Origin of the sequence: Sphingomonas ginkgonis, from assembly GCF_003970925.1 — a bacterium.
GTDB classification, from domain to species: Bacteria; Pseudomonadota; Alphaproteobacteria; order Sphingomonadales; family Sphingomonadaceae; genus Sphingomicrobium; species Sphingomicrobium ginkgonis.
The window spans coordinates 2,133,952-2,190,103 of record NZ_RWJF01000001.1; the positions used below are offsets into that span (position 1 = coordinate 2,133,952).

The 56,152-nt window shown below is 68.4% G+C and carries 52 protein-coding genes and 2 tRNA genes (2 of these 54 running past the window's edge); 16 read left to right on the forward strand and 38 right to left on the reverse strand.

What is annotated here, in order from left to right; genetic code table 11:
- Positions 1-1,622, forward strand: partial view of an asparagine synthetase B family protein gene (locus HMF7854_RS10435; protein WP_126719036.1) — the 3' portion only. 151 nt of this gene lie to the left of the window's left edge; the window shows 1,622 of its 1,773 coding nt (coding positions 152-1,773); the start codon falls outside the window, past its left edge; the stop codon is at positions 1,620-1,622.
- Here the strand turns inward: HMF7854_RS10435 and HMF7854_RS10440 are convergent.
- The gene (locus tag HMF7854_RS10440) at positions 1,600-2,517 is read right to left on the reverse strand and encodes a hypothetical protein (protein WP_126719037.1); all 918 of its coding nucleotides are present in this window, start codon (positions 2,515-2,517) and stop codon (positions 1,600-1,602) included. The genes HMF7854_RS10435 and HMF7854_RS10440 overlap by 23 nt on opposite strands.
- 98 nt (positions 2,518-2,615) lie before the next feature.
- Here HMF7854_RS10440 and HMF7854_RS10445 point away from each other — a divergent pair, with 98 nt between their 5' ends.
- Positions 2,616-3,872 carry a multidrug effflux MFS transporter gene (locus HMF7854_RS10445; RefSeq protein WP_126719038.1) on the forward strand — a complete coding sequence of 419 codons (1,257 nt, stop codon included), beginning with the start codon at positions 2,616-2,618 and terminating at the stop codon, positions 3,870-3,872.
- A gap of 91 nt (positions 3,873-3,963) precedes the next feature.
- Here HMF7854_RS10445 and recA read toward each other — a convergent pair whose 3' ends face one another.
- Positions 3,964-5,037: a recombinase RecA gene (gene recA, locus HMF7854_RS10450; RefSeq protein ID WP_126719039.1), complete on the reverse strand. Its 1,074-nt coding sequence runs from the start codon at positions 5,035-5,037 to the stop codon at positions 3,964-3,966.
- A gap of 264 nt (positions 5,038-5,301) precedes the next feature.
- Positions 5,302-5,799, reverse strand: a complete 498-nt coding sequence (locus tag HMF7854_RS10455; RefSeq protein WP_239016935.1) for a DMT family transporter — start codon at positions 5,797-5,799, stop codon at positions 5,302-5,304.
- 124 nt (positions 5,800-5,923) lie between these two features.
- On the opposite strand from HMF7854_RS10455, the gene HMF7854_RS10460 reads away from it, so the two are divergent.
- Positions 5,924-6,412, forward strand: coding sequence for a hypothetical protein (locus tag HMF7854_RS10460; RefSeq protein WP_126719040.1), 489 nt, complete (start codon positions 5,924-5,926; stop codon positions 6,410-6,412).
- Positions 6,409-7,119, forward strand: coding sequence for an SDR family NAD(P)-dependent oxidoreductase (locus HMF7854_RS10465; RefSeq protein WP_126719041.1), 711 nt, complete (start codon positions 6,409-6,411; stop codon positions 7,117-7,119). Before HMF7854_RS10460 ends, HMF7854_RS10465 begins: the two co-directional genes overlap by 4 nt.
- Before the next feature lie 26 nt (positions 7,120-7,145).
- Here HMF7854_RS10465 and HMF7854_RS10470 read toward each other — a convergent pair whose 3' ends face one another.
- Entirely contained in the window at positions 7,146-7,385 is a 240-nt protein-coding gene (locus tag HMF7854_RS10470) for a hypothetical protein (protein ID WP_126719042.1), read from the reverse strand.
- Between the two features lie 115 nt (positions 7,386-7,500).
- Positions 7,501-9,558, reverse strand: coding sequence for an ATP-dependent DNA helicase RecG (gene recG, locus HMF7854_RS10475; RefSeq protein ID WP_126719043.1), 2,058 nt, complete (start codon positions 9,556-9,558; stop codon positions 7,501-7,503).
- Positions 9,559-9,737: 179 nt separating this feature from the next.
- Between recG and HMF7854_RS10480 the strand changes: the two genes are divergently transcribed.
- The 5 genes from HMF7854_RS10480 (at position 9,738) to HMF7854_RS15800 (ending at position 15,491) form a co-directional block, all read left to right on the forward strand.
- Positions 9,738-10,304, forward strand: a complete 567-nt coding sequence (locus HMF7854_RS10480) for a hypothetical protein (RefSeq protein WP_126719044.1) — start codon at positions 9,738-9,740, stop codon at positions 10,302-10,304.
- Between the two features lie 36 nt (positions 10,305-10,340).
- The gene (locus HMF7854_RS10485; RefSeq protein ID WP_126719045.1) at positions 10,341-10,607 is read left to right on the forward strand and encodes an FAD assembly factor SdhE; all 267 of its coding nucleotides are present in this window, start codon (positions 10,341-10,343) and stop codon (positions 10,605-10,607) included.
- Positions 10,604-14,098 carry a transcription-repair coupling factor gene (gene mfd, locus HMF7854_RS10490; protein ID WP_126719046.1) on the forward strand — a complete coding sequence of 1,165 codons (3,495 nt, stop codon included), beginning with the start codon at positions 10,604-10,606 and terminating at the stop codon, positions 14,096-14,098. The genes HMF7854_RS10485 and mfd overlap by 4 nt, the downstream gene beginning before the upstream one ends.
- Positions 14,099-14,161: 63 nt before the next feature.
- On the forward strand, positions 14,162-15,130 hold the full coding sequence (locus HMF7854_RS10495; protein WP_221766431.1) for an alpha/beta hydrolase: 969 nt from the start codon (positions 14,162-14,164) through the stop codon (positions 15,128-15,130).
- Between the two features lie 115 nt (positions 15,131-15,245).
- Positions 15,246-15,491, forward strand: a complete 246-nt coding sequence (locus tag HMF7854_RS15800; RefSeq protein WP_185829248.1) for a YgaP family membrane protein — start codon at positions 15,246-15,248, stop codon at positions 15,489-15,491.
- Positions 15,492-15,506: 15 nt separating this feature from the next.
- On the opposite strand, the gene HMF7854_RS10505 is transcribed toward HMF7854_RS15800, so the two are convergent.
- Complete coding sequence (locus HMF7854_RS10505; protein ID WP_126719048.1) at positions 15,507-16,346, reverse strand: EAL domain-containing protein; 840 nt, start codon at positions 16,344-16,346, stop codon at positions 15,507-15,509.
- A 146-nt stretch (positions 16,347-16,492) separates the two neighbouring features.
- Here HMF7854_RS10505 and HMF7854_RS10510 point away from each other — a divergent pair, with 146 nt between their 5' ends.
- Both HMF7854_RS10510 and HMF7854_RS10515 read left to right on the forward strand, forming a co-directional pair.
- Positions 16,493-17,284 carry an NAD kinase gene (locus tag HMF7854_RS10510; RefSeq protein ID WP_126720175.1) on the forward strand — a complete coding sequence of 264 codons (792 nt, stop codon included), beginning with the start codon at positions 16,493-16,495 and terminating at the stop codon, positions 17,282-17,284.
- A 58-nt stretch (positions 17,285-17,342) separates the two neighbouring features.
- Positions 17,343-17,417, forward strand: a tRNA-Asn gene (locus HMF7854_RS10515).
- A gap of 222 nt (positions 17,418-17,639) precedes the next feature.
- Here HMF7854_RS10515 and putA read toward each other — a convergent pair.
- From putA to HMF7854_RS15805, 5 genes are all read right to left on the reverse strand, one after another.
- A complete protein-coding gene (putA, locus tag HMF7854_RS10520; RefSeq protein ID WP_239016936.1) occupies positions 17,640-20,753 on the reverse strand; it encodes a bifunctional proline dehydrogenase/L-glutamate gamma-semialdehyde dehydrogenase PutA in 3,114 nt (1,037 codons plus the stop codon).
- A gap of 126 nt (positions 20,754-20,879) precedes the next feature.
- Positions 20,880-23,633, reverse strand: a complete 2,754-nt coding sequence (gene secA, locus HMF7854_RS10525; RefSeq protein ID WP_126719050.1) for a preprotein translocase subunit SecA — start codon at positions 23,631-23,633, stop codon at positions 20,880-20,882.
- Positions 23,634-23,829: 196 nt separating this feature from the next.
- On the reverse strand, positions 23,830-26,052 hold the full coding sequence (katG, locus tag HMF7854_RS10530; protein WP_126719051.1) for a catalase/peroxidase HPI: 2,223 nt from the start codon (positions 26,050-26,052) through the stop codon (positions 23,830-23,832).
- 141 nt (positions 26,053-26,193) lie between these two features.
- A complete protein-coding gene (gene pgsA / locus HMF7854_RS10535; protein WP_126719052.1) occupies positions 26,194-26,760 on the reverse strand; it encodes a CDP-diacylglycerol--glycerol-3-phosphate 3-phosphatidyltransferase in 567 nt (188 codons plus the stop codon).
- A gap of 39 nt (positions 26,761-26,799) precedes the next feature.
- The gene (locus HMF7854_RS15805; protein ID WP_185829249.1) at positions 26,800-26,970 is read right to left on the reverse strand and encodes a hypothetical protein; all 171 of its coding nucleotides are present in this window, start codon (positions 26,968-26,970) and stop codon (positions 26,800-26,802) included.
- Between the two features lie 187 nt (positions 26,971-27,157).
- Between HMF7854_RS15805 and HMF7854_RS10540 the strand changes: the two genes are divergently transcribed.
- Together HMF7854_RS10540 and HMF7854_RS10545 are read left to right on the forward strand one after the other, a co-directional pair.
- The gene (locus tag HMF7854_RS10540) at positions 27,158-27,355 is read left to right on the forward strand and encodes a hypothetical protein (RefSeq protein WP_126719053.1); all 198 of its coding nucleotides are present in this window, start codon (positions 27,158-27,160) and stop codon (positions 27,353-27,355) included.
- A gap of 71 nt (positions 27,356-27,426) precedes the next feature.
- Complete coding sequence (locus HMF7854_RS10545; protein ID WP_126720176.1) at positions 27,427-28,698, forward strand: MFS transporter; 1,272 nt, start codon at positions 27,427-27,429, stop codon at positions 28,696-28,698.
- Positions 28,699-28,702: 4 nt separating this feature from the next.
- On the opposite strand, the gene HMF7854_RS10550 is transcribed toward HMF7854_RS10545, so the two are convergent.
- The 7 genes from HMF7854_RS10550 to HMF7854_RS10580 form a co-directional block, all read right to left on the reverse strand.
- Positions 28,703-28,891 carry a hypothetical protein gene (locus tag HMF7854_RS10550; protein ID WP_126719054.1) on the reverse strand — a complete coding sequence of 63 codons (189 nt, stop codon included), beginning with the start codon at positions 28,889-28,891 and terminating at the stop codon, positions 28,703-28,705.
- A 57-nt stretch (positions 28,892-28,948) separates the two neighbouring features.
- Positions 28,949-30,529 carry a putative bifunctional diguanylate cyclase/phosphodiesterase gene (locus tag HMF7854_RS10555; RefSeq protein ID WP_126719055.1) on the reverse strand — a complete coding sequence of 527 codons (1,581 nt, stop codon included), beginning with the start codon at positions 30,527-30,529 and terminating at the stop codon, positions 28,949-28,951.
- Positions 30,530-30,641: 112 nt separating this feature from the next.
- The gene (locus tag HMF7854_RS10560) at positions 30,642-31,979 is read right to left on the reverse strand and encodes a hypothetical protein (protein ID WP_126719056.1); all 1,338 of its coding nucleotides are present in this window, start codon (positions 31,977-31,979) and stop codon (positions 30,642-30,644) included.
- Between the two features lie 103 nt (positions 31,980-32,082).
- Positions 32,083-32,169, reverse strand: a tRNA-Leu gene (locus HMF7854_RS10565).
- Positions 32,170-32,184: 15 nt separating this feature from the next.
- The gene (locus HMF7854_RS10570) at positions 32,185-32,481 is read right to left on the reverse strand and encodes an integration host factor subunit beta (protein ID WP_126719057.1); all 297 of its coding nucleotides are present in this window, start codon (positions 32,479-32,481) and stop codon (positions 32,185-32,187) included.
- A gap of 145 nt (positions 32,482-32,626) precedes the next feature.
- Positions 32,627-34,333, reverse strand: a complete 1,707-nt coding sequence (rpsA, locus tag HMF7854_RS10575) for a 30S ribosomal protein S1 (RefSeq protein ID WP_126719058.1) — start codon at positions 34,331-34,333, stop codon at positions 32,627-32,629.
- Between the two features lie 350 nt (positions 34,334-34,683).
- Positions 34,684-35,907 carry an alpha/beta hydrolase gene (locus HMF7854_RS10580; protein WP_239016937.1) on the reverse strand — a complete coding sequence of 408 codons (1,224 nt, stop codon included), beginning with the start codon at positions 35,905-35,907 and terminating at the stop codon, positions 34,684-34,686.
- 110 nt (positions 35,908-36,017) lie between these two features.
- Between HMF7854_RS10580 and HMF7854_RS10585 the strand changes: the two genes are divergently transcribed.
- Complete coding sequence (locus HMF7854_RS10585; RefSeq protein WP_185829250.1) at positions 36,018-36,548, forward strand: DUF4142 domain-containing protein; 531 nt, start codon at positions 36,018-36,020, stop codon at positions 36,546-36,548.
- A gap of 53 nt (positions 36,549-36,601) precedes the next feature.
- Positions 36,602-37,195 carry a DUF308 domain-containing protein gene (locus HMF7854_RS10590; RefSeq protein WP_126719060.1) on the forward strand — a complete coding sequence of 198 codons (594 nt, stop codon included), beginning with the start codon at positions 36,602-36,604 and terminating at the stop codon, positions 37,193-37,195.
- Here HMF7854_RS10590 and HMF7854_RS10595 read toward each other — a convergent pair.
- Both HMF7854_RS10595 and HMF7854_RS10600 read right to left on the reverse strand, forming a co-directional pair.
- Positions 37,192-37,785: a manganese efflux pump MntP gene (locus HMF7854_RS10595; RefSeq protein WP_126719061.1), complete on the reverse strand. Its 594-nt coding sequence runs from the start codon at positions 37,783-37,785 to the stop codon at positions 37,192-37,194. The two genes, HMF7854_RS10590 and HMF7854_RS10595, sit on opposite strands and share 4 nt — an antisense overlap.
- A gap of 231 nt (positions 37,786-38,016) precedes the next feature.
- Entirely contained in the window at positions 38,017-38,559 is a 543-nt protein-coding gene (locus HMF7854_RS10600; protein WP_126719062.1) for a D-Ala-D-Ala carboxypeptidase family metallohydrolase, read from the reverse strand.
- A gap of 126 nt (positions 38,560-38,685) precedes the next feature.
- Between HMF7854_RS10600 and HMF7854_RS10605 the strand changes: the two genes are divergently transcribed.
- The gene (locus tag HMF7854_RS10605; protein ID WP_126719063.1) at positions 38,686-39,033 is read left to right on the forward strand and encodes a hypothetical protein; all 348 of its coding nucleotides are present in this window, start codon (positions 38,686-38,688) and stop codon (positions 39,031-39,033) included.
- Here the strand turns inward: HMF7854_RS10605 and paaG are convergent.
- The 18 genes from paaG to HMF7854_RS10695 all read right to left on the reverse strand — a co-directional run.
- Complete coding sequence (paaG, locus tag HMF7854_RS10610) at positions 39,020-39,814, reverse strand: 2-(1,2-epoxy-1,2-dihydrophenyl)acetyl-CoA isomerase PaaG (RefSeq protein WP_239016938.1); 795 nt, start codon at positions 39,812-39,814, stop codon at positions 39,020-39,022. The two genes, HMF7854_RS10605 and paaG, sit on opposite strands and share 14 nt — an antisense overlap.
- Positions 39,815-39,836: 22 nt before the next feature.
- A complete protein-coding gene (locus HMF7854_RS10615; RefSeq protein ID WP_126719064.1) occupies positions 39,837-41,276 on the reverse strand; it encodes a hypothetical protein in 1,440 nt (479 codons plus the stop codon).
- 110 nt (positions 41,277-41,386) lie between these two features.
- The gene (locus tag HMF7854_RS10620) at positions 41,387-41,728 is read right to left on the reverse strand and encodes a c-type cytochrome (protein ID WP_126719065.1); all 342 of its coding nucleotides are present in this window, start codon (positions 41,726-41,728) and stop codon (positions 41,387-41,389) included.
- Positions 41,716-42,156: a hypothetical protein gene (locus tag HMF7854_RS10625; protein ID WP_126719066.1), complete on the reverse strand. Its 441-nt coding sequence runs from the start codon at positions 42,154-42,156 to the stop codon at positions 41,716-41,718. The genes HMF7854_RS10620 and HMF7854_RS10625 overlap by 13 nt, the downstream gene beginning before the upstream one ends.
- A complete protein-coding gene (locus HMF7854_RS10630; protein ID WP_126719067.1) occupies positions 42,153-42,764 on the reverse strand; it encodes a cytochrome c oxidase subunit 3 in 612 nt (203 codons plus the stop codon). The genes HMF7854_RS10625 and HMF7854_RS10630 overlap by 4 nt, the downstream gene beginning before the upstream one ends.
- Entirely contained in the window at positions 42,757-44,709 is a 1,953-nt protein-coding gene (gene ctaD, locus HMF7854_RS10635; protein WP_126719068.1) for a cytochrome c oxidase subunit I, read from the reverse strand. The genes HMF7854_RS10630 and ctaD overlap by 8 nt, the downstream gene beginning before the upstream one ends.
- Positions 44,706-45,662 (reverse strand): cytochrome c oxidase subunit II, encoded by a 957-nt coding sequence (coxB, locus tag HMF7854_RS10640; RefSeq protein WP_126719069.1) that lies wholly within the window; start codon positions 45,660-45,662, stop codon positions 44,706-44,708. Before coxB ends, ctaD begins: the two co-directional genes overlap by 4 nt.
- On the reverse strand, positions 45,662-46,369 hold the full coding sequence (locus HMF7854_RS10645; RefSeq protein WP_221766432.1) for a cytochrome c oxidase assembly protein: 708 nt from the start codon (positions 46,367-46,369) through the stop codon (positions 45,662-45,664). Before HMF7854_RS10645 ends, coxB begins: the two co-directional genes overlap by 1 nt.
- 79 nt (positions 46,370-46,448) lie before the next feature.
- A complete protein-coding gene (locus tag HMF7854_RS10650) occupies positions 46,449-47,105 on the reverse strand; it encodes a nucleotidyltransferase family protein (protein WP_126719071.1) in 657 nt (218 codons plus the stop codon).
- Positions 47,102-48,046: an XdhC family protein gene (locus HMF7854_RS10655; protein ID WP_126719072.1), complete on the reverse strand. Its 945-nt coding sequence runs from the start codon at positions 48,044-48,046 to the stop codon at positions 47,102-47,104. Before HMF7854_RS10655 ends, HMF7854_RS10650 begins: the two co-directional genes overlap by 4 nt.
- The gene (locus HMF7854_RS10660; protein WP_126719073.1) at positions 48,030-49,106 is read right to left on the reverse strand and encodes an L-dopachrome tautomerase-related protein; all 1,077 of its coding nucleotides are present in this window, start codon (positions 49,104-49,106) and stop codon (positions 48,030-48,032) included. Before HMF7854_RS10660 ends, HMF7854_RS10655 begins: the two co-directional genes overlap by 17 nt.
- Positions 49,107-49,229: 123 nt before the next feature.
- Positions 49,230-50,069 (reverse strand): glycoside hydrolase family 16 protein, encoded by an 840-nt coding sequence (locus tag HMF7854_RS10665; RefSeq protein ID WP_126719074.1) that lies wholly within the window; start codon positions 50,067-50,069, stop codon positions 49,230-49,232.
- 21 nt (positions 50,070-50,090) lie between these two features.
- Positions 50,091-51,587 (reverse strand): sensor histidine kinase, encoded by a 1,497-nt coding sequence (locus HMF7854_RS10670; protein ID WP_126719075.1) that lies wholly within the window; start codon positions 51,585-51,587, stop codon positions 50,091-50,093.
- Between the two features lie 4 nt (positions 51,588-51,591).
- The gene (locus HMF7854_RS10675) at positions 51,592-51,876 is read right to left on the reverse strand and encodes a circadian clock KaiB family protein (protein ID WP_126719076.1); all 285 of its coding nucleotides are present in this window, start codon (positions 51,874-51,876) and stop codon (positions 51,592-51,594) included.
- Complete coding sequence (gene kaiC / locus HMF7854_RS10680) at positions 51,869-53,560, reverse strand: circadian clock protein KaiC (protein ID WP_126719077.1); 1,692 nt, start codon at positions 53,558-53,560, stop codon at positions 51,869-51,871. The genes HMF7854_RS10675 and kaiC overlap by 8 nt, the downstream gene beginning before the upstream one ends.
- A gap of 166 nt (positions 53,561-53,726) precedes the next feature.
- Positions 53,727-55,610, reverse strand: a complete 1,884-nt coding sequence (locus HMF7854_RS10685) for an APC family permease (protein WP_126719078.1) — start codon at positions 55,608-55,610, stop codon at positions 53,727-53,729.
- An 80-nt stretch (positions 55,611-55,690) separates the two neighbouring features.
- Positions 55,691-55,876 (reverse strand): hypothetical protein, encoded by a 186-nt coding sequence (locus HMF7854_RS10690; RefSeq protein WP_126719079.1) that lies wholly within the window; start codon positions 55,874-55,876, stop codon positions 55,691-55,693.
- Positions 55,876-56,152: the 3' end of a translocation/assembly module TamB domain-containing protein gene (locus HMF7854_RS10695; protein ID WP_126719080.1), read on the reverse strand. Its footprint extends 3,956 nt past the window's final position; the window shows 277 of its 4,233 coding nt (coding positions 3,957-4,233); its start codon lies beyond the right edge, outside the window — the gene reads right to left on this strand; it ends in the stop codon at positions 55,876-55,878. The genes HMF7854_RS10690 and HMF7854_RS10695 overlap by 1 nt, the downstream gene beginning before the upstream one ends.

Consider the following 56,152-nt stretch of genomic DNA (forward strand, 5'->3'; position numbering starts at 1 on the left):
TAGTCGACGGCCGCATCGACAACCGACGTGAGTTGCTTCACGCGCTTGGGCTCGCCGCCGACCTGACGAACGCCGGACTCGTCCTCAGTGCATGGCTCTGCTGGGGTGAGCAGACCATCGAACGTCTCCATGGCGACTTCGCGATCGTGGTTCACGATCTTGGCCGCCATAGCCTCTTCCTTGCGCGCGACATCTTCGGTCAGCGCTCGTTATTCTATCGGCTATTCGGCGACGGACTGGTCGTGGGGCCATCCTCTGCCGAACTGGCGAAGCTGGTCGGGTCGTGCGAGCCTGACATCCTCCATCTACTTCGCGAGGAGATCCTTGAAGCGGATGAGGGCGATTCAACCAACTACCGCGAGGTTCGTCGTGTTCGTCCCGGCGAGATTTTGCGCTGGAACGGAGCCGTCTCGGCCACTCGCTACTGGCGTCCTCGGCTAGATCCATTGCCAATTGACGACGGTGAAGCGACAGAAGAGTACCGAAGCCTCCTCGATCAAGCGGTAGCGGCGCGCCTCCCTCGAGGCGGGACGGTCGCCTGTCATCTCAGCTCCGGCTTCGACAGTGCCGCCGTTGTCGCTACCGCTTCCCGGCTTGCAGGTAGCGGAAGGGTGCGCGCCTTCACGTCGGCGCCGTGGCCCGGCGACTTTACTGTGCCGAAGGACAGGGTCGCCGATGAGGCACCGATCGCCCGGGAGCTTTCGGCCGAGCTCGGGATCGCTCATCGCACCATTCGAGACAACGAAAGTCCGCTGACGCTCTGGCGACGCTACTCTGGCGTTTTCGAGATGCCGATCCGAAAGCCCTTCAACACGGCTTGGTGGACCGCGATCGCGCAGCAGGCAAGAGAGGGTGGATCTTCCGTTCTTCTGACCGGAGAAATGGGTAATCTCACGCTGAACTTCGGCGGGCCCCATGTCCTCGCCAATTACCTGTCTAGCCGCCGCTATCTGGTCTGGCTCAGGGAGAGTCTGCTCGCGCTACGCCGCCCCGAATTCAGCTGGAAAGGCGTCGCGTTCAATTCGGTGGCACCGTTCCTGCCGTCGGCGCTGCGTCAACGTCTGACCGGAGACAATCTCGGCGCGGTGACTTTCCTGAGACGCGAGCACTGGGAGCGTGCCGGCATCAGCCCCGATTATAATTCTAGCCCGGAGTCGCGCCTCGACTACTTCCGACTGCTCGATTGGGGTCTTCATCGAAACAGCACTCGGACCTTGTTCGGACTGGACGAGCGCGACGCCATGGCCGATCGCCGGATTGCCGAATTCGCCCTCCGCCTGCCGCCTGAACAATTCTTCCGGAACGGGCAGGCTCGCCCATTGGCGAAACGTGCCTTGGCTGACCGGTTGCCGCCTTACATCCTCGACGCGAAAACCCGGGGCCTCCAATCGGCGGACTGGGCGCTACGCCTCGATCGCGCGGCAGCAAGCGAAGCATTGGAGGAGATCAGCGCCAGCCATGCCGCCGTCGAGCTTTTCGATTTCGAGGCGATGCGCCAAGCGCTAAACAACTGGCCGGTGGCCGATTGGAATCGGCTGGACATTGTCATGCGCTATCGAGTCGCTTTCGTCAGCGCGCTGGCCACGGGCTATTTCCTGCTCAGCTTAGAAGGGCGGCTTTAGAGCGGGCGTGTTCGAGCAGCGCGCCGGCGTCCGCCCTCAAATGCCCAAGATCCCATCGGCGCTCGATCGTGAAGAGCTTGATGCGGCCAATCAGGCGGACGACGGCGGACCAGTGCTCCTGCGCGCTGCCGCTGCTCTCGACCAGGGCACCGCGATAGGTGTGGGCGAACAGGGCCTCGGCGGCTGCCACTCCCTCCAGCGGGGCGATGCGGAGTTGGTCGCCGCGACCGAGCAGGTAGGCGGCGGCGAGCGGAATGCCGCGCTGCCCGGCCGCGGGTAGCGGAACGTCGAACTTGTCGTAGCTGTCGTCGCCCGAGAAGCTTCGAGCAAAGCCCTCGAGCGATCGCCCGCTCGCCTCGACCGCTTCGCGCCACAGCCGGAGCCGCGGAATGCCCGGGTAGGCGATCGGCGTTCCGTCGTCAGCGAAGCGGATGGCGCAGACATCGTCGGCGAGCACCCGGTAGCCCTGGTCGTAGAACCACCCGGCAAGGGTGGACTTTCCCGCACCGGACTCGCCGAAGAAGGCGACCGCCTGTCCGTCGAGTTCCACCGCGTTGGCGTGGAGCGGGAAAATGCCGCGCTGGTGCAGTAGGACCCCGAAGGCCGAGCCGAGCAGAAAGAGCCGGACATTGCCGGCGGGAGCACCGCTGAGTGGCGCCACACCGATCGTTCGCCCGTGATCGATGGTGAACGCCGCCGCGTCGCCGATCCCGAGCCGGGCGCCGGTCGGGGTCTTCGAGAACCCCACCTCGGTGACCTCCGCGACGGGCGGTTCAAGCCGGATCTCGACGTCAGTCGGGGCGCCCGATCCAGCCGGGAGTTCGGGGAGCGGGAGATCGCTCGCGATCTGCAGTCCGAAAAGAGAGTAGAGGTGGCGGCCTTGCGTGGCGGTCATGCTCCAGTCGATGCCAGTTTCTTGTCGCTTTGGCATCCCTGGCGTGCAAGTCGCTGACTTGCCGCGGCTTCCCGGAACGGGCATGCGCGCCCGCTCCCATGCCGATCGACTTCAATCACCTGCCCGGGGACGGGCCGCGCCCTGGTGCCCGCGAGGCCATTGCCATGTTCGCCGGGCTGATGGCGCTCAACGCGGTCGCCATGGACATCATGGTTCCCGCCCTGCCCGAAATTGCCCGCGGGCTGCGGATCGCCAACGAGAATGACCGCCAGCTGGTGGTCATCGCCTATTTGCTCGGCTTCGGCTCGACCCAGCTCCTGTGGGGACCGCTCGCGGACCGGCTCGGGCGCAAGCCGATCCTCGCGGTCGGGGTCTTCTTCTATTCGCTGTTCGCGGTCGGGTGCGCGATGGCGACGAGCTTCCCGCTGCTGGTCGCCAGCCGCTTCGCGATGGGAATGGCGGCCGCGACGACCCGCGTGCTGGTCGTCGCGATGGTCCGCGACCTGTTCGAGCGCGAGGCGATGGCGCGGGTGATGAGCCTCGTCTTCATGACCTTCATGCTGGTCCCCGTGGTCGCGCCGAATCTCGGGCAGCTGATCCTCGCCTTCGCCTCGTGGCGGGCCATCTTCCTGATCATGGCCGGCTACGGGATGCTGATGCTATTGTGGAGCTGGTTTCGCCTCCCCGAGACGCTGCATCCCGAGTATCGCCGCTCGCTTCATCCGGCGGAGATCGGCGCGGGCATCCGCGGCGCGCTCGGCGAGCGCCAGTCGCTCGGCTACACGCTGGCGCTGACCGCGTTGTCGGGCTCGCTCACGCTGTACATCGCGACTGTCCAGCAGATCGTCTACGACGTGTTCCGGGCGCCGCACCTGATCGGGCTGGTGTTCGCCGCGGTGGCAATCCCGATGGCGATCGCTTCCTTCCTCAACAGCCGGCTGGTCGGCCGCGCGGGGTTGCGCCGGGTGGGCCACAGCGGGCTCATCCTCTATCTCGCCATCTCGCTCGTCCATCTCGGCGTGGTACTCGCCGGCGCGGAAGGACTGCCGCTGTTCGTCCTGCTGCAGGGCGCCTCCTTCTTCGCCTTCGCCTTCACCTCCGCCAACTTCGGCTCGCTGGCGATGGAGCATATGGGCCCGATCGCCGGCACCGCCTCCTCGGTCCAAGGAGTGATCTCGACGGTCGGCGGCGCCGTGATCGGGCTAATCGCGGGGCGGCAGTTCGACGGAACGCTCGTGCCCTTCGTGGCGTCGGTCGCCCTCTGCTCACTCGTCGCCGCGGCGCTGGTGCTGCTGACCGACCGGCGCCAGCTGTTCGCCGGCAAGCAGTCGACCGAAGCAGGGCTGCCGGCGTAGGCCTAGGGCGAACGGCCGTTAGGCCTGCCTGCCCCGACCTCCGATCAGCGGCACGGGATGCCCCTTCCTAACTGGGAAGGGAAGACCCTGATCAGACGTCGTCGTCCGGCCCCGCGCCGACCATCAGCGCCTCGCCGACCTCTTCGGTCTTGCCGCGGATGGCGTTCTCGATCTTCACCGCCATCTCGGGATTGTCCTTGAGATACTGCTTGGCGTTCTCGCGGCCCTGGCCGATGCGGGTCGAGTCGTGGCTGAACCAGGCGCCCGACTTGTCGATCAGCCCGGCCTTGACCCCGAGGTCGAGGATCTCGCCGACCTTGGACACGCCCTCGCCGTACATGATGTCGAACTCGACCTGCTTGAACGGCGGGGCGACCTTGTTCTTGACCACCTTCACCCGGGTGGTGTTGCCGACGATGTCGTCGCGATCCTTGATCTGCCCGGTGCGGCGGATGTCGAGCCGGACCGAGGCGTAGAACTTCAGCGCGTTGCCGCCGGTCGTCGTCTCCGGATTGCCGTACATGACGCCGATCTTCATCCGGACCTGGTTGATGAAGATGACGGTGCAGCGCGAGCGGCTGATCGAGCCGGTCAGCTTGCGCAGCGCCTGGCTCATCAGCCGGGCCTGCAGGCCGACGTGGCTGTCGCCCATCTCGCCCTCGATCTCGGCCCGAGGCACCAGCGCGGCCACCGAGTCGACGACCAGCACGTCTATCGCGTTCGATCGCACCAGCGTGTCGACGATCTCCAGCGCCTGCTCGCCCGTGTCGGGCTGCGAGACGATCAGCTCGTCGATGTTCACGCCCAGCTTCTTGGCGTAGACCGGATCGAGCGCATGCTCGGCATCGACGAAGGCGGCGGTCCCGCCGCCCTTCTGCGATTCAGCGATGGCGTGAAGCGCGAGAGTCGTCTTGCCCGAGCTTTCCGGCCCGTAGATTTCGATGATGCGGCCGCGCGGAAGGCCGCCAACGCCGAGTGCGATGTCGAGGCCGAGCGATCCGGTCGAAACCGTCTCGATCTCGATCTTCTCGCGGCTGCCCAGCTTCATTGCCGAGCCCTTGCCGAACGCCCGGTCGATCTGCGCCAGCGCCGCGTCGAGCGCCTTCTGCCTGTCCGTGTTCATCGAATCCCCGCTCGAACCAATAACCTTGAGCTGCGCTGCCATGCCCCGATTCCTTTCGTCAACCGACCCGCCCGAGCGATGCGGTGAGCCGATGATGTACGCATTTCGTTCACCAAGAACAAGAGGGGAACGGCAGGGCGCAAAAAGTCCGAAAGGTCACACCATCGAGCGTCACGCGCAGAACTTGAGTCAACGACCGGAGCGGCGCGGAAAGCCGTCTGAGCGTTCGAACGAAGGTCCATGTCGTACCACCATCTGGACCGAGCAAGGGCAGCCTAGCCGAGGACGACGGCGTAGGACAGTCCTTCAGCCGCGGCGGACCAGCACCACCCCGCCGAGCACCAGCAGTGCGCCGACCACCCGCATCGCGCTGACCGGCACCCGCGGCAGGCCGAGCGCGCCGAGATGGTCGAGGAGGAGCGCCATGATGACCTGCCCGGCGATGCCGATGGTGATGAGCGAGGCGAGGCCGATCCGCGGCGCGGCATAGGCGGCGACCCCGACGAACAGGGCGCCGTAGAAGCCGCCGAGCCAGGCATACCAGGGAACGCCGCGAAGGTTGGCGAGGCCGCCGCGATCGCCGGTCACCAGCCAAACGGCGAGCAAGGCGGCGCCCCCGACCGCGAAGCTCACCAGCGCCGCGAGCACCGGGGAGCCGCCGGCGCGGGCGAGAATGGCGTTGGTCGGGGCCTGCGTGGCGAGCAGCCCGCCGCCGAGGAAGGCGAGAAGCATGATGACGATCGCGGGCATGAAGGCTCCTGGCGGTGGTGCTGTGGGCGCATAGAGCAGGTTGAGGCGCCGCACGCGAGCATTGCGCGCACACCCGATTGGGCGGGCAAGGCGGATGCGCTATTCCCTGCCTCCCGGAGTAGCTCGTGTCCGTCCCGAGGCTGGACGGCGCGACGAGGCTAACGTGGGAGGGGCGACGATGAAGTCATGGGTCTGGTCCTTGCTGCTGGCGATGCTCGCTGCGTCTCCAGCCAGCGCCGCTCCGCCCGGCTCGCCGCTGCTGGGGCGCTGGGCGGTCGAAGTGGACCGCCTGCCGCTCCCGCCCGCCGCGCGGCCGAAGAGCGTGACGATCAGCTTCGCCGTGCCGGCGCGCGGGCGATTGACAAGCGAGGTCGAGATCGTCGCGCCCGACGGGTCGGTCCGGCGGATGCGCTCCACCGCCGCGCTCGACGGGCCGGCGGTGAGCATCGCCGGCGACCAGACCGAGGCCGACAGCGCCGCGGTGCGGATGCCGGTGCCCGGCGTGGTCGTGCTCGCGCTCGGAAAAGCGAGGCACCCGGCCTCGACCCGGATCTACACGCTGGCGCGCGACGCCGCGACGATGGTCGAGACCGCCGTCTCGTGGGATGACGAGGGCCGACCGGTAGTCCGCACCAACTACTTCCGCCGGCTGCGCGACGCCCGATGAGCGAGGCCGGCGCCTCCCGCGCGATCGTCGTCGGGGCGAGCGGCGGGATCGGCGCCGCGCTGGCGCTGGCGCTGGAGGCGCGCGGCCATCACGTGGCGAGGCTGGCGCGGCACCCGGCGGATAGCGCGACTCTCGCGCTCGACCTCGAACGGGAGGACAGCATCGCCGCGGCGGCGGCGGCACTCGCGGGCCAAGCGCCGTTCGCGACGATCGTCGTCGCCACCGGGCTGCTCCACGAGGCGCGGACCCGCCCGGAGAAGGCGCTCCGCGATCTCGATCCCGGCGCGCTCGACACCTATTTCCGGGTGAATGCGACCGGGCCGGCGCTGGTCGCCAAGCATTTCGTCCCGCTGCTGCCGAAGCGGGGGCGAAGCTTGTTCGCGGCGCTGTCGGCACGGGTCGGGAGCATCGGCGATAACCGGCTCGGCGGCTGGTACGGCTATCGCGCGTCGAAGGCGGCGCTCAACATGCTGGTTCGGACGCTGTCGATCGAGCTGCAGCGGACAAGGCCCGACTGCGTGTGCGTGACGCTCCATCCCGGCACGGTCGACACGCGCCTGAGCGCGCCCTTCCAGCGCGGAGTTGCGGCGGAGCGGTTGTTCGACCCGGAGCGCGCGGCGGCGCAGCTGCTCGCAGTTCTCGACGGCCTCACGCCCGCCGACAGCGGCGGGTGCTGGGACTGGGAAGGACGCCCTGTCCCGCCGTGATGCCGGCGGTCAGGCGCTGGCGGCTATCAGCGCGGAACTGCGGCGATCTTCGGGCTCGGGGTCGCGCCCTTGCGGCGGCCCATCGACCAGTTGGCCTGGAGCCGGACCTGCGGATTGGGCACGCACCAGATCTCGCCGCCCTCGTCCATGCCGGTGACCCACAAAAGGTCAAACTCCGGGCCATAGTCGATCACCGCGAAGGCCTGCCCCGAGCCGCGCTCGAGAACGTGGACGGGAACGGGCGGATCGAGCTGGGTGAAGGACATGCCGGAAGAACCCGCTGCGGCCGGCTTCTGTTCCCGTGGCGTTCCGAACCTAGTGGCGAGATGAGACGGAACTGCGCCGGTGCAAGATTGGCAAGCGGTGGTCGCGCCCGAATCCTCAGCCCGAGCGCAGCAGGTCGACCGCCTGGTCGCGCTCGAACAGGTAGAGGCAGACTCGCGCCGCCTGCCCGCGCGCCGATCCCAGCCCGCCATCGCGGTCGAGGAGCAGGGTGGCGTCGGAGCGGGCGAGCTCGGCGAAGGCCTGGACGTCGTCCGGACCGGCGAGGCGGAAGGCCGCCTCCCCGCTCTGCCGAGTGCCGAGGATCTCGCCCGGGCCGCGGAGCTTCAGATCTTCCTCGGCGATCCGGAAGCCGTCGCTGGTCTCGCGCATCAAGGCGAGCCGGGCGCGTCCGGTCTCGCTGAGCTGGCCGCCGCGGACCAGCAGGCAGACCGACTTCCCCTCCCCGCGCCCGACGCGGCCGCGCAACTGGTGGAGCTGGGCGAGGCCGAAGCGCTCGGCGCCCTCGACGATCATCAGCGTGGCATTGGGCACGTCGACCCCGACCTCGATCACGGTGGTGGCGACGAGCACCGCCAGCTCGCCGGCGGCGAATGACGCCATGACGGCGTCCTTGTCCGGGCCCTTCATCCGGCCATGGACGAGGCCGACCTTGTCCGCGCCGAAGCGGAGGCGGAGGATGGTGGCGCGATCCTCGGCGGCGGCAGCGTCCGAGGTCTCGCTCTCCTCCACCAGCGGGCAGACCCAATAGGCCTGTCCGCCGCCCGCAATGTGCCGGCCGAGCCCCTCGATCACCTCGCCCAGCCGCTCGTCGCTGACCACGCGGGTTTCGATCGGTTGGCGGCCCGGCGGCATCTCGTCGATCCGGCTGACGTCCATCTCGCCGTAGACGGTGAGCGTCAGCGTGCGCGGGATCGGCGTCGCGGTCATCACGAGCAGGTGGGGCGGCCGCTCGGCCTTGGACGACAGGAGCAGCCGCTGCGACACCCCGAAGCGGTGCTGCTCGTCGATGACCGCGAGGCCGAGGTTCCGGTACGCGACCTTCTCCTGGAAGATGGCGTGGGTGCCGACGAGGATGTCAATTTCGCCGCTCGCCAGCCCCATCAGCACGGAGTCACGCGCCCGCCCCTTTTCGCGGCCGGTCAGGATGGCGATGCGGACCCCGATCGGGTCGAGCTGGCGCAGCAGGGTCGCATGGTGCTGGCGGGCGAGGATCTCGGTCGGCGCGAGCAGCGCGGCCTGCGCGCCGGCCTCGACCGCGTTGAGCATGGCAAGCAAGGCCACCAGCGTCTTGCCCGACCCGACGTCGCCCTGCAGCAGCCGCAACATCGGCGTCGCCTGCGCCATGTCGCCGCGGATCTCTTCCGACACGCGCCGCTGCGCGCCCGTCAGGCTGTAGGGCAATCGAAGCCGGTCGGTCAGCCGCCCGTCTCCGGCGAGCGGCACGCCACGCTTGCGCCGGCTCGACTGGCGGAGCAGCAGCAGGGCAAGCTGGTTGGCAAAAATCTCATCGTAAGCCAGTCGCTTGCGGGCATCGGTTGCGAGCGGATCGGAATGGATGAGGGCCAATGCCCGGCGCCACTCGGGCCACGCTTCGCGCGACACGAGGCTCGGCTCGATCCACTCGGGCAGCTCGGGGGCGCGTTCCAGCGCAGCCTTGACCATCTCGGCGAGGCGGCGGTTGGTGAGCCCCTCGGTGAGCGGATAGACCGGCTCGCGCAGCGGCAAGTCGGCAGCCCTCGCGGCATCGAGCACCTCGGGGTGGATCATCTGCCACTCCTCGCCCCACGCCTCGAGCTTGCCGGCGATGAGCTTGCGCTCGTCGAGCGGCAGGCTCTTCTTTCCCCAGCCGGGATTGTTGAAATAGACGAGCGTGATGGTGTTGCCGTCGGTATCGCGGGCGGACACCCGGAATGGCGCGCGGCCGACACCCGAGCGATGCTGGAACGGCGTGACCTCGAGCAGGACGATGCGGCCGAGCAGCGCCGGGCTGGCAGCGGGTGCGCGGATCCGCTCGATCACCCCGCTCGGAAGGTGGAACAGGAGGTCGACCGTCCGGCGCAGGTCGAGCCGGTGCAGCGTCTTGGCAACCTGCGGGCCGACGCCCTTCAGCGCTTCGACCTCGGTGAACAGGGGATTGAGCAGGTCGGGGCGCATCGGGCCGCCTGCCTAGCGCGCCACGCGGCGCTTGTCAGGCTCGCCGCTTTGCCGCGACTCGGCAAGTGTCATAAGCTTGCAGCGGCGGGAGCGGCGTTGCCCCATGTGCCCGGGTTTCGCTCCTTTAACGAGGAGTGAGCGCCATGTTACAACAGATTGCATTTGCAGCATTATCGGTGATGTCAGCGGATCCGGTCGGAGCCGCTGGCGGAGAACCCAGCCTGGAGCAGGTCAAGGCGGCGAGCGAGCGTTACCGCGATGTCAGCGTCGCATTGAAGGACGGCTATGTCCGCGATCCGGCCAACGTCTGCGAGACGGCGGCGATGATGGGGCGCCCCGACAGCCTCGGTGCGATGGGGGTTCATTATTTCCGGCCCGACCTCCTGGGGATCAAGCGGCCGCCCGACCCGCGGGTCGACGGCGATGGCACCCACACCGACTTCCTGAAGCCCGGAATCCTCATCTACGAGCCGCAGGCGGACGGCTCGATGCAGCTGGTCGCGGTCGAGAACCTGGTCTTCAAGAAAAGCTGGCTGGCCGCGCACCCGTCCCCGCCGACCTTCCATGGCCTCGGCTACGACGACATGGAGGACGACCCCAAGACGGCGCTCGACGAAGCGCACAATTTCCAGCCGCACTTCGACCGGCACGTCTGGCTCTACCGATCCAACCCGAACGGGGTGTTCGCCCAGTTCAACCCGCGGGTGACCTGCCAGCATCATGGCGGAAAGGCGATGAGCCACTGAGATGACAAGCGAGCCTGCGGTGCCTATCTGTGCCGCATGCATCCCGACGAGGAACTGAGGCGCCTCCACTGGCGCGCGCACCATCGCGGCACGCGCGAGGCGGACATGATGATCGGCGGCTTCTTCGACGCCCATGCGGCGCGCTGGAGCCAGCTGGAGCGCGCCTGGTTCACCGCTTTGCTCGACGAGCAAGACGTCGACATCATGGCCTGGGCGATCGGAACCGCCGTTCCGCCGGAACGCTTCGCCGGTGCCGCCATGACGGCGCTGCAAAAGCTCGATTACCTCAAGGTGGCGCGTTGAACCTCGACAAGATCCTCAAGAGCGGCGAGCCGCTGACGCTCGCCGGCGTGCCCACCGGCTTCCTGCCCTGGCTCGCTGCGGACCTTGCGCGCGCGGCGCACGGGACGGGCGGCGGCGGTCGTGCGGTGGTGATCGTTCCCGACGAGCAGGCGATGCGCGCGCTGGCGGACACGGCGCCGGTGTTCGCGCCGGAAATCGAGGTGGTGAGCTTTCCGGCGTGGGACTGCCTGCCCTACGATCGCAGCTCGCCGACGCTCCGCGTCATGGCCGAGCGGCTTTCCGCTTTGCACCAGTTGCAGGCCAAGCGGACGGGCCCGCAGCTGCTGGTGGCGACCGCCAACGCCGCGACGCAGCGGCTGCTGACACCCTTCCGAATCCGCCAGCTCACCCGCCGGCTCGCGCCCGGCGAGCGGATCGACCGCGACCAGCTGGTGAAGCTGCTGACCGCCAACGGCTACCAGCGGGTCGAGAGCGTCCACGACGCGGGCGAATATGCGGTGCGCGGCTCGCTGGTCGACCTGTTCCCGGCCGGCGAGAGCATGGGCGTCCGGCTCGACTTCTTCGGCGACGAGGTCGAGACGATGCGGCGGTTCGACCCCGCCGACCAGCGGACGACCGGGCCGGCCGAGGCCTTCACCCTGATGCCGGCGAGCGAAGCGCTGCTCGACGAGGAGAGCATCAAGCGATTCCGCGCCCGCTACCGCGAGACGTTCGGGGCGAACGCCACCGGCGACCCGCTCTACCAGGCAATCTCTGACGGGCGTCGGCTGGCCGGCATGGAGCATTGGCTCCCATTGTTCGAGGAGAAGCTGGCGACCCTGTTCGACCATCTCGGCGACGGCGACCTGATCGTCCGCGACGGCGGTACCGACGGCGCGCTGACCAGCCGCTTCGAGAGCATCCAAGACTATTTTCAGAACCGCGAGCGGGCGATGGTCGCCGAGCCGGGAAGCTACCGGCCGCTCGCCCCGCAGGCGCTCTATTTCGCCAAGAAGGAATGGGACCAGACGGTCGCCGACCGGCCGATCCATCTCGCCTCCGCCTTCCCCGAGCCCGAGGGGCCGCGCACGATCGACTTCGGGGTGACCGCCGCACGCGACTTCGCGCCGGAGCGAGCGCAGAACGAGAATGTCTACGAAGCCGTTGCAGAGCATGTCGCCAAGCTACGGAAGGGCAAGCACAAGATCGTGCTTGCCTCCTACAGCGGCGGCGCCCGCGAGCGGCTCGCGGGGCTGCTCAAGGATCATGGCCTGACCAGCCTCCGCGCGGTCGACGGCTGGCAGGAGGCGCTCGGCGTCGCCAACAGCGCGGCGCTGCTCGTCCTCCCGCTCGAACATGGCTTCACCACGCCCGACGTCGCGGTGCTGACCGAGCAGGACATGCTCGGCGACCGGCTGGTGCGGCGGCGCAAGCGGCGCAAGAGCGCGGACGCCTTCCTGTCGGAGCTGGCGACGCTCACTCCGGGCGACCTCGTCGTCCATGCCGACCATGGCATCGGCCGATACGAAGGGCTGGCGCAGGTCAAGGTCGGCAACGCGCCGCACGACTGCGTGGCGCTCGAATATGCCGGCGGCAACAAGCTCTACGTCCCGGTCGAGAACATCGACGTCCTGACCCGCTACGGCGCGGAGAATGAGGGCGTGCAGCTCGACCGGCTCGGCGGCGAGGCGTGGCAGCGCCGCAAGGCGCGGATGAAGGAGCGGATTCGCGAGATCGCGGGCGAGCTCATTCAGACCGCCGCGCTGCGCGCCACCCGCGCGGGCGCCGTCGCCGAGGCGGACAGCACCTACCCCGCCTTCGTCGACCGCTTTCCCTATGAGGAAACCGAAGACCAGGACCGGGCGATCGGCGACGTTCTCGAAGATCTCGGCGCCGGGCGGCCGATGGACCGGCTGGTCTGCGGTGACGTCGGGTTCGGCAAGACCGAGGTCGCGCTGCGCGCCGCGTTCGTCGCCGCGATGGCCGGCTACCAGGTCGCGCTGGTCTGCCCGACGACCCTGCTAGCGCGCCAGCACTACGCCAATTTCGTCGAGCGTTTCAAAGGCTTCCCGATCGAAGTTGGGCGGCTGTCGAGGCTCGTCTCGTCGACTGAGGCGAAAAAGACCAAGGATCTTCTCGAGGCCGGCAAGGTCGATATCCTGATCGGCACCCACGCGATCCTCGCCAAGGGGATCAAGTTCCGCAAGCTGGGCCTGGTCATCGTCGACGAGGAGCAGCGCTTCGGGGTCACCCACAAGGAGCGGCTGAAGGCGCTCAAGAACGACGTCCACGTCCTGACGCTGACCGCTACGCCGATCCCCCGCACGCTGCAGATGGCGATGAGCGGGTTACGCGAACTGTCGGTGATCCAGACCCCGCCGGTCGACCGGCTGGCGGTCCGCACATACGTCACCCCGTGGGACCCGATCGTCGTCCGCGAGGCGCTGCTGCGCGAACATTATCGCGGCGGCCAGAGCTATTTCGTCGTGCCCCGCGTCGCCGACCTGCCGGACATCGAGGAATGGCTGCGCGAGGAAGTGCCCGAAGTGAAGGCGATCGCCGCGCACGGGCAGATGGCTGCGGGCGAGGTCGAAGAGCGGATGAGCGCCTTCTACGACCGAAAGTACGACGTGCTCCTCTCGACCACCATCGTCGAGAGCGGGCTCGACATCCCCAGCGCCAACACGCTGGTGGTCCACCGTGCCGACCGCTTCGGCCTCGCCCAGCTCTACCAGCTGCGCGGGCGGGTCGGCCGGTCGAAGACGCGCGCTTACGCCTATCTGACGACCCCGCCCGACCGGCAGATCACCGAGACCGCCGAAAAGCGGCTTCAGGTGCTCGCCAACCTCGACAGTCTCGGCGCCGGGTTCCAGCTTGCCAGCCACGACCTCGACATCCGCGGCGCGGGCAATCTGCTCGGCGACGAGCAGTCGGGGCACATCAAGGAGGTCGGGTTCGAGCTCTACCAGTCAATGCTGGAGGAGGCGATCCTAGCGGTGAAGAGCGGCCACGCCGACACGCCGAAGGAAGAGTTCTCGCCGCAGATCAATGTGGAGGCGCCGGTGATGATCCCGGAAGCCTATGTCCCCGACCTCGACCTGCGCATGGGCCTCTATCGCCGTCTTGGCGAGCTCGAGGATCGTCAGCAGGTGGAGGAATTCGCCGCCGAGCTGATCGACCGCTTCGGGCCGCTGCCGGGCGACACCGAGAACCTGCTCTCGATCGTCGAGACCAAGATCAACTGTCGCAAGGCTTGCATTGCCAAGCTCGACGTCGGCGCCAAGGGCGCGGTGGTGACCTTCGCGCCGTCCGGGTTCCCGGACGTGCCGGGGCTGCTCGGCTATGTCGATCGGCTGAAGGGCGCGGCCAAGCTGCGTCCCGACCAGAAGCTGGTTGTCAGCCGCGACTGGGGCAATGCCAAGAGCCGCCTCGACGGCGCTCTGCAGATTTCGCGCGGCCTCGCTCGGGTGGTCGCGGCGGGCGAGAAGGCCAAGGTGCTCGAGCCGGCCTGAGAGTCTTTACTTCCGCACCTCGCTGACGCTCACTGCCGGCGGGCTCGAGCCGGGGAGGTGGCGTTGCGTTCGTTGATGGTGGTGCTTGCGCTGGCGTTCGGTCTCCTGTGCCCAGGCCCGCTACGGGCGGAGAACCCCCGCGTACCCGGCCCGTGGCGCCCCGCGACGGGGCTGGTCCAGGTGCCGATCTGGCCGCACGGCGCACCCGACATGGCGGACTGGAAGCAACCTCCCGAGACGGTCGAAGTCAACGACACCACCGCGACCCTCGGCCACCGCTCGGAAGCCGCGTGGGACGTGCGCGACCCGACCATGACCGTCTACCCGCCCAAGGGGCGAAACAGCGGGGCAGCCATCGTGGTGTTCCCCGGCGGCGGGTTCCAGGCAGTGGTGGTCACGCTCGAAGGCACCGAGATCTGCGACTGGGTGACTGCGCACGGCATGACCTGCATCCTGTCCAAGTACCGGGTGCCGGGAACGAATCACTACTGGAACGCGGCCTGCAACTGCCACGTCAGCCCGCCCGTCCCGCGCGCACTGCAAGATGCGCAGAGGACGATCCGGCTGGTCAGGTCGCGCGCGGCCGCGCTCGGCGTCGACCCCAAGCGAATCGGCGTGATGGGGTTCTCGGCGGGCGGCTACCTCGTCGCGCAGACCAGCAACATTTTCGCGCCCTCCTATCGTCCCGTCGACGCGATCGACCGGGTCAGCAGCCGTCCCGACTTCGCCATCGCGCTCTACCCGGGCCACCTCTGCCGGGAGGGTGGGAAGTTCGACCCGTCGATCCACGTCGGCAAGACCGCGCCGCCGACCTTCCTCGTCCAGGCGTGGGACGACCCCGTCGACGAGATCTGCAACAGCACCATGTACGCGCGCGCGCTCGATGCCGCTGGCGTGCCGAGCGAGGTTCATCTCTTCGCGCACGGTGGCCATGCCTTCGCCCTTCGCAAGGCGGGCGAGCCGGTCGGTCGCTGGCCGTCGCTGCTGCTCGCCTGGCTCGGCGAGATGCACATCGTTCCGCCGTCACGCTGAGCTGGCAGCGGCCGAAAGCCGTCAAATCTTGCGGCCGCTGCCGCTTTGCCCGATAAGCGACTCAGTGGCGTTTGGCGGCGCGGTTGCGACCGTGCCTCGGCAAGGGGAAGATGCCATGCTCAAGAATGTCGGACCGGAAGACCGCCTGGTGCGGGTCGTCGTCGCGCTAGTGCTCGCCGCGCTCATCTACCTCGTCCCGATCACCGGCACCGCAGCGCTCCTCACCGGGCTGGTCGCGGCCGTGCTGCTGGTCACCGGGCTGCTTGCGCGCTGCCCGGCCTACAAGCTGATCGGGGTCGACACCTCGATCCAGGAACAGCCCTACTCGACGACGGACGAGCGGGCCGGCTTCCGCAACTGACGGGCGCGGCCGGGGCTAGGCGGCGCAGGCCGCTTCGGCCCGGCCGGCCTCGATGAAGAAGAGCAGTTCCTCTTCGCTCAGCGGGACGGCGCCTAGGAAGCCCTGGTAAAGATCGCAGCCCCACTCGGCAAGCAGGCCGAGTTGCGCTTCGCTTTCAACGCCTTCCACGACGACACTCAGATTGAGTTCGCGCGCGAGACGGATCATCGCTTTGACCACGATCCGGTCACGGCTGCCGCCGACAATGTCGCGGATCAGCCCGCGGTCGATCTTAATCGTGTCGAGTGGAAGCGAGCTGAGATAGGCGAGGCTGGAATAGCCCGTCCCGAAGTCGTCGATCGCAATCCGCACCCCGGCGGCGCGTAGCTGCGCGAGACGGGCCGACGCGGCGATCCGGTCATCGACCAGGCTTCCCTCGGTGATCTCCATCGTCAGCCGGGCGGGCGGCAGCTCCGCCTCGCCGAGCTGCGCCAGCAGCCAGCGCTCGAACCCCGGCCGGGCCACGTCCTGCGGCAGGAGGTTGAGCGAAAGGCGCAGCTCCGCCATCGGCCCGGCCCAGCCGGCCACCGTCTGGATCGCTTTGCGCTGGATGTGGCGCGACAGCCGCTCGGCCAGCCCGGCGCGCTCGGCGCGCGCGAACAGCTGCTCGGGCCGCGGCTCCCCGGCCCACCGCGCGAGCGCCTCCACGGCGACGATGCGGCCGGTGGCGGGGACGATCTGCGGCTGAAAGAGGATGGTGATCTCGTCCGCCGCGATGGCACGCGCGAGCGCCGCGTCGGGCCCTCTCACCTCGACGGTCGTCACGGTTCGGTCGGACTCCCGGTCCTTCCGCCACTGCCTCTTCCACGCGAACATGGGGACCTCCTAGAAGAGCCGCTCCGGTGTCGTCTGCGGCGCATTCGGCGTTGCTCCGGAACGGGACAGTGGTCTCGTTCGTCCCCTTGGCCTAAGATGCCGGGCGAAAGGAGCCGCGCGTGACGATCCAGGGGGCTGCGCCGACCATGACGGCCGACCGCGACCTCGCGCGGCTGGGGGTCGGGCTGGTTTCCTCCTACACCGAAGCGGCGCGCGCCGCGGAGGAGCTGCTCCGCCGCCGCTATCATTGGGCGGACGCGGCCGAGGCGGAGACGCTGGTCGCGCTCGGCGGCGACGGCTTCATGCTGCACACGCTCCACGACATGCTCGATCTCGGCCACCCTCGGCCGGTGTTCGGAATGAACCGCGGAACGGTCGGCTTCCTGATGAACGAATGGCGGATGGACCGGCTCGCCGAGCGGATCGCCGGGGCCAAGCCGATCCACGTCGCGCCATTGATCATGAAGGCTACCTGCGTCGACGGGAACACGCACAGCCATGCCGCGATCAACGAGGTCTCGCTACTCCGCGAGACCCGCAACACCGCCAAGATCGAGGTCAGCGTCAACGGCCGCGTCGCGCTGCCCGAGCTGGTGGCGGACGGCGTCCTGGTGGCGACGCCGGCGGGCTCGACCGCCTACAACCTCTCCGCGCATGGACCGATCCTGCCGCTGCAGGCGCGGATGCTAGCGCTCACCCCGATCAGCCCGTTCCGTCCCCGCCGCTGGTCGGGCGCGATCCTGCCCGACGACACGCGGATCCACTTCCGGGTGCTCGACGCCGGGCAGCGCAGCGTCTCGGCGGTCGCCGACCAGTTCGAGGTGCGCGACGTCGCCACCGTCGAGGTCAGCCTCGACCGAAGCGCCTCGCTGACCCTGTTGTTCGACCCCGAGCACGCGCTCGACGAGCGGATCGCGATGGAGCAATTCGCCACGTGAGGTCTTGCCAAGGCAAATCCGCTAGGCCATAGGCGCGCTCGTTCGAAAGACACGCTGTTCCCCGATAGCTCAGCGGTAGAGTAGGTGACTGTTAATCACTTGGTCGTTGGTTCGAATCCAACTCGGGGAGCCACTTTTTCCACCATCGTCCAGATTGCTGCCGACTAAGCTCGGCCATGCTGTGCTTCGGCCCACCGGCCGCGGATAGTGGATATGAACCCAGCAGTCGCGCCGCCCCCTCGCAGCCTGTCGCGATCAGCTGCCACGATTGATCGTGGCTCTACGAGAAACGCTTGCGAGAGTTTCCACCGCCAGATCGAGGCCTTGTGAGAGGCCCGGCAATCTCGACTAATGCCTAGTCGATCTCCGCCATCAGCGTCGCGTTGCCGCCGGCCGCCGTCGTATCGATGCAGGTGACGCGCTCGGTCGCGAAGCGCGCGACATAATGGGGGCCGCCGGCCTTGGGACCGGTGCCACTGAGCCCTTCTCCGCCGAACGGCTGGCTTTCCACCACCGCGCCGATCTGGTTACGGTTGACGTAGAGGTTGCCGACGCGGGCCCGCCGCTCGACCTGATCGCGGACCGTGTCAATCCGGCTCTGGAGGCCCAACGTCAGGCCAAAGCCGGTCGCGTTCACCTGGTCCACCACCGTGTCGAGCCCGCCCGCGGGAAATCGGATGACGTGGAGGATCGGGCCGAAATTCTCGGCGGACAAGTCGCTTAGCGAGCGGATCTCGTACATGGCGGGAGGCACGAAGCTGCCCTTCGCGGCCTCCTCCGGCAGCGTCATCCGAATCAGCTTGCGGGCATTGCCGTCGAGCCATGCGAGGTGCGCGTCGAGCGATCCCCTCGCCTCCTCGTCGATCACCGGTCCGACGTCGGTGCGGAGGTCGGCGGGGTCGCCGATGCGAAGCGCCTCCATCGCGCCGCCGATCATCCGGGTCATGCCATCGGCGACGTCTTCCTGAACGAACAGCACGCGGAGGGCCGAGCAGCGCTGTCCGGCCGACTGGAAGGCCGAGGCGACGACGTCGCGGGTGACCTGCTCGGGCAGTGCCGAGCTGTCGACGATCATCGCGTTCTGGCCTCCGGTCTCGGCGATTAGCGGGACGATCGCGCCGTCGCGCTCCGCCAGCGTGCGGTTGATTGCCTTGGCGGTCGCGGTCGAGCCGGTGAACGCCACGCCGGCGATCGCCGGATGGGCGACCAGCGCGGCGCCGACCTTGCCGTCGCCGGGCACCAGCTGGACGACCTCGCGCGGGATGCCGGCTTCGTGCATCAGGCGGACCGCCAGCGCGCCGATCAGCGGAGTCTGCTCGGCCGGCTTGGCCAGCGTGGCATTGCCGGCCGCGAGCGCGGCGGCAACCGGTCCCGTGAAGATAGCGAGCGGGAAGTTCCAGGGCGAGATGCAGGCGAACACCCCGCGGCCATGGAGCTTCAGCACGTTGCGCTCGCCGGTCGGCCCGGGCAGCACGGTGCCGCGGGTGAACTGGCGGCGCGCCTCGCCGGCATAGTAGCGGAGGAAGTCGACTGCCTCGCGCACCTCGAGCACCGCGTCGACCAAGGTCTTGCCGGCCTCGCGCACGCACAGGCTGTAGAATTCCTCGCGATGGTCCTCGAACAGGTCGGCCGTGCGGTCGAGCAGGCGCCCCCGCGCCTCCCCGCCGAGCGCATCCCAGGCGGGCTGCGCTTGGTCTGCAGCGCGGGCGGCGGCGTCGAGACCGTCGACCGTGGCGTTGCGGACCTCGCCGATGGTGATCGAGCGGTCCGTCGGCGAGCGGATCGCCTCTCCAGCCGCCGCCTGACCGAGCGTAGGCTCGGCGGTCCAGCGCCGCTGGCTGAGGTCGGCGAGGCGGCGCATCAGCGGCTCGCGGACGAGCGGGTCGGACAGGTCGCAGCCGCTGCTGTTGCGGCGCGTGGTCCCGAACATCTCGCCGGGTAGCGGGATCGCGGGGTTGCGCCGCGGCGTCATGGCGTCGAGCTGCGCGACCGGATCGCGGACGAGATCGTCGAGCGGCACGTCCTCGTCGGCGATGCGATTGACGAAGCTCGAATTGGCGCCGTTCTCGAGCAGGCGGCGCACGAGGTAGGCGAGCAGGTCCTTGTGGCTGCCGACCGGCGCATAGATGCGCACGGGGGTCTGCGGCTCGCCCATCGCGCGCTCATGCTCGGCGAGCCCGGCGTAGAGCCCCTCGCCCATGCCGTGTAGGCGCTGGAACTCGAAATGGCTGTTGTGCCCGGCCATCGCCTTGATCGCACCGATGGTGTTGGCGTTGTGCGTGGCGAAGGCGGGATAGAGGCAGTCGCTGGCAGCCAGCATCCGCTTGGCGCAGGCAAGGTATGAGACGTCGGTCGCAACCTTGCGGGTGAAGACGGGGTAGTCCTCGAGTCCGGCGACCTGCGCCATCTTCACTTCGCTGTCCCAGTAGGCGCCCTTGACCAGCCGGACCATCAGCTTGCGGCCGTGGGTGCGGGCGAGATCGATGACCCAGTCGACCAGTGGAACGGCGCGCTTCTGATAGGCCTGGAGCGCGATCCCGAGCCCCGCCCAGCCGTTGGCGAACAGCGCGTCCTCGCGGACCATCGCTTCGAGCATGTCCATCTGCAGCTCGAGCCGATCGGCCTCCTCGGCGTCGATGGTGAGGTGGATGTCGGCCGCGCTGGCGGTCCGGGCAAGGTCGAGCAGGATGGGAAGTATGTGCGCCTTGGCCTCGTCGGCGCGGAGGAAGTCGTAGCGCGGGTGAAGCGCAGAGAGCTTCACCGAGATGCCGGGCGACATGACCATGCCGCCCTTGGCCTCGCGGGCGATGCGGGCGAGCGCGCTGCGGTAGCTCACGGCGTAGCGCTCCGCGTCCTCGAAGGTGCGGGCCGCCTCGCCGAGCATGTCGAAGCTGTGGCTGAGCCCCTTCTTCCGCTCCGGCGCGGCGCGCTCGAGCGCCTCGTCGATCGTGCGGCCGTAGACGAACTGGCCGCCGAGGATCTTCATCGCCTGCCCAACCGCGGTGCGGATCACCGGCTCGCCGAGGCGGCCGACCGCGCGATTGAGCGCGGCGCGCCAATTGGCCGAGCGGTCCTGCGCGCCGTCGAGCACCTTGCCGGTCAGCAGCAGCGAGAAGGTCGCGGCGTTGACGAAGGGCGAGTGGCTGTCGCCCAGCTTCTCCGACCAGTCGGGCCCCGCCAGCTTGTCGCGGATCAGCTCATCGGCGGTGTGGGCGTCGGGGATCCGGAGCAGCGCCTCGGCGAGGCACATGAGGGCAATGCCCTCGTCAGAGCCGAGATCATAAGCGTGCATGAAGGCGTCGAGCCCGGCCGGCTTGTGGCTGCGAACCTTCGACACCAGGGTGCGAGCCACCGCGGACGCCTCGCCATGCTTGCCCGCGGGGAGCCTAGCCTCGGTCAGCCGTTCGGCGACGAGGCTCTCCTCGTCCGCGCGATAGGCGCGACGGACGGCGGTGCGATCGATGGTCATGCTAGCCATTCCTGAGGGTTACACGAGATCGTCATCCCCGCGAAAGCGGGGATCCAGCTCTACCAAGGGTCATATACGAGGCAGCTGGACCCCCGCCTTCGCGGGGGTGACGGCAAACAGAGTCGGTCAGGCCAGCTGGCCGTGGCAATGCTTGAACTTCTTGCCCGACCCGCACGGACAGGGCGCGTTGCGGCTGATCGGTTCGGCCATTGCCCCACCCTCAGCCGCGCCATTCTCCAGCGCCTCGGCCGGCATCGCCGGCTGCGGAATGTTGAGCAGCGGCATGGTCGACAGGATGTTGCCGGTGGCGGCATCGATGTCGGCCGTGTTGTCATCGCCCGACAGCGGGTCGATGTGGCTGGTGATGAAGTCCGGCAGCTGGAAATTCTGCAGCGGCGGCGGCTCGAAGCTCACCTGCGCGCGGCTCAGAACGCGGGTGACGTCCTCGCGGATCGATACCAGCAGCCGCTCGAACAGCAGGAAGGCCTCCTGCTTATATTCGTCGATCGGCTTCTTCTGGGCGTAGCTGCGGAGGTGGATGACCGTGCGCAGCGCGTCGAGCGTCGAGAGATGCTCCTTCCAGAAATGGTCGAGCGTCTGGAGCAGGACCGACTTCTCCACCTCGATCCAGCGGTCGGGCTCGAGCTCCTTGGTCTTCTCGGCCATGTCGGCGTCGGACAGCTGGGTCAGCCGCTCAACCAGCAGCTCCTGCTCGACCGCTTCCTCGTGCATCCAGTCGTCGATCGGGGGCTGGAGATTAAGCAGCTCGTCGACGCTCTCCTTGAGCGCCGGGACGTTCCACTGCTCGGGGTAGGTGCCCTCGGGGCAGAAGGCGTTCACGAGGCCGGTGATCGTCTCGAGCCGCATGTCCTCGACCACGTCGGAGACGGTCTCCGCGTCCATGATGTCGGCGCGCTGCTCGTAGATGACCTTGCGCTGGTCGTTCATCACGTCGTCGAATTCGACGACCTGCTTGCGGATGTCGTAGTTGCGCGCCTCGACCTTGCGCTGCGCCGTCTCGATCGCCTTGGAGATCCAGGGGGAGACGATTGCCTCGCCGTCCTCCAGCTGCTTGTTCATCAGCCGCGCGAACATCGTCTGCGGGCCGAAGATGCGGAGCAGGTCGTCGTCGAGGCTGAGATAGAAGCGCGACAGGCCGGGGTCGCCCTGGCGGCCCGAGCGGCCGCGCAGCTGGTTGTCGATGCGGCGCGACTCGTGTCGTTCGGTGCCGAGCACGAACAGGCCGCCGGCGGCGAGCACCTGCTGCTTCTCGGCGGCGATCTCGCCCCGGATCCGCTCGATTGCGGCGTCGCGCTCGGCCCCCTCGGGCACGTCGCGAAGCTCGTCGCCGACGCGGAACTCGAGGTTGCCGCCGAGCTGGATGTCGGTGCCGCGGCCGGCCATGTTGGTGGCGATGGTCACCGCGCCGAGCCGACCGGCCTGCGCCACGATGTGCGCCTCGCTCTCGTGGAAGCGGGCGTTCAGCACCGCGTGGCGGATGCCCTCGGCCTGGAGATACTCGCTGAGCATTTCGGACTTCTCGATGGAGACGGTGCCGACGAGCACCGGCTGGCCCATGTCCTGGCGCTTCTTGATCTCCTTGGCGATCGCGCCGAACTTGTCGGTGATGTTCTTGTAGAACTCGTCGTCCTCGTCGATCCGCTGCACGGTGACGTGGGTCGGGATCGAAACGACGTTCATCTTGTAGATGTCGAAGAACTCGGGCGCCTCAGTCAGCGCGGTGCCTGTCATGCCCGAGAGCTTCGGATACATGCGGAAATAATTCTGGAAGGTGATCGAGGCGAGCGTCTGGTTCTCCGGCTCGATCTGGACTCCCTCCTTCGCCTCCACCGCCTGGTGGAGCCCGTCCGACCAGCGCCGACCGTCCATCATCCGGCCGGTGAACTCGTCGATGATGACGACCTTCCCCTCCTTGACGATATAGTCGATGTCCCGCTTGAACATGACGTTCGCCTTGAGCGCCTGGTTCAAATGGTGGACGACCTGCGTGTTGGTGATGTCGTAGAGGTTGGCGCCCTCGATCAGCCCGGCGGCCTCAAGCATCCGCTCCGCCTTCTCGGTCCCGTCCTCGGTGAGGACGACGCTCTTCTGCTTCTCGTCCTTCTCATAATCGGTGTCGACGAAAGTCTTCACGATCCCGTCGACCGAGACGTAGAGCTCCGACTTGTCGTCGGTCGGCCCCGAGATGATCAGTGGGGTCCGGGCCTCGTCGATGAGGATCGAGTCCACCTCGTCGACGATGGCGAAGGCGAACGGGCGCTGGACCATCTGATCGCGGCTGTATTTCATGTTGTCGCGCAGATAGTCGAAGCCGAGCTCGTTGTTCGTCGCGTAGGTGATGTCGCTGTGGTAGGCGTCGCGCCGCTCCTGGTCGGAGAGGTTGGGGACGATCACTCCGACGGTCAGTCCGAGGAAGCGGTAGACCTGCCCCATCCACTCGGCGTCGCGGCGGGCGAGATAGTCGTTGACGGTGACGACGTGGACGCCGGTGCCGGGCAGTGCGTTGAGGTAGGTCGCGAGCGTCGCGACGAGCGTCTTGCCCTCGCCGGTGCGCATCTCGGCGATTTCGCCACGATGGAGCGCGATGCCGCCGATCATCTGGACGTCGTAGTGGCGCTGGCCGAGCACCCGCTTGGCCGCCTCGCGAACGGTGGCGAACGCCTCGGGCAGCAGGTCGTCAAGCTTCTCGCCCTGGTCGAGACGCGCGCGGAAGCGCTCGGTCTGACCGCGCAGTTCGTCGTCCGAAAGGGCCGACACGCTCGGCTCGAAGCTGGCGATGGAGTCGACGATCTTGCCCAGCGAGCGGACATAGCGATCGTTCGACGATCCGAAGATACTCTTGGCCAGTGCGGCGAGCATGAATGTTCCCAACGAAGGCCGCGTCGGGGCGAGCGCGCAGGCTCCGCGTCCGGGCGGCGTTTTTACCGAGCCGGCGATGTAGGAGCGGGGTGGTTTCCCGTCAATTGACAGCGGGATGCCGGGACCTCCGGCGATGCCTCGAAGCGACACCCCTCCCCGTCGCGCCGCGGCGACAGGGAGGGGATGCCGCGAGGCCCTAGGCGGCGACGTCTCGCGACTGGGCGTCGGCCGGCAGCAGGTCGAAGCGGTCGGCGTTCATCACCTTGGTCCAGACCTTGACGAAGTCGCGGACGAACTTCTCCTCGTTGCCGCGCTCGGCATAGACTTCGGCGGTGGCACGCAGCTGGCTGTTCGACCCGAAGATGAGGTCGGTGCGGGTCGCCCGCCACTTCTCCTGGTTGCCGCCGCGGTCATAGCCGATGAACTCCTCGTCGCCGCTCTCGTCGACCACCTTCCAGAAGGTGTCGTTGTCGAGCAGGTTGACGAAGAAGTCGTTGGTGAGCTGGCCCTTGCGGTTGGTCAGCACGCCCTCCGGCCGGTCCTGGTAGTTGGCGCCGAGCACGCGGAGTCCGCCGACCAGCACCGTCATCTCGGGGACCGACAGGCCCAGCAGCGAGGCCTTGTCGAGCAGCAGCTCCTCGGTCTTCACGCTGTGCTTGGTCTTGAGATAGTTGCGGAAGCCGTCGGCGAGCGGCTCCATCACCGCGAAGCTCTCGGCGTCGGTCCACTCCTGGGTGGCATCGCCGCGGCCGCCGGTGAACGGGACGTCGACGCTGAAGCCGGCATCCTTCGCCGCCTTCTCTACCGCCGCCGTTCCGGCGAGCACGATCGCGTCCGCCATCGACAGGCCGCCGCGCAGCTCGTCGATCTTGGCCAGCACCCGGCCCAGCTCCTCCGGCTCGTTGACCGCCCAGCCGCGCTGCGGCTCGAGGCGGATTCGCGCACCGTTGGCGCCGCCGCGATGGTCCGACTTGCGGTAGGTGGAGGCCGAGGACCAAGCCGCCTTGACCAGCTGCCCGACGCTGAACCCCGCATCGAGGATCTTCGCCTTGAAGCCGGACACGTCGCCGTCGGCCGGCTTGCTGCCGGCCGGCACCGGGTCCTGCCAAATCAGGTCCTCGCCCGGCACCTCCGGCCCGAGGTAACGGACCTTGGGCCCCATGTCGCGGTGGGTGAGCTTGAACCAGGCCCGCGCGAAAGCATCCTTGAACGCCTCATGGTCGTTGCGGAACTTCTCCGAGATGGCCCGGAACTCGGGATCGACCTTAAGTGCCATGTCGGCGGTGGTCATCATCGTCGGGACCTTCTTGGAAGGGTCGTGCGCCGCCGGCGCCATGTCCTCTTCCCTCTGGTTGACCGGCTGCCACTGCTTGGCCCCTGCCGGGCTCCGCACCAGCTCGTACTCATAGTCGAGCAGCAGCCGGAAATAGTTCTCGGACCACTCGGTCGGCGTGTTGACCCAGGCGCCCTCGATTCCGCTGGTGATGGTGTGCTCGCCGATCCCAGTTTCGTGGCCGCTAGCCCAGCCGAGGCCCTGGAGCGAGATGTCCGCCCCCTCCGGCGCATCGCCGACGAGGCTCGCGTCGCCCGCGCCGTGCGCCTTGCCAAAGGTGTGTCCGCCGGCGGTGAGCGCGACCGTCTCCTCATGGTTCATCGCCATGCGCTCGAAGGTCTCCTTGATGTCGCGCGCCGACTGCAAGGCATCCGGGTTGCCGCCCGGCCCTTCGGGATTGACGTAGATGAGGCCCATCTGGATCGCCGCGAGCGGCCGCTCGAGTTCGAGCTCCTCCTCCGGCATGATGCGGGTCTTGTTGTCGGGATGGCCGACGAACTGCTCCTCCGAGCCCCAGTAGATGTCGCGCTCGGGCTCGAACACGTCGCGGCGCCCGCCGCCGAAGCCGAACACCGGGCCGCCCATGGTCTCGATCGCGACGTTGCCGGTGAGGATGAACAGGTCGGCCCAGCTGATGTTCTTGCCGTACTTCTGCTTAATCGGCCACAGCAAGCGGCGGGCCTTGTCGAGGTTGCCGTTGTCCGGCCAGCTGTTGAGCGGGGCGAAGCGCTGCTGCCCGCTGTTGGCGCCGCCCCGCCCATCAGCGGTGCGATAGGTGCCCGCGGCGTGCCAGGCCATGCGGATGAAGAAGGGACCGTAGTTGCCATAGTCAGCCGGCCACCACGGCTGGCTGTCGGTCATCAGCGCCTTGAGGTCGGCCTTCAACGCATTGTAGTCGAGCGCGTTGAACGCCTCGGCATAATCGAAGTCCTCGCCCATCGGGTCGGGCGAGCCGCCATGCTGGCCGAGAACCTCGAGCGGCAGCTGATCCGGCCACCAGTCCTTGTTCTGCCGTCCCAGCAGCGACCGAACCGTACTCGGCTTGTCCATCGGGCAACCGCCCATCTCGCCAGTCTTCGCGTCCATCGTCTCTCGCCTTTCCTCTCCGAGCGGATCGGCGACGGCCTTACGGCGCGTCGCCAAGCGACGGAAACGATTAAAGTCGGTCAGAGATGTCGATATTTCCGATTAGCCGAATGCGCAGGGCGAGCGTTGGAGCCTGTTCGGCTAGTCCATGTGGCGGATGCCGGTCCTCAGATAATCCCACCCGGTGACGAGGGTCAGCAGGGCCGCCGCCCACAGGCAGCCGAGTCCCGTCCAGTGAACCCACGACTGGCTCGGGAACGCCCCGCCGAGGATCAGCCCGCCCAGCGCTACCAGCTGAAAGGTGGTCTTCCACTTGGCCAGCTTGCTGACCGGCACCGACACGTTCAGCGGGGCGAGATACTCGCGCAGCCCCGAGACGATGATCTCGCGCAGAAGGATGATCAGCGCGGCGAGGATGTGCATCCCGGCGATCTCCGGCTCGGGGTTCGCCTTGCGGCTCGACACCAGCATCATCAGCACCGCCGCGACCATGATCTTGTCGGCGATCGGGTCGAGAAACTGGCCGAGCCGGCTGGTCAGTCCCTGCGCTCGGGCCAGATAGCCGTCGAAATAGTCGGTGATCCCGACCACGCAGTAGAGCACGAAGGTGATCGCATAATCGATCGGCGCGGGCCGCCACAGCAGGAAGACGAGGATCGGTACCGCCAGGATCCGCGACAGGGTCAGCAGGTTCGGCAGCGTCAGCATCGGCGCCGATGGATAGCGCGGCCGCGCGCTTATGCAATGTCAGGCGGCGATCGGTCGTTCCGGCCGTCCGAGCAGCGCCTCGATAAGCGGCGAACCCGGGCCCGAGCTGGCGACGATCGCGTCGATCAGCCGCTGCTGCTCGAGCGTCACCGACGTAGCCGCGGCGACGGCACGGACGGACTCAGGCGAACTGGGCAGATCGGACCACATGGACGTGTCGACACTCCTTACCCGCAGCCAACGCGGGGTCGGCAAGATCGGTTTCGAACCGCGATGCACTTTCCCGCGAGGGTAGGCCGAAAAGAAACGCAACTGACCGTTTTCACGGTGTTTTCCTGATCCAGGTTATGACATGATCAAGCGAATTGCCGGATCATTGCCGTTCAGGAGAGAGGCGATGGACTCGTTCGAGCTGAGTTACCTGAGGAGCTGCGAGCAACGGGAGCGGGCCGCCGCGAAGCTGGCCCGGAGCGAGGAGGCACGGCGCCACCATCGCCAGGTTGCCGCGGTGTTCAGCGAGCGGATCGCCCGGCTCGAGCGGTCGGCGGCAGCACCCGCCAAGATCCCGGCACAGCGGGCCCACTCGCCGCTTTAGATTTTGCGTGGCCGGCAAAGCTGGCTATGGACCGGCCCTGTGAAACGTGACTCCGGCGCCGTAACGCCTTGATCCAGAACAGTCTGCACCTGATGCGCGCGCGGCGGTTCGTGCCGCTGTTCGCGACCCAGGCCCTCGGCGCCTTCAACGACAGCCTGTTCAAGCAGGCGGTCGTGCTGTTCGTCACCTATCAGCTCTATTCGGACGCGACGAAGGAGTTCCAGTTCAGCGCCATCGCGCAGGGCCTGTTCATCCTCCCCTTCTTCCTCTTCTCCGCGCTCGCCGGGCAGCTCGCCGACGACCATGACAAGGCCAAGCTGATCCGCATCATCAAGACCGCGGAAATTGGCATCATGCTGGTCGGGGCGGCCGGAATTCTGCTCGCCAGCATCCCACTGATGCTCGCCGCGGTGTTCGCCATGGGCGTCCACTCGACCTTCTTCGGCCCGATCAAATATGCGATCCTGCCCCAGCACCTCGAGCGCGACGAAGTGCTCGGCGGCACCGGGCTGGTCGAGGCCGGAACCTATCTCGCCATCCTGTTCGGGACGATCCTCGCCGGCGTTCTCGCGGCCCGCTCGCAGGTGGCGGCGATCGCCGTGATTGGGTTCGCGTTCCTAGGCCTGCTCGCCGGCCGCCAGGTCCCCCCTGCTCCGCCCCAGGCCGAGCGGATGCAGATCAACTGGCATATCGTCCGCGCCTCGATCCAGCTGGTGAGTGCGACCATGCACATCCGCCGGCTGTTCCTCGCCATCCTCGCGATCAGCTTCTTCTGGGCGATCGGCGCAGTGCTGATCATCATCTTTCCGCCGCTGGTGAAGAATGTGCTGGGCGCCGACGAGCAGGTCGCCAGCCTCTTCATCGCCATCTTCTCTATCGGGATCGCGATCGGCTCGGTGCTGATCAACCGTCTGCTCAAGAGCGAGGTCTCGGCCCGCTACGCGCCGGCGAGCGTCGTCGTGATGGGGGGCTTCGTCCTAATGCTCCACTTCATCGCGCTCGCGTGGGGCAAGCATGCGCAGGAGCTCACCACGCTCGGCAACTTCCTCTCCCATCCGAGCGCGGGGCTGATGATCGCCGCTCTGCTCGGGGTGGCGATCAGCGGCGGCATGTTCGTGGTCCCGCTCTACGCCTTCCTCACCACAACCGTCCCCAAGGCGGAAACGGCGCGCACGGTGGCGGCCAACAACATCGTCAATTCAGGAGCGATGGTGATCGGTTCGGGGCTGGCCTTCGCGCTGAGCAGCGCCGGGGTCGGCCCGACCGGGCAGCTGGTGCTGGTCGCGGCGATGTGCCTAGTGAGCGCCTGGCTCGGCTACAAGCTCCACCTCGCCTGCGACTGAGCGCTCAGGCGAAGAAGATGGTGACGCCAAGGAAGCCGGCGACGAAGGTCATGGCGAACATCTTGAGGTCGGCGGCGAGCGTGTCCGTCGCGGCCCGGGCGGCGCTGGCACCCGCCGTGAAGGCGGAGCCGCGGACGGGAATGCGCCGCCGCCAGATGCTCTGATTGACCCGATTGAACCGTAACGTCGTCACTCGCATACCCAATTCTTAACGCCGTTTTTACCACGGCATCAACGGGTCTGGGCGCAATCAGGCTCCAGCCTGTCCCGCAATGGGAATGACGTTGCTCTCGACGCGGGCGGCGTGGCGCGACTGGAGGAGGTTGGCGGCCGCCTCGGCGTCCATCGGCTTGCCGAAGTACCAGCCCTGGCCGAACTGGCAGCCGAACCCAAGCACCGAGGCGTGGGTCGCGGCGTCCTCGATCCCCTCGACGGTGATCGGGACATCGATCGCGTTGGCGAGGTTGGCGACGGCCCGCACGATCGCCGCCGCCTCGCGGTCGCGCTGCAACTGGCGGACGAAGCTGCGGTCGATCTTGATCACGTCGAACGGAAGCGAGCGAAGGTGCGCGAGGCTGGAGAAGCCGGTCCCAAAGTCGTCGAGCGCCAGCCTAATCCCCTGGTTCTTGAGGCTGGTGACGATCGACCGCGCGAGCTCGAGGTCGGCGAACAGTGAGCTCTCGGTGATCTCGATCACCAGCCGCTCGGGCGGGAAGCCGGTCTCGGTGAGCAGGCGGACGATCTTGTGCGCCAGCCAGAAGTCGGCGAGCTGGGTCGGGCTGATGTTGACGGCGATGCTGATCGCCGGATCCCAGGTCGCCGCCTCGCGCAGCGCCTGGCCGATCACCTGCTCGGACAGGGCACCGATCAGGCCGATTTCCTCGGCGACCGGGATGAAGCTGTCGGGGCCGATTCGGCCGCGGGTCGGATGCTCCCACCGCGCCAGCACCTCGAACCCCTTTATCGCGCCGGTCGCGAGATCGACTTGCGGTTCGAAGAAGGGCACGAACTGGCCCTGGTCGATGCCGAAACGGATGCCCTGCTCGATTTCGCTGTGCGCGATCAGCGCCTGCTCCATGCCGGCGTCGAACCAGATCGGGCGGGCGGAACGGCCGGCGCGGGCGCGGTCGAGCGCGATGTCGGCGCGGCGCAGCAGGTCGGAGACGGAGGCGAGCGGCGGCGCCTGAACGGCGAGCCCGATATAGGCGCCGACCTGAACCAGCCGCTCGTCGAGCTCGAACGGCCGGGTGACCGAGCGGAGCACCGCCTCGGCCAGCGCGTCGGCGATGCTCTTGCCGCGGGCCGGGAGGGTCAGTGCGACGGCGAACTCGTCGCCGCTGATCCGCGCCGCGACGGCGTCGCTCGGCAGCGGCTCACGCAGCGCGGCGCCGATCGAGCGGAGCAGCCCCTCCCCGATCTCGTAGCCGTGACGGTCGCTGATCGCCTTGAAGCGGTGAAGCTGGAGCGAGAGGATGACCACCGAGCGGTTGGCGGCGGCGGCGGCGTGGAACAGCGCCTCGCTGCGATCGGCAAATCCCTTGCGGTTGGCGAGACCGGTGACAAGGTCGGTGACCGCGAGGATCGCCGCTCTTCGCTCCCCGGCGGCGCGCAGCTCGGCCTCGTGCTGGAGATCGACGTAGCGGCGCCAACCGAACAGGATCAGCGCGACGTTGAGCGTCAGCGCAATCATCGTCAGCTTGACCCCCAGCCCGAATTGCTGCCCGACGTTGGACAGGATCAGGTGGAAGAAGCTGCTCCCGTTCCAGATCAGGACCAGCACCGCGCTGATGGTAATGGAGAGGACCAGCAGGTCGCGGTTGGCGGCCGCCACACCGCGCAGCGGTTGCCGGGAGAAAGGCAGCGGGAAGGACCGAGAAGGACGCGACACGAGCGACGGCCTAGCTGATGTGTGTTAATTTTCTCCGAAGTGGAGCGAAGACCGCTCAGGCTCGTTGGAGCGCGCCTGCGACGGGGCGGCGGAAGCTGCCGACGAGATCGCGCAGCTGCTCGCGACGAAGCCTCCCGGCTGCCAGGATCATGACCAGCAACGCGCACTGGACGAGCAGCAGCGGGTTGATGATGACCTGGGTCGACAGAAATCGCTCCTCGCCCAGCGGGATGAACATGAAATTCTTGGGCAGCAGCATGGCGACCGAGCCGACCAGCACGCCGAGCTGCTCGCCGCGCCGCGGCAGCCCCGCCGATTCCTCCCGAACGAGGAAGACCAGCGGGAGGAGGAAGATGACGAGGTGATAGTCGGCAAACACGGTCGTCGAGAGCGCATAGGCGCTCGTCACCAGGAACAGGAAGCTCGACGCGCGCACCACTTCCAGCCGGGCGAGCAGCGCGGCGACCAGCGTGATCGCCCCGCCCACCAGCAGCGGCAGCAGCGTGCGGAGCGGGTCGGGCACCCCGAACATCAGCAGCGCGCCCCACAGCGAGGAACCGTAGAACAGCCCGTTGGCGCTACCGATGTAGGCGGCGCGATAGTCTGCCAAACCCTTGGCGAGGCTGGCGGGCGTGTAGACCGGGTAGAAATGGTGGGCGACGACGAAGCTCAGCCCGAGCAGCGCGACCGAGCCCAGCCCGGCGAACAGCAGCTCGCGGAAGCGCATCCGTCCCGCCAGCCACAGCGCGCCCGGGAAGAGCACCGCGTTGGGCCGAAAGTTCAGCGCGACCGCGAAGAGCAGGATCGACCAGCGGTCGGCCTCGCCGCGGACCAGCGTGCGCGCGACTGCGGCGATCAGCAGCGCCCCGCACAGCACCGAGTAGATATGGCCCCGGTCCATCGCGAACAGCGCCGGGTAGCCGAGCAGCGTGACGAAGATCATCCGCGCCCGCTCGGTCGCCGGGACGAAGCGGGTCGTCGCCGTGCACAGCAGCGCGAAGGAGCCCGCCAGCAGCAGGCTGAACACGAGCATCGGGTCGGCCAGCGTCAGCAGCGCGCGCTGGCCGAGCGCGAGCATCGTCTCGAACGGCGGCACGTGCCGGTTGTTGAACGGGCTGTCGGCGAAGACGTCGAGCCAGCGATAATAGCGCGCGAACAGCCAGTCGACGTGCCACCAGGCCGCGGGCGCGTGGACCGCCGGCCCCGGATAGGAGAGCGACAGCTTGAAAAAGTCGGCGAAGCGGTCGGCGGGGTCGAACAGGAACCAGCTGAACGGGAACAGCTTGCCTTGGCGGAGCGCGACGAGGTTCGCGGCGAGGCTGGCCGTCAGGAACAGCAGCACGGCGCCCAGCGCGATGCCCGCTGCCGGCACGAGCCCATTCCGATCACGCAAACCTCTTCTCCCCCCACTGGAGAGAGCAGCATGAAGCAAGATGGTTAATCTTTCCTGCTCGCGCCGAAGGCTTGCGGCAGAACGGGCAAACGGCCCGGGTCGCTGGTGCGGACGGCGGGACTCGAACCCGCACTGCCTATCGGCAAGCGGATTTTAAGTCCGCTGCGTCTACCGGTTCCGCCACGTCCGCAGCAGCTGAGGACGGCTATTCCGCCGTCACTTCCTGAAGGTTGAGCCGCTCGCGCATTTCCTTGCCCGGCTTGAAATAGGGCACGCGCTTGGCGTCGACCTCGACGCTGGCGCCGGTGCGCGGGTTGCGGCCGACGCGCGCATCGCGCTGGCGAGTGGAAAAAGCGCCGAAACCGCGCAGCTCGACGCGACCTCCGGTGGAAAGCTGGTCGGTGATCGCATCGAACAGCGCCGAGACGACATTCTCGATCTCGCGCTGGGTGAGATCGGGGAAGTCCCCGCAGAGTTTCTGCACGAGTTCCGAACGGATCATTGTCGCCTCTGCCCCTCGACTTTTCGGGACCGTCTCCCCCGGTCCCGTCCGCGATACAAGCTGTCAGATCAGGCGCTCATGTGCAAGCGCCGGTTCTGCAAGGGAAAACGGCCCGGCGGGATGACCGCCGGGCCGCCTGTCCAGCTTACTTCTTCTTCTGGGCTTCCTTGAGCGCCGCGCCCAGGATGTCGCCCAGGCTCGCGCCGCTGTCGGAGCTGCCGTACTGCGCAACCGCCTGCTTCTCCTCGGCGATCTGCATCGCCTTGATCGAGAAGGTCGGCTTCTTGGACCGGTCGAAGCCGGTAACCATCGCGTCGAACTTCTGCCCGACCTGGAAGCGCTCCGGACGCTGCTCGTCGCGATCGCGGCCGAGATCGGTGCGCTTGATGAAGCCGGTCGCGCCATCGTCGCCGATCTGCACTTCCAGCCCGCCGTCGCGGACCTCGAGGACGGTGACGGTAACCGTCTCGCCCTTGTTGGCGCCGGTGCCCGCACCCGCCGCGGACACGCCGCCACGCTCGAGCTGCTTCATGCCGAGGCTGATGCGCTCCTTCTCGACGTCGACGTCGAGCACGACCGCCTGGACCTGCTCACCCTTGTGGTGAAGGTTGAGCGCATCCTCGCCCGACACTCCCCAGGCGATGTCAGACATGTGGACCATGCCGTCGACGTCGCCGTCCAACCCGACGAACAGGCCGAACTCGGTGGCGTTCTTGACCTCGCCCTCGACGGTCGAACCGACCGGGTGCTTGTCGGCGAAGTCTTCCCACGGGTTGGTCTGGGCCTGCTTGAGGCCGAGACTGATGCGGCGCTTCTCGCCGTCGACCTCGAGAACCTTGACGTCCACTTCCTGCGAGGTGGAGACGATCTTGCCCGGGTGGACGTTCTTCTTGGTCCAGCTCATCTCCGAGACGTGGACGAGGCCCTCGATGCCCGGCTCAAGCTCGACGAACGCGCCATATTCGGTGATGTTGGTTACCCGGCCGCGGAACACCCCGTCGATCGGGTACTTGGCCTGCGCGCCCTCCCACGGATCGCTCTCGAGCTGCTTCATGCCGAGGCTGATGCGCTGGGTCTCGCGGTTGATGCGGATGATCTGCACCTTCACCGTGTCGCCGATGTTCAGCACCTCGCTCGGGTGCTGGACGCGCTTGTAGCTGATGTCGGTGACGTGCAGCAGGCCGTCGATCCCACCGAGGTCGACGAAGGCGCCGTAGTCGGTGATGTTCTTGACGACGCCGTCGATTACCTGGCCCTCGGCCAGCGACTGGATGAGGCCGCTGCGCTGCTCGGCGCGGGTCTCTTCCAGGATGGCGCGGCGCGATACGACGATGTTGCCGCGGCGGCGATCCATCTTGAGGATCTGGAACGGCTGCGGGATGTCCATCAGCGGGGTGACGTCGCGGACCGGGCGGATATCCACCTGGCTGCCGGGCAGGAAGGCCACGGCGCCGCCGAGGTCGACGGTGAAGCCGCCCTTGACCCGGCCGAAGATCACGCCGTCGACGCGGTTGCCGGCGCTGAACTCGCCCTCGAGCTTGTCCCAGGCAGCTTCGCGGCGGGCGCGGTCGCGGCTGAGCATGGCCTCGCCGCTCGCGTTCTCGACGCGGTCGACATAGACCTCGACTTCGTCGCCGACCTTCAACGTGCTCGGCTGGCCTGGCATCGAGAATTCGCGCAGCGGGACCCGGCCCTCGCTCTTGAGGCCGACGTCGATGATCGCGAGATCATTCTCGATTCCGGTCACGGTGCCCTTGACGACGCGGCCCTCGAAGGCCTCGTTCTCGCCGCCCAGGCTCTGATTGAGAAGCGCCGCGAAATCGTCGCGGCTTGGAAATGCCGTAGTGGCCATGTGGTTGAAAATCTTCCGTAAGTCAGTTTTCATGCCGCCAGCCGGACCACCCTCGGTCGGCTTTCCATCTGGCGGGCCTGGAAACCCTGATCCGCCGCGCCGGCCCCGTGCCGGTCGCAGCATCCTGCCAACGATGGTCTGGTGAAGCGCTGCCTGGCAGCAGGAACGCGTCCGGCCCGGCGCCCGCTGGCGCCCCGGCTGCACACGCCCGCCAGAATGACGAAGCGCCCCGCGAGTCCATCGCCCGCCGAACAGGCGCGCCCTTAGCCGATCACCGCCTCAGGGGCAAGGCGCCAGTGGCCCGCCTCCGCCGGTGGGCGGAAGCGGGCTGTAGGAGTGAAGGCGGAAGCCTAGCCGCGCTCGCCGCGCGAACGGTCCGCCGGCGGCAGCGGCGGCGGAGCCATGCCGTCGGCCGGGGGTGCCATGCCGGGCGCCATTCCCGGAGCCATGCCGGGACTGCCGCTCATCGGCATCGCCTGCCCGTAAAGCGCGGCGCGCAACCGAGCCCCGGCATATTGCTGGGCCTGGCCGGCGGCGGCGATCACTGCGTCGGCACCAAAGAACTCGTGCGTGGTCCCCGGATACTCGCGCCGCTCGACCTGGACACCCTGCTGCTGGAGCCGCGCCGCCAGCTGCTCGCCCTCCGACCGGAGCGGGTCGATCTGCGCAGCGACGATCGTCACCGGGGCAAGGCCCTGGAGATTGGCGCCGACCAGGTTCATCCGCGGGTCCATCACGTCCTGCGGCGAGCGCGGGACATAGCGGAAGAACCAGGCCATGCCGGCACGGCCGAGTGGCATCGCGTTCGAACTGTCCTGGTAGCTCGGCGTGTTGAGGTCGTTGCCCGCAACCGGGTAGACCGAGAGGATCGCGCGCGGCTGCGGCAGCCCGGCGTCGCGCGCCTGCATCGCGGTGGCGACCGCGAGATTGCCGCCGGCGCTCTCGCCGGCCAGCGCCACCCGCGACGGGTCGCCGCCGATCGAGCGCGCGTTGCTCAGAACCCAGCGGTAGGCGGCCAGCGCGTCGTCGTGCTGCGCCGGAAAGGACGCCTCGGGCGCACGGCGGTAATCGACCGAAACGACGATCGCCTGCGCGTTGCGGGCGATCCCGCGCGCACCGCCGGCATAGACCTTAGAGTCGGCGAGCACCCAGCCACCGCCATGGTAATAGACCACCACCGGCAGCGGGCCGCGGGCGTTGGTCGGGGTGATCAGCAGCGCGTTGAGCGGCCCCGCCGCGCCGCGGATCGAGATGTTGCGCTCGGTCGTGCCCGGCGGCGGGGTGGTCGGCCGCCCTTGCGCGCGAAGCACCGCTATAACCCCGTCGGTGAAGCTCGGCTGCTGGCGCGCGGCGATCGGATCCAGCGTGTAGAAGGGCTTGGTCCCCATGGCGCGCAGCGCGTCGAGCACGGCCTGGTTGTCGGGCGACGGCTGGGCCCCGCTCGCCGGGATCCCGGGCTGCCCCTGCGGCATCGGCGCCATCGGCATCTGCGCCTGCGCCACGCCCGCCAGCGCGGCGGCCGCGGTCACGCCCGCGAGCCACATCATGCGGCGTCCGGTCCCTGTTCTCGCCATCGCCATTTTTCCTCTCAAGATTAATGAAAATTCAGTGTCGGCGGAACGAGAGGAGTGGTGCCGGGTTCCCTAGAAACCGCGAAATCGAGCGAATGGCGAGGAGCAAGCCAATGAATTTCAAGCAGCTAATCTTGGCCGCCACGGCCGCCGTCGGGCTTGCCGGGAGCGCGTCCGCGACCTTGCCGACTCCTAACCCCGCCGCGGCGACCCGCGACAACCAGGCGTTCTTGTTCAACGCCGGAGCTGGCGACATATTCGAGATCACCAGCAGCGTCATGGCCATCCAGCACAGCCAGAACCCGCAGGTCCGCGCGTTCGCCTCGATGCTCATCTCCGACCACACCAACCTGACGAACAACACGCTGGCGACCGCCAAGGCCGCCGGCGTCATGGCGCCGCCGCCCGAACTGAGCCCGATGCAGAAGTCGATGCTGGCGCAACTCGCCGCCGCCTCCCCCGCCAGCTTCGACCGGGTCTACCTCCAGCAGCAGCTGCCGGCCCACCAGATGGCTTTGCAGATGATGCAAGGCTATGCGGCGCAGGGCGATGTCCCACAGCTCCGCCAGGCGGCGGGTGGCGCGGTGCCGATCGTGCAGAACCACATCCGCGAGGTGCAGCAGCTCCTCGGGTCCGTTCGCTAGGCGACGGACCCGACGCCGCTCTGCCGCGTTCGAGCGATCGAACCGGAGATGAAATGAGCGACGTCCGACTTCCCAGTGCCCGAGGTGCCCGGCTAATCTCGCTGGCCGGCTGGACGGTGATCGTCCTGTCGGCCGGCGCCGCGCTGCTCCCCGCCACCGGTCAGGTGAAGGCCGCGCTAATCGTCGGCGCGATGATGATGGGCGCCGGCATCGTCGAACTCGTCGCTGGCGCGGTCCGGCGCGAGACCCGGCCGATGGCGATGCTGGCCGGAGCGCTGACCCTCGCCGCCGGCCTGTGGTTCTGGTTCAAGCCGGGCCGCGAGTTCCTCCCGACCGTCTATGTCGTGACCGTCTGGCTGCTGGCGCGCGGCGTCATCCTCGCGATCGCCGGCTTTCGCACCGGGCCGGGCGTCCGGCGCTGGACCTGGATCAGCGCCGCGACCGACGTCGCCCTGTCGCTCCTGCTCATCGCCGGGCTCACCTCGGCGACCCTGGTCGTCAGCCTGTTCGGTCCCACCCCGGAAATCGTCGCCAGCTTCGCCTGGGTGCTCGCCGCCAGCTTCGTCACTACCGGGCTGATGCTGCTGGAAGTGGCGAGCTGCGCTTGGGACGACATCGAGACCCGCGAGGCCTCCGAGCGGCGCTAGCCGGCGATGCCGCTGAGATGGCTGACGAGGATCGAGGTGCCGATCCCGATCAGCCCCAGACCGCCGAGCAGTTCGACCAGCGGCCCGAACCGCGCGCCCATCGTCCGCCCGATCAGCAGGCCCGCGCTCGCCATGGTGAAGCTCGCCAGCCCGATCGCCACCGCGACCGGCACGATGTTGACGTCGATGACCGCCAGCGTGACCCCTACCGCCGCCGCGTCGATGCTGGTCGCCACCGCGACGAGCAGCAGCCCGCCGAGCCCACGCTGCCGGGCCGGTGCCTCGTCAGTCGACCCCGCCTCGGCGTCGCCGTTGCGGAGCCGGGCGACCGCCTCCAGCGCCATCTTGCCGCCGACCACCGCCAGCAGCAGGAAGGCGATCCAATGGTCGACCGCCGCGATGTAACGGCTGGCGGCGAGGCCGACCGCCCAGCCGAGAATCGGGGTCACAGCCTCGACCGCGCCGAACACCGCGCCGCCACGCAGCGCGCTGGTCAGTGAAGGACGGGTCGCGGCACCGCGCGCCATCGCCGCCGCGCAGGCGTCGGCCGACATGCTGAAGGCCAGGACGGCCAGGGAAACGGGGGTCATTGGGGGCAAGCTCCGCCAGGCACGTCTCAGCACAGGCCCACGAGCCGCCTGGTGGCCCACGGATCCGGTGCTGGTCTCGCTAAGCGGACGTAAGGTCCGGTAGAGGGCGCCACGCGCCCGCAAGCGCAATCATGTTGACGCCGTCCCGGGACGATCCCGGCAGCTACTCCCCAACGCGGCGCGATCTAGTGACGTACGCCGCCGCGATCAATTTGTTTTGCGACCGACCGCTCAGCGCAGCGCGACGGCGGCGACCGTGACGATCCCCCAACGGGTGAGTTCGGGCGAGGTCGGCTGCAGCAACGGGCTCGGGTTGCTGCCGCCCACCGCGAAGGCGAAATGGCTGTGGTCGCCCTCGTCCAGCGATTCGATCAGCCGGTAGCCCGCAGTGCGGAAGGCGGCGGCGATCATCGCGTGGGTAACCCCGGCCCGCCGGGCGATGTCGATCGCTCGACCATGCATGTGCCAGCTGTTGGGGACGCCGCCGACCGCGCGGTTGTGCTCGGGCGAGCGGAAGGTGCTGGTGACCCGGCCCCAGCGAGCGCCGACCGAGGCCGCGGCCTGGAGCTTGAAACCGGACGCTGAAGCCGGCGAAGCGCCATCCCGGGCCGGATCGCGCGGCGACGCTGGCTCGGCCAGAAGCGGCGTCGAGCGGATGCCGTCCACCGACACCGCGGGTGGTAGTCGCCCGGGCACCCGAATCCCGAAATCGGTCGCCTGCGCGCTCGTCGCCGCGCCGACCGCCGCCAGCAGGACCAGTCCGCCAATCCCCATTCACCCGCTCCCCACAGGCGAGTCCCTTAGCAGATTGGGTCGCGATTAAACAGCTTGTTAACGGCCTAGGCCGGCTGTTGGCGCTCACCGCGCCTTACGCTAGCATCCGCGCGGGAGGGACAAAAGATGATCCTGCTCGCCGCCATGCTGCTGCAGCCGCCCGCGATCGGCGCGGAGCAGCGTGCCCGCTCGCCCTATCTCGCCTGCGCGGCGGATGTCGCCGACCATGGCCTGAAGTCGCGCCGCAGCGCTGCGGAACTGGCCGGGCAGGCCGAGCTCAAGTGCGAGCCGCTGCTCGAAGCCAATGTCGAGACGTCGCTCGCCGTGCTCGAGCAACAGCGCGCCGATGGTGCGGAGATGAGCAGCCTGGACCGGCTCGCCGCTCGCGACCAACTGCGCACCCGGCTGCACGCGGATCTCAAGGCGGTGGTGGTGAACCGCGTGACCGTGCAGCGCGCCGCTAGCGGCCGGTGAACAGCGGCGGCCGCTTCTCAAGGAAGGCGGCCACGCCCTCCCGATAGTCCTCGGTGAACCCGAGCCGCCGCATCTCGTCGCGCTGCAGGTCCAGCTCCTCGTCGAGCCCGCGCTGCCAGCTGGTGCGAACGATCCGCTTGATCGCCGCGAGCCCGAGCGGCGGCAGTGCGGCGAGCCGCTCGGCGAGCGCGTCGACCTCGCCGTCGAGCGCGGCGTCGTCGACCGCCTTCCAGATCAGCCCCCACTCGGCCGCCCGTTCCGCCGACAGCGGCTCGCCGGCCAGCGCAAGGCCGAGCGCGCGGGCTTGGCCGACCAGCCGCGGCAGGTGCCAGCTGCCCCCGCTGTCGGGAATCAGCCCGAGCGCCGAAAAGCTCTGGATGAAGCGGGCGGAGATCGCGGCGACGACGATGTCGCAGGCGAGCGCGATGTTGGCCCCTGCCCCCGCCGCGACTCCGTTGACTCGCGCGATCACCGGCTGCGGCAGACCGGCGAGAGTCCGGATCAGCGGGTTCCAGCTCTCCGCCACCGTCTCGCCGAGGTCGACCGCCTGGCCCGGTGTCACCGCCCGGTCATTGAGGTCCTGCCCCGCGCAGAAGCCCCGCCCCGCCCCGGTCAGCACCACCACCCGCGCATCGCCGAGGCCGGCCAGCGCGTCTCGAAGCTCGGCATGCATAGCGCGGGTGAAGCTGTTCAGCCGCTCGGGCCGGTTAAGCGTGATCCGCGCCACATGGCCGCGACGCTCGACGAGAATAGTTTCGGGGTTGGACATGGCGCTGGTCATGGCACAGGCGCGCGGTGCTTCGCTACCAGTCGTTGTCGCCGATCTGCCCGCGCTCGATCATCTTCCCGTTGACAATCAGCGTGCCGAGCACGAGCGAGCCGTAGATGTCGGGATTGGGCGCATCCATCCGCGTGGTGCCGAGGAACCGCCCCTTGCTGTGGTTGGTCTGCGCCAGGGCCTGCCGCATCGTGCAGTCCTCGTAGGTCGCGTTCCAGCTCCACGGCAGGATGCCGTTGTGCGTCAGTGCGAAGCGGCAGCGCCGGAACAGGAGATTGTGGCTCCCGCCCCCGCCGGTATCGACGATCGTGCCGCCCTTCGGGTCGGCGAGATAGACCGGCTGGCCGCCGGCGAGCTTGGGATCGTCGGTGAACAGGCAGTCGGCGAACTGCACCGCCTTGGCGGGGTCCGTCCGGTCCGAATGGCATTGCACGACCGCGCCGGCGAAGGTGCAGCGGTTGAAGCGGAAGCCCGGCTTGCGCGGCCACGCGCTCCACGTGCTGGTCCCCACGAACAGGCATTCGTCGAAGCGCGCGTCGGCGCTGTCGCCGCTGTCGGCGACCATCCCGATCCCGACATTGTCGACGAAGCGGCAGCGGACGAAATGGAGGTCGCGGACCGGTTCGCCTTCGGCCTCGATGTCGACCCCCGCGCCGGGCGGGCTGGAGACCGGACCCCGCGCGCTGCGGGCGAACTCGCAATCGACAAGGTCGTAGCCGTGGCCGCCGATGATGCTCAGGCCCTGCCGTCCATTCTCGAAGCAGCGCACCCGCTCGAGCCGAGTGCGGCCCTGCCGCGCCGCCGGAGCGTTGACCATGATCCCGTCCTGCCCATGATGGCGGCTGGTAATGCCGATCAGCTGTTCGCCGGCGAGATTGCCGCTGAGAAAGACGCCGCTGCCGGGGATCTGCCAGCCGATATCGCCGTGCTGCCCGCCGATCCGCAGCGCCGGCAGGTTGCCATCGAGGACCAGGTCGCTGACGAGGACCGGGGCATGGCAGCCGCGGATGTCGATCATGCCCTGGTAGGGCCAGGCGACCCCCTTGATCTCGGTATTGGGCATCGGCAGGTCGAGCCGCTGCCCCGCGGCATCGAATCGCCCGAACTTCAGGCCCGGCTCGGCCAGCAGCCGCGCACCATTGCCGACGACCGCCAGCGGTCGGCGCAGCCCTTCGAGCGCGATGATGCTCTCACCGGTCAGGCTCCCGTCGGCGCGAGGCGTCTGGCTGCCCACCACGTAGGTGCGGCCGCGCGCGAGCAGGATCGTGCCCCCGCCCGCGTCGGCCACCGCGCGGCTGAGCTGGTGGAACGCGGCCGTGTCGTTGTGGCGCCCGTCCCCCCGGGCGCCGAACGCCTCGGGCCGGTGCACCAGGCCACTCGCCGGCGCGGCAGGAGCTCGGGCGGCGGCAAGGCCGATCGCTGCGACCGCTACCGAGCCCTCGATCAATTCGCGCCTGTTCACCATGCCTGTACGCCCCCATGATCAGGTCGCCGGAGGAGATGCCCGGTGCGATGAACCCCGTCTGACCCCCAAAGTCCAGCAGGGTATACGATCATGAAAGCCTCGCCTTCCGGTCAGCGGTCCAGCGTATAGAGATAGTCGGCGACCTGGTTCGCCTGCTCGGGCGTCAGGTGTGTCTCGGGCATGGCATTGTTCGGCAGCATCGCCTGCGGGTGAGCGACCCAGCGGACCAGATTGGCGCGGGTGTTGGGGAAGTAGCCGGCGATTACCTGACGCGTGCCGATGCCTTCGAGCGACGGCCCGACATTGCCGTTGGCACCGGTTACCCCGGGCACGACGTGGCAGCTGCCGCACTGATTGGCGATCAGCGCGCGGGTCTCGGTAAAGCGGTCGCGGCGGATGCTGCAGCCGCCCAGCGCCAGTCCGGCGAGGAGGAGCAAGGCTACATGGCGCATGGCGGCACCATCAGCATTGCGGCAAGGCTCGTCAGGATCAGGATCGCGAAGCCGAAGCCCATCAGCATTCCCCAGAAGCTCAGAAAGCGGGTGCGGCCATTGCCGGCCTCGACCAGCCCGGCGGACGAGCCGGCGGACTCGTCGCGGGTCCGGCGGTAGACGCGCACCGCCACCGCCCCGGCCGCCAGCGCCACCAATAGCGGAAGGACGAGGGCGACCGCCCCGGCGACGTGGGTGGCGGCGACATGGTCCGGCAAAGCGGCGTTGCGCGTCGAGCCCGTGAAGCAGGGCCGCGAGTAGATGGCGTAGTCGGCAAGCAGCTGCGCAAGCCACGCCGCTGGTCCGCCCCACAGCGCGAAGGACAGGGTCGGCCCGCTCACCCGCCGGCGTGCCGGCGCGGGATGGTGCGACAGCCCCTGCTCGCTCACCGCCCGAACCCCAGGTAGGGCGTGAGGTAATAAGTCGTGAAGACGAACAGCCACACGCCGTCTACGAAGTGCCAGTAGAGCGCCCCGTTGGTGAACACGATGCGCCGCACCGGGCTGAAATAGCCGAGCCAGGTCCACAGGAAGAGCAGGGCGAGGACGATCAGCCCGACCACCACATGCGCCATGTGGAAACCGGTCGTGACATAGTAGAGCGAGGCCGCGCTGGAAGCGCCGATGCCGTAGCTCTTGGCCTTCCACTCGAACCATTGCACGACCGCAAAGACCGTCCCCATCAGCAGCGTCAGCCCGCTTCCGAGCAGCGCGGTGCGCCGGTCACCGAGGCGCGTGGCCTTCTCCGCCCGCCAGATGACGAGGCTGGAGAGCAGCAGCAGGATGGTGTTGGGCAGCGCGAGCCGGAGGTCGGGACGCGCCTCCGCCACCCAGTTCGGCCCGCCGGACCCACCGTTGTAATAGTAGCTGAAGAGGAGATAGCCGAATAGCGCGCCCTCGGTGGCGATCAGCGCGAGCATCCCGCTGCGGCCGACGCCCTCGCTTCCGGTCGGACCGACCGGCAGCGCCGCGGGCCGGGTCTCGGCGAGCTCAGCCATGCGCCGCCTCCCGCTCAAGCAGCCCAAGCCGCGGCCAGAACCAGCCGACGAGGCTGAGCGCGCCGGCGATGCCGCCAATCAGCGTCAGCGGTACGTTCTTCAGCAGCAGCCCGAAGAAGAGCAGCAGCAGGGATACGGACAGCAGGAAGGGGATGATCGTGTCCTCCGGCATTTCGAGGATGCGCAGCGGCTCGGCATCGAGCGACGAGGTGGCGAGGGCCAGCTTGCCCTGGTCGAGCAGCATGCCCTCGCCCAGGTTGGACCGCTCGTCGCGCTCCTGCAGCCGGTCCTCCCACAGCGGGTGGCGCGAGACGATCGTCGGGACCACCGCGAAATTGTAGGGCGGCGGCGGCGAGGAAGTTGCCCATTCGAGCGAGGGCCCGTCCCACGGATTATCCCCGCACCGCGCCCCCGAGCGGAGGCTCGCAACGATATTCACGAAGAACAGCAGCACGCCGACCGCGAAGACGAAGGAGCCGATGCTGATGATGAGGTTGGTCGGCCCGAGACCGAGCTCGGCCGGATAGGTGTAGACCCGCCGCGGCATTCCCCACAGCCCGACCAGGTGCATCGGGAGGAAGCCCAGGTTGAAGCCCAGGAACATGGTCCAAAAGCTCCACTTGCCGAGCCGCTCGTCGAGCAGCCGTCCAGTCATCTTGGGGAACCACAAATAGGTCGCGCCGACGACCGGGAAGACGTTGATCCCGATCAGCACATAATGGAGGTGGGCGACGACGAAGTAGGTATCGGTCAGCTGCCAGTCGACCGGCACGCTCCCGGTCATGACCCCCGACACGCCGCCGATCACGAACAGGACGATCATCGAGGCGAAGAAGAGGAAGGCGGTGGTGACCACCGGCCGGCCGAGCCAGATGGTGGCGATCCACGCGAACACCGCGATCGCGCTCGGCACCGCGATCAGGATCGAGGCGGCCGAGAAGAAGCTGAGGCTGAGCCCCGGGAGCCCGGTCGCGAACATGTGGTGGACCCACACGCCGAAGCCGAGCAGCATCGTCGCCACCGTGCCGAGCGCGACCGCGGTGTAGCCGACCAGCGGCCGCCGGCAAAAAATCGGCAGCCCGTCCGACACCATTCCCATTGCCGGCAGCACGATCGCGTAGACCCAGGGATGGCCGAACATCCAGAACAGGTGTTGCCACAGCAGCGGCTGGCCGCCCGCCTGTGGCTGGAAGAACTGGGTCCCGAACTGCCGGTCGAGCCACAGCATGAAGAAGGCGAGGCTCACCGCAGGAACGACGATCAGGTTGGCGACACTCGCGGTCATCGTGCCCCAGACCAGGATCGGCAGGTTGTTGATCGACATGCCCGGCGCGCGCATCCGCAGCAGCGTGACGATGAAGTTGGCCGCGCCGACCGTCGTCGACAGGCCGAGCAGCACCATGCCGAGCGCGTAATAATCCTGGTTGAGCCCCGGGTTGTACTGCAACTCGCCGTAGGGGACGTAGTTGAACCAGCCGTCGTTCGGCCCCGCCCCGACGAGGAAGCCGGTGTAGAGGAAGACCGCGGCGGCCAGGTAGATCCAGTAGCTCAGCGCGTTCAGCCTGGGGAAGGCCATGTCCCGGCCGCCCAGCATCAGCGGCCAGAGATAGTTGGAGAAGCCCGACAGGATCGGCGACGCGTAGAGGAAGATCATCGTCATCCCGTGCGTCGAGAAGAGGATGTTGTACTGCTCGGGTGTTAGCAGGCTGAGATCCGGCCCCGCCAGCTGGAGCCGCAGCGCCAGCGCCTCCACCCCGCCGATCACCAGCAGGACGAAGCTGGTGACGATGTAGCGCAGGCCGATCTCCTTGTGGTCGACGCTGCTCAGCCAGCCGAGCAACCCCCGCCGGCTTTCCCAGATCGCCTGCAGCCGAGCGCGCAGCTCCGGCGTGTCGCGGCCGACCTCGGGCACCGCCCGCGGCTTGCCCGGCGCGACGGCGGTCACCGCAACGTCTCCAGATAGGCGGTGAGATCGGTGAGGTCGGGTCCCGACAGCGTCTGCGCCGGCATTCGGGCGCCGGGCTTGGGTCCTTGCGGATTCTCGATCCAGCCTGACAGAGCGGCCAGCGTGTTGGGCAGCGTACCCGCGCCGATAGCGCTGCGGCTCTTGAGGTGGGTGAGGTCGGGCCCGATTGGCGACGCGGCCCGGGTGCCCCGGATCGCATGGCACAGGCTGCACCGGCTCTCGGCAATCTCCAGCCCGTGCTGCTGCTCGACCCCGACCGGTGCCGGTGCGGGCCGCAGCTGGTTGGCGCGCCACGCCGCATAGTCGGCGGGCAGGTCGGCGGCGACCACGAACGCCATGTGCGCGTGCTGCGACCCGCAGAACTCGGCGCATTGGCCGCGATAGCGCCCGACCTTGTTGGCCTGGATCCACATCGTGTTGGTCTGGCCGGGAATGACGTCCATCTTGCCGGCGACCTTCGGCACCCAGAAGCTGTGGATCACGTCCGCCGACTTCAGCCGGACGAGCACCGGGACGTTGATTGGGATATGGATCTCGTTGGCGGTATGGAAGCGCTCGCTGGCTGGGCCGGCCTCATATTCCGCGTCCCACCACCACTGCTTTGCGGTGATGTTGATCGCGAGCGGAGCCGTGCGCGGGATGGGCCCGATCTTGGCCAGCACCCCCACCGTCCAAAACAAGGTGATCAGCAGGGGCACCATCGAGACCGCGACGCCGATCCAGATCCAGCGCACGCCCCCTTCCCGGCGCTCCACCGGTACCGAGCGAAGATCGGCGCTGCTCGCCCCTATTGCCCGGCGGGTCGCTCCGCGCCAGACCAGCGCGCTGATGATCAGGCAGACCAGCACCGAGACGACAAGCGTGAACCACAGCAGCGGGGTCACGTAGGCGGTCTGTTCGCCGACCCCGCTGGTATAGTCCTGCGGGTGCATCAGCGCGCTGCCGCCGGCCGCTCGAGATGGCGGTGGACGAGCAGCAACGAGCGCAGCGCAACGGCGAGGAAGGCGATCCCGCCCGGTACCCACATGATCGCGCCGCCGAGTTGCTGGTCGGCGAGCGGGTCAAGACCCCATGCCTCCGTTGTGGTGCGGTACCAGTCAAACCAGGGATGGTTGGCGAGCGTCAGTACCGCACCGAGAAACCCCATTGCGATGCAGGCGAACAGTCCGGCGCCGAGCACCGAGGCGGCGCGCTCCGGCGTAGGATCGAGCAGGTCGCGCCAGAGCCAGATCGCGCTCCCGAACAGGGTCAGGTGCATTGCCCAGTAAACGGCATCGGAGCGGAAGGTCGCTTTGTAGGGCGCCGGCATGTGCCAGACCCACAGCGCTGCGGTGAAGGCCAGCGCGCTCCACCAGGCCGAATGGCGCCACCGGCTCGCCGGGAGGCCGAGCGCGATCAGCGGCGCCGCGACCAGCATCAGCAGCATGTGCTGCGCGATCCGTGCCGAGAAGAGCGCGACCGACAGCGCGCACAGCGGAGAGACGAAGGCGAGCGTCGCGACGATCCACCCGCCGGCCACCGCTCCTCGTACCGGTCGGCTGCTGGTCCGCAGCTGGAGGATGGCGACGGCGAGAAGAACGAGCAGTAGCCACGGGGACAGGTTCCACCGGCTTAGAAGTTCGCCCGGAACCGGCGGCATGCCGCAATATGGATGCATTGGACCCCGTTTACCCGTCGTTCAACTGGAACGCCCGGGCCGCGGTTTTCGACCCGTGAAATTATTTAAAATCAGGAACCTCTCGCGAAGCGGTTGAGAAGCGCGCTGAACCGTGTCCGGTCTCCCCTCGCGTCTCGTCCAGCGCGGCCAGTTCGCTCCGCGTGTCGCAGTCGACCAGCTGCTCTACCTCGGTCGCGACGAGCCGCACCGCCTCGCCCCGGAGATGGTCGCGCAGGCGGGTCTCCGACGCCGCGAGGAAGGCACGCACGATCGCCGCGGGAAACAGGGCGGGCGGCGAGCGGAACTCGCCGGTCGCGCTCATCGTCGCGGTCGCGGGGTCGGCGGCGGCGACCAGCGCCTGCAGGTGCAGGGGGCGCACCGCCGGCATGTCGCCGAGCAGCAGCAGGGCGGCCTCGGTGCCCGCCTCGATAGCCGCGCCCAGCCCGAGCCGGAGCGAATGATCCTTGCCGAGCTCCGGATCCGGGTTCGGAATATGCACGAACCCAGCCTCGGCGAGCAGAGCGGCGAGCGCCGGCTCGGTGGCCGGCGGCGGGGCAACGGCGATCCTTGCCAGCAGCGGCAGCGGCGCCGCGGAGGCGATCGCGTGGGCGACCAGCGGCCGACCTTGCAGCGAAGCCAGCAGCTTGTTGTCGGGGCCGAACCGCCGCGAGCGGCCGGCGCAGAGAAGGACCGCGGCGGTACGCTCGATCGCGATCATCGCCGCGCCGCGTCGGCGCCGACGATCTCCCCCAGCACCGACAGCGCCAGGGTGGACGGCTCGCGCGCGGCCGGGATCAGTCCGATCGGGCCGCGCAGCCGGGCAATCGCCGCCTCGTCCGTACCCTGGTCGCGGAGCAAAGCCAGGCGAGTCGCCTGCGTGGTCCGGCTGCCCATCGCGCCGACCCAGAAGGCCGGCGTCGCGAGCGCACGAGCGATCAGCGCCGCTTCCCATTCATGATCATGGTAGAGGAAGACCACCGCCGTCCACGGATCCGCCGCGAGCTCGGGAAGCGCGGTCGGGGCGTCCAGCGGCTCGGCCGGCAGGCCCTCTCCGGCAGCCGCGTCGAGCAGCCACTCGTCGCTGCTCAGCAGCCGGTAGTCGAGGCCCTGCGCGCGGGCGAGCCGGGCGGTCGCCAGCCCCTCCTCCCCCTGCCCGACGACGACCAGCCGGAGTGGTGGCGCGTGGTGGACGACGAGGCGGCCGGGCTCCGCTCCCGCATCCTCTAGCGAGAGCCGCCCGTCGTTGGACACGGACAGTGCGACCGGGCGGCGCGCCTCGAGCCGCTCGGTCGCTTGCCTCAGCAGCGCGCGGTCGGGATCAGGGAGGAACAGGAGGTCGATCCCACCGCCGCACGGCAGGCGGATGTCGATGAAGGGCGAACCCTGGCCGAAGCGGACCCGCCGTGGCGCGGTCGCGTCCAGCGCCGCTCGGGCCTCGGCGACGATCGCCTGCTCGACGCAGCCGCTCGACAGCGAGCCCGCGGTCGTGCCGTCAGCGGCAACCGCCATCTGGCTGCCGACCCGCCGCGGGAACGAACCGGTGGTGCCGGTCAGCAGGACCAGCACGCCCGGCTCGTCGGCCGCGGCCAGGAAGCGCCACGTCCGGATCGCGTCGCCCGACCGGATCCGCTCGGCGCTCGGTTCAACCCTGGCGAGCATCGCCCCTCGGCTCGAACGAGAAGAGCGCGGTCCGGATCGCGGGCGGCGCGCCGGGCGTGAACCAGACCGTGTCCTGAATGTGGCTCGCGGTCACGTAGAGCGTACCGTCTGGGCCGACCGACATGGTGTCGGGCCAGCGCAGCTCGGGATCGCTGACGACGACCTCGGTCCCGCTGCCGGTCCAGCGGGTCACCGCATTGTCGCCCGGCGAGGTCAGGTAGAGCGTGCCGTCGACGCCGGTGCACAACCCGTCGGCGACATGCGTCGTCCCCATCGTTCGCACCGAGCCCGCGATCTCCTCCCCGGGGGTTCCCGGCCGCAGCTTGGCGGTGTCCAGCGCGTAGAGGGTCTTGCCGGTCAGCGCCTGCCAGATCAGTGTCGCGCCGTCCGGCGACAGCTCGATCCCGTCCGCGGCGAAGGCCGGCTGGCGCCCGTCCGGGCGGCGCAGCGGCTGGCCATCGACCTCGACCGTCAAGTCCTTCTCCACCTGGGTCGAAGGATGGCCGTCGAGTGCCCGGAAGGCGGTTTCGCTCTCCAGGTCGACGACGATGATCGCGCCGCGGCTGCCGCTGTCGGTGATGTAGCCGGTGCGCCCGTCGGGGCTGAAGCGGATGTCGTTAAGATAGGTCCCTTGCAGCGCGACGTCCTCGCCGAAGCGGATGACCTTGGTCACCTGGTTGGACCGCAGGTCGATCCGCACCAGCTTGGGCCCGCCCTCGAGGATCTTCTCGTTGCCCGGCGCCGCGGGGTCGAGCACCCACAGCGAGCCGCGCTTGTCGGCCACCACCGACTGCACGCAGACGAAATGCTCGCCGACCGGAAGCTCGTTCTGCCGGGCGTTGCGCCAGCTGTTCCACTGCTCGTCGGGATAGGGCCGGAGCTCGCCGCCGGGCAGCAGTTCGGCGACCGACACCGGCGAATCCTCGGTCCAGCGCGGAAAGTTGACGAAAATTCGCCCGTCCTCGCTGACCGTCACTCCCGTGACCTGGTGGTCGAATTCGGCAACCCGGGTGAGCGTCGTCATCCGATTGTCGTCGCGGGTCAGTTCGTCGGTGTCCATGTCCGTCCTCTTGCCAGGTCCGGACGAATGAACGCCGCCCGGTGCCGCCGGTTCACGCCTATCGGGACCGGAACGCCGCCGGGGCGACGAGCGGATCGTCCGGCGGGCCGAGCCCGGCCGGCCTCAGCGCGAGCGCCGCTCCGTCGGCGACTGCCAGACCCGGACGTAGTCGACCCGCATCCGCTGCGGGAAGGCGGCGTCGTCGATCCCCTTCGCCCCCGCCCAGTCGCCCCCGACCGCCAGGTTGAGGATCAGCTGGAACGGCCTATCGAACGGCCACTCGGGCTGCCCATCCCCGGGCTTGCGACGGACCCGCATCACCGCCCGGTCGTCGATCCCGATGGTGATCGCGTCTGGGCGCCAGTCGAGCTGGTAGCGATGGGCGGCGGTACAGCTGGTCGGGACGGGCTGCTGCGCGCCGCGCTGCGTCCCGAGCCGGTGGTTGTAGCGCCCGCTGTGAAGCGTCGCATAGACGAGGTTCGGCTCGGCGCCGACCTGCTCCATGATGTCGATCTCGCCGTCGTCGGGCCAGCGGCGGACCCCCTTGGGGAGCATCCAGATGGCGGGCCAGCTGCCCCGTGCGCAGGGCAGCACCGCCCTGACCTCGAAGAAGCCGTAGCGCCACGCGCGCCGGCTGATGATCTTGGACGAGCTGTAATCCTGCCCGCCCCAGTCAGGGAAGCGCGCGGGGTCGAGCCGCTCGCGCCGCGCCTCGATCGTCAGCTGCCCGTCCGCCACCCGCAAATTCGCCGCGCGGTCCGCGGCATAATATTGCCGCTCGCCATTGTACCAGCCGGCCTTGTTGCGCGACGTGTCGAACGACCATTCGCCCGGATCGAGCCGGCCCCAGGCGAACTCGTCGTGCCACACCATCCGCGCCGCCGCCGGGCGTTCCATCGGCCCGCTCACGCGATATTCGGCCCCGCGCGAGACGAGGTCGGCGAACAATGTCAGCAGTGACATGGACTTACTCTCCGGAGGGTTTCAGCCGGCGGCAGCGGGATCCGCGTCAGCGATCAGCGCCGAGGTCGCCACGTGCATTCGGCACAGCACACCCTCGGGACGATAGTCGAGGGTCGTCGGCTTGGGCCCGCTCGAGCCCAGCCCGCGCAGGATCAGGGTCTGGCCGAACCCATGGCGCGACGGCGGCAGCACGGTCGGGCCGCCTTCCTCGCACCAGATGATCTCCAGCTCTCCGCCGCTCCGCTCGGCCGTCAGCGAAACCCGGCCACGCTCGTTCGACAGCGCACCATATTTGACCGCGTTGGTCACCAGCTCGTGGAAGATCAGCCCGAGCGCTACCGCCGTGTCGGAGTTCAGCCGATGCTGCAGGCCCTCGAGCGTCAGCCGCTCGCTGCCCACCGCGATGTAGGGCGTGAGTTCGGCAACCGCGAGATCCTCGAGCGTGAGGCCCGCCGAGAAGTCTTCGGCAAGCAGATTGTGGGTGGCCGCGAGCGCCTCGAGCCGACGGCCGAACGCCGTTCGGAACTCGGCGAGGTCGCGCGACCCGGCGATCGTCCGGTTGGCGATAGACAGGACCAGCGTCAGCGTGTTCTTCACGCGGTGGGTGAGCTCGCCCATCAGCAGCCGCTGGCGGCGCTCCGCCGCGCGCTGATCGGTGACGTCCGACAGGGTGATGATCGAGCCTGACGCGCCGTCTCCGGCGCCGCGCAGCGGCCCCGCCCCAACCAGCAGCGTGCGCTTGCCGGCATCGTCGCGCAGCACCGCCTCGATCGGCCCGACGCTGCTTCCGGACCTTGCCAGCTCGACCAGGTCGGCGGGCCCGAGCAGCCCCGAGGACATGGCGAAGGTCAGCGGAAAGGCCTCGTCGAACTGCAGCCCGGTGCTCGCCCCGTCGAGGAACTGGCGGACCTTGGCGTTGGCCTGGGTGATGGTCCCGGCGGCATTGCAGACGACCACCGCGTCGTTGGACAAGGCGAGCACGGCATGGCCGATCCGCTCGCCCTCGCTCGCGGCGACCGCTTCGAACCGCTCAGTCACGTCGGTGAAGGTCAGGGCATAGCCGCGGCCGAATGCCAGCTCGAGCGGCGCGGCGGTGACTTCGACCGTCCGCTCGCCCGACGCGCCGACGATCGCCAGCTGCTCGCGATGCCGGCCGCCCCTGGCGCAGCGATCGATCAGGCGCCGCAGTGCGAGTTCGCCCGCGGGGCCGACCCACTGCACCAGGTCGGCATGCTGGAGCTCCTGCGACCCGGCGCCGAGCAGCGCCTGGAGCGCGGCGTTGACGTAGACCAGCTTGCCATCGGCATCGAGCGCCGCGGCACCGATCTCCATCGTTTCCATGAAGGTCCGGTAGCTGTCCTCGGACCCTAGCGCGAACACCTCGTCGCGCGCCGCACCGCGGATGACCAGCGCGTCGACCTCGCCTTCGCGGATGGCGCGCAGCGTCTCTTCTGCCTCCGCGAGCCGGCGGCGCAGCTCGGCGCTTTCCGCCGAGCCGTCGGCGCGCGGCAGGTCCACCACCTCAGCGCTGGTCCACTTGCAGGTGCACCAGCACCTTTTCCCGATCCGACAGGTCGCCGATGATCTTCTGCACGGGAACCGGCAGCGACCGGACCAGGGTCGGAATGGCGACGATGTTGTGCTCGCGGGCGAGTTGCGGCTGCTGGCGAAGATCGATCACCTCGATCTCGTAGCGGCCGGTCAGATGCTCCTCGCACAACTGCCTGAGGTTGCGGATCGCCGCCACCGACTTGGGCGTCTCGCCCGCGACGTAGAGCGTCAGCTTGATGGGTTGCTCGTCAGTCATGGTCCGGTCCTGCGGCCCACTGGCCAGCACGTCCCGCCGCCATAGCGGCCGCGTCCTGGCGAGCCTGGGTGAGATAGGCGGATTCCTGCTCGGCGAGGCTGCTGAGCTCGAGCTCGTCGGCCCTGAGCTCCGCCTCCAGCGCCTCGATCTGCGCGCGGGCCTTGCGTCGCCGCTGCTCGATCCGCTCCTCCTGCCGGACGCGCTCGGCCAGCCGCACCGTCTCGTCGCGGCGGATCCGCGCCTCCTCGAAGCGGCGCGCCGACCCGGTCAGCGCCCCGTTCTCGCCGAGGAAGGGCTCGATCAGGCGGATGCCATCGTCGCTCATCACGAACTCGCGGACCTGGTTGCTGTGCGCGATGCCGCGCGCCTTGAGCAGGTAGAGCTCGCGGTTGAACTCGCCGTTCACCTCGCGGTTGAGCAGCAGGATCCAGGCGTCCATTAGCGACGACAGGCCGGCGTCGGTCTGCGCCGCGCCCTGCACGTGCGCGAGATGGGTGAAGACCCCGCTGATGCCCTGGGTCTTCAGGAAATCGATCATCCGCAGCAGCATCGACTGAACCTCCAGCTCCTCGCCGGTGTCCATGAAGGCGGAGATGGGATCGAGCACGACCAACGCCGGCCCGACCCGCTGCACTTCGCGGAGCATCACCGCGAGGTGCATCTCGAGGCTGTAGAAGGTCGGCCGCACCGCCGTGCAGTGGAGCAGGCCGGAGTCGATGTGCGGCTGGAGGTCGATCCCGACCGAGCGCATGTTGCGCACCGTCTGCGCCGCCGATTCCTCAAACGAGAAGTAGAGCGTCTTCTCGCCGCGGCGGCAGCTGGCGTCGACGAAGGACGCGGCGATGGTGCTCTTGCCCGAACCCGCGACTCCGCTCAGCAGGATGCTCGAGCCGCGATGGAAGCCGCCGCCGCTCAGCATCGAGTCGAGGTCAGCGATCCCGGTCGAGATGCGCTCGTCGTGCACCTGGTGGGTCAGCCCGAGCGAGCTCACCGGCAGGACGCTGAACCCGTCCTCGCCGATCAGAAACGGATATTCGTTGAGCCCGTGGGCGGTGCCGCGATACTTGACGATGCGCAGCCGGCGCGTGCTGACCTGGTTGTGGACCCGGTGGTCGAGGAGGACCACGCAGTCGGAGACATATTCCTCCAGCCCCTGGCGCGTCAGCGTGCCGTCGCCGCGCTCGCCGGTGATGACCGCGGTCAGCCCCTTCTGCTTCAGCCAGTCGAACAGGCGGCGGATCTCGGCGCGGAGGATCGCCGGGTTCTGGAAGGCGGAGAAGAGGCTCTCGATGGTGTCGAGCACGATCCGCTTGGCGCCAATCTCCTCGACCGCCAGCTCAAGCCGCAGAAACAGCGCCTCGAGGTCATAGTCGCCAACCTCGGCAAGCTCGGACGGATCGATGGCGATATGCTCGATCCGGATCATGTCCCGCTCGATCAGACCATCGAGTCCGAAGCCGAGCGAGGAGACATTCTCGACGATGTCACCGGGACGTTCCTCGAAGGTGACGAAGACGCCCGGTTCGCCCCCATTCGCGCCGTTGATAAGGAAGGTGGAGGCGAACAATGTCTTGCCGCATCCGGCAGAACCACAGACCAGAGTCGGGCGCCCGGCCGGCACGCCGCCGAGCGTCAGCTCGTCGAACCCGGCAATCCCGGTCGCAGCCTTCCTGATTCCTTCCATCCGCCCCCCCCGAGCCGCCGATTCCTGATCTGCGTCGCTAGGCCACCGAAACGATTTGGGTAACCCCAAACCGCACGCGAGCCAGTGAATTCATGCTCATGAGTTAGAAATTGTGCTTTCCTGACCGCAGCTTATCTACGCCGCTTCAGGCAGGACAGGCTCTACTCTAGCGCGTGCCCCGCCAAGGCGAGCTGACGATCATCAGTCGCGGTCCCGCGTGCTCCATCAGCGCGGTCCGGAGTTGCGCCGCACGGCGCCCGTGCAGCAGCTTTTGCCACCAATGCCGCGGCACGAGTTCCGGTATGATGATCGCGACCGAGCGGCCGGGCGTCGCCTCGTCGATCTTTTCGACCAGCTCCAAGAGGGGTCCGTGTATTTCGCGGAACGGCGCAGGAACCATCATCAGCCGCGGCGTGGCGGCGCCAGCACGCTCAAGTGGCCCGCTGATCTCCCGCTCGAACCGGTCGCGGACTGCGGCGATGTCCTCCTCATGGTTGGGTCCTTCAAGGCGCAGCAGGTGCACCGCCAGTACGTCCGGCGACAGCGTCATCGCAAAGCGGAGTGCGCGGTCGGTGATCCGGTTGCGCTCTTCATAGGCGACCATCACCGTCGGCGGCTCATGCTCGTCGACGCTGAACTCGCCGTGGCTCGCGAGCACCTTGTCCTGTCGCTCATAGTAACGGTGGATCGAGCGCATCAGCAGCACCACGAGCGGGATCGCCAGCGTGACCAGCCAGGCGCCTTCGAGGAACTTGGCTGCAGTGATCACCAGCAGCGCCGCAATCGTGGTCACCGCGCCCAGCGAGTTGATTGCCAGCCGGTGCAGGTTGCGCCCCTTCTGGCGCCGCCAGTGCGCGACCATCCCGGTCTGGCTGAGCGTGAAGGTGAGAAAGGCACCGATGGCGAACAGCGGGATCAGCCGGTCGGTGATCCCGTCGAACAGGACCAGCAGTCCACCGGCGGTCGCCGTGAGCAAGATGACCCCGGCCGAATAGACCAGCCGCCTGTCCGACACGGCGAAGGCACGCGGAAGGAAGTCGTCGCGGGCGACCAGGTTGCAGACCCGCGGAAAGCCGACGAAGCTGGTGTTGGCCGAGAGGCAGAGCACCGCGAGCAGGCTGGTCATCGCCACATAGTAGATCAGCCCTCGCCCGGCGATTGCGCCGGCAAGCTGCGACAGCACGCTCTGGTATCCGGCCTTCGTCTGGTCCATCGCGCCCAGCCCATAGGCATGCGCGACAGCGGCGATCCCGGCGAGCAGCAGCCCGAGCACGAGGCAGATGATGGTCAGCGTCCTGCGTGCCTGGTCGACGACCGGCTCGCGGAAAGCGTTAACTCCGTTGGAGACTGCCTCGACCCCGGTCATCGCGGTGCATCCGGCAGCGAAGGCGCGGACCAGCAACCACAGGCTCGCCCCGGCCGCGGCAGGCCCGAGCGGCGGCGGCGCGACGACGGGCGTGGGCGTACCGCCGTGAACCGCTAGCCTCACCAGCGCCCAGCCGATCAGTCCGAGAAAGGACAAGATGAAGACGTACGTCGGCAGCGCGAAAAGCCAGCCCGCCTCCCGGGTACCGCGAAGGTTGGCGACTGCCACCAGCAGGAGGATGCCGAGGCAGAGCGGCAGCGTGTACGGATGGAGGAAGGGGACCGAGGAGGTCAGCGCCCCCACGCCTGCCGAGATCCCCACCGCGACGTTCAGGATATAGTCGAGCATCAGCGAAGCCGCGGCCAGCTGCGAGGCGAGCGGTCCCAGATTCTCCTTTGCCACCGTGTAGGCGCCGCCGTTGGTCGGGTACGCGAGAATCACCTGCCGGTAGGAGACGTAGAGCACCGCCAGCAGCAGGATGATCGGCGCAATCACCCAGCCCACATAGGCAAGGCTCAGCGCGCCGAGCGGGATCATGATCGTCAGCGCGGCTTCCGGACCGTAGGAGGAGGAGCCGAGCCCATCCAGGCCCATCGCCGGCACCCCTTCCACCCACCCGATCTTCCGCTGCTCACCTTCGCGATTGGCAAGCCGACGGCCGAACAGGAGATCGAGGATGGTCATGCGGCGGGACGAACGAGGCTGCACCGCTTATGTGCCGCGGTCGCTCGAATGAAGCTTGCTTGGGGCTTCAGGGACGCTCGTCAGCGGCCGGTCGGCGCCTGCTGATTGTTGGCCGTCTCATCAGCCTGGTGGTTGAGCTGCTCGTCCAGCGTCCGCGCCCGCTTCTGCAGATTGGCCTGCGTATCGTTGAACCGATCGTCGAAAGTGCGCCGATCGCCGCAGCCGCTTGCAGCCAGGATCAGCAAGAGAGGCAGCGCTCCGCGCATCAATAGGTTTTCCTGTAGCGCACGTTGACGTTGGTGCTGTTGGAACCGCCGGCCCGGCTCAGCACCGACAAGGCCCTACTCAGCGTCACCTCAAGTTGGGTCGCGGTGAAGCCGCGTGCGTCGGTGACCACCTCGAGATAGATGTTCTTGCCAATGTATTTGCCTGCCGCCAGTGCCGAGCCGCGCCCCTGCGTCTCGTCCGGTCCAAGAATCCGCAGCCGGTCCATCCCGGCGACCTGGCGCAGCTTGCCGAGTGGATTGAGGCCGCCCCCGCCG

Bases quoted from the DNA above. Each gene is read 5' to 3' on its own strand.
- HMF7854_RS10440 (WP_126719037.1), bottom strand. From the start codon at position 2,517: ATGACCGCCACGCAAGGCCGCCACCTCTACTCTCTTTTCGGACTGCAG.
- HMF7854_RS10445 (WP_126719038.1), top strand. From the start codon at position 2,616: ATGCCGATCGACTTCAATCACCTGCCCGGGGACGGGCCGCGCCCTGGT.
- recA (WP_126719039.1), bottom strand. From the start codon at position 5,037: ATGGCAGCGCAGCTCAAGGTTATTGGTTCGAGCGGGGATTCGATGAAC.
- HMF7854_RS10460 (WP_126719040.1), top strand. From the start codon at position 5,924: ATGAAGTCATGGGTCTGGTCCTTGCTGCTGGCGATGCTCGCTGCGTCT.
- HMF7854_RS10465 (WP_126719041.1), top strand. From the start codon at position 6,409: ATGAGCGAGGCCGGCGCCTCCCGCGCGATCGTCGTCGGGGCGAGCGGC.
- HMF7854_RS10470 (WP_126719042.1), bottom strand. From the start codon at position 7,385: ATGTCCTTCACCCAGCTCGATCCGCCCGTTCCCGTCCACGTTCTCGAG.
- recG (WP_126719043.1), bottom strand. From the start codon at position 9,558: ATGCGCCCCGACCTGCTCAATCCCCTGTTCACCGAGGTCGAAGCGCTG.
- HMF7854_RS10480 (WP_126719044.1), top strand. From the start codon at position 9,738: ATGTCAGCGGATCCGGTCGGAGCCGCTGGCGGAGAACCCAGCCTGGAG.
- HMF7854_RS10485 (WP_126719045.1), top strand. From the start codon at position 10,341: ATGCATCCCGACGAGGAACTGAGGCGCCTCCACTGGCGCGCGCACCAT.
- HMF7854_RS15800 (WP_185829248.1), top strand. From the start codon at position 15,246: ATGCTCAAGAATGTCGGACCGGAAGACCGCCTGGTGCGGGTCGTCGTC.
- HMF7854_RS10505 (WP_126719048.1), bottom strand. From the start codon at position 16,346: ATGTTCGCGTGGAAGAGGCAGTGGCGGAAGGACCGGGAGTCCGACCGA.
- HMF7854_RS10510 (WP_126720175.1), top strand. From the start codon at position 16,493: ATGACGGCCGACCGCGACCTCGCGCGGCTGGGGGTCGGGCTGGTTTCC.
- putA (WP_239016936.1), bottom strand. From the start codon at position 20,753: ATGACCATCGATCGCACCGCCGTCCGTCGCGCCTATCGCGCGGACGAG.
- secA (WP_126719050.1), bottom strand. From the start codon at position 23,633: ATGCTCGCCGCACTGGCCAAGAGTATCTTCGGATCGTCGAACGATCGC.
- katG (WP_126719051.1), bottom strand. From the start codon at position 26,052: ATGGACGCGAAGACTGGCGAGATGGGCGGTTGCCCGATGGACAAGCCG.
- pgsA (WP_126719052.1), bottom strand. From the start codon at position 26,760: ATGCTGACGCTGCCGAACCTGCTGACCCTGTCGCGGATCCTGGCGGTA.
- HMF7854_RS15805 (WP_185829249.1), bottom strand. From the start codon at position 26,970: ATGTGGTCCGATCTGCCCAGTTCGCCTGAGTCCGTCCGTGCCGTCGCC.
- HMF7854_RS10540 (WP_126719053.1), top strand. From the start codon at position 27,158: ATGGACTCGTTCGAGCTGAGTTACCTGAGGAGCTGCGAGCAACGGGAG.
- HMF7854_RS10570 (WP_126719057.1), bottom strand. From the start codon at position 32,481: ATGATCCGTTCGGAACTCGTGCAGAAACTCTGCGGGGACTTCCCCGAT.
- rpsA (WP_126719058.1), bottom strand. From the start codon at position 34,333: ATGGCCACTACGGCATTTCCAAGCCGCGACGATTTCGCGGCGCTTCTC.
- HMF7854_RS10580 (WP_239016937.1), bottom strand. From the start codon at position 35,907: ATGGCGAGAACAGGGACCGGACGCCGCATGATGTGGCTCGCGGGCGTG.
- HMF7854_RS10585 (WP_185829250.1), top strand. From the start codon at position 36,018: ATGAATTTCAAGCAGCTAATCTTGGCCGCCACGGCCGCCGTCGGGCTT.
- HMF7854_RS10590 (WP_126719060.1), top strand. From the start codon at position 36,602: ATGAGCGACGTCCGACTTCCCAGTGCCCGAGGTGCCCGGCTAATCTCG.
- HMF7854_RS10595 (WP_126719061.1), bottom strand. From the start codon at position 37,785: ATGACCCCCGTTTCCCTGGCCGTCCTGGCCTTCAGCATGTCGGCCGAC.
- HMF7854_RS10600 (WP_126719062.1), bottom strand. From the start codon at position 38,559: ATGGGGATTGGCGGACTGGTCCTGCTGGCGGCGGTCGGCGCGGCGACG.
- HMF7854_RS10605 (WP_126719063.1), top strand. From the start codon at position 38,686: ATGATCCTGCTCGCCGCCATGCTGCTGCAGCCGCCCGCGATCGGCGCG.
- paaG (WP_239016938.1), bottom strand. From the start codon at position 39,814: ATGACCAGCGCCATGTCCAACCCCGAAACTATTCTCGTCGAGCGTCGC.
- HMF7854_RS10615 (WP_126719064.1), bottom strand. From the start codon at position 41,276: ATGGTGAACAGGCGCGAATTGATCGAGGGCTCGGTAGCGGTCGCAGCG.
- HMF7854_RS10620 (WP_126719065.1), bottom strand. From the start codon at position 41,728: ATGCGCCATGTAGCCTTGCTCCTCCTCGCCGGACTGGCGCTGGGCGGC.
- HMF7854_RS10630 (WP_126719067.1), bottom strand. From the start codon at position 42,764: ATGGCTGAGCTCGCCGAGACCCGGCCCGCGGCGCTGCCGGTCGGTCCG.
- coxB (WP_126719069.1), bottom strand. From the start codon at position 45,662: ATGCACCCGCAGGACTATACCAGCGGGGTCGGCGAACAGACCGCCTAC.
- HMF7854_RS10645 (WP_221766432.1), bottom strand. From the start codon at position 46,369: ATGCCGCCGGTTCCGGGCGAACTTCTAAGCCGGTGGAACCTGTCCCCG.
- HMF7854_RS10650 (WP_126719071.1), bottom strand. From the start codon at position 47,105: ATGATCGCGATCGAGCGTACCGCCGCGGTCCTTCTCTGCGCCGGCCGC.
- HMF7854_RS10655 (WP_126719072.1), bottom strand. From the start codon at position 48,046: ATGCTCGCCAGGGTTGAACCGAGCGCCGAGCGGATCCGGTCGGGCGAC.
- HMF7854_RS10660 (WP_126719073.1), bottom strand. From the start codon at position 49,106: ATGGACACCGACGAACTGACCCGCGACGACAATCGGATGACGACGCTC.
- HMF7854_RS10665 (WP_126719074.1), bottom strand. From the start codon at position 50,069: ATGTCACTGCTGACATTGTTCGCCGACCTCGTCTCGCGCGGGGCCGAA.
- HMF7854_RS10675 (WP_126719076.1), bottom strand. From the start codon at position 51,876: ATGACTGACGAGCAACCCATCAAGCTGACGCTCTACGTCGCGGGCGAG.
- kaiC (WP_126719077.1), bottom strand. From the start codon at position 53,560: ATGGAAGGAATCAGGAAGGCTGCGACCGGGATTGCCGGGTTCGACGAG.
- HMF7854_RS10685 (WP_126719078.1), bottom strand. From the start codon at position 55,610: ATGACCATCCTCGATCTCCTGTTCGGCCGTCGGCTTGCCAATCGCGAA.
- HMF7854_RS10690 (WP_126719079.1), bottom strand. From the start codon at position 55,876: ATGCGCGGAGCGCTGCCTCTCTTGCTGATCCTGGCTGCAAGCGGCTGC.